Here is a 57671-nt window from a genome sequence, read left to right on the forward strand (position 1 = left end):
AACGCAATAACTCCCCCAGTTCCAACACCCGATAGTCGATACCAAAACGCGGTGCCACCTCAGCAATGATACGGCTTAATGCCGGGTAATGCCGGTGACTCCAGTGGGGAAACAAATGGTGTGTCAGATGCAAATTGGCACCGCCCAACCAATAACCTAACCAACGTGGTCGCGGAAACCAGTCAAACGTCGTGGCAAACACATGATGATACCAGCCGTGCGGTAACGGCCCCTGCGCTGGAGCCTGATAAAACTTCGCCTTGGCCCAATGGGTACCAATAATCAGCATCACAAACAGCAGCGACGAAAGCATCTGGCTCAGCAGATAAACCAGCACTATTTGCCCCATACCTATCGCTGGTGGTAACAGGTAACAGGGGATGGCCAGCGCCAGTATCAGGTGCGCAGTTTTGCCCATCAAAAACACAGTCCAGCCACGTATTCCCCGTTGCGCCATTCGTGCCGTAACCCGGGTTTGCCCCGCCCGATCCAGCCAATCGAACAACCAGATGTAATACGGGAAGGTCATCGCGGCCACCAGCGGCCAGTAAAAACGCTGCGCGCGCATAAAAGGCCGCCAACGCTGGAACGGCGTCTGACGCAGTACGCCGTTGGCATCGATATCAGGATCGTAATGCTCGATGTTGTTGTGTGCGTGATGAAAAATAACGTGTCTTACTCGCCAGCAATCGGGATCTAATCCAAGCGGAATACTCACCATGCAATTCAGCCAGCGATTGGCCCATGGCTGTTTGAAAAATGCGTTATGCGACGCATCATGGACCACGTTCACCGTGAGGAACATGCCAATGAAAATAAAACCGAAGTAACAGGCAAAATACGCCCAGATGCTGTGTTGTTGCAGACTCAAAGCATAACAAAGTACACACAGCGCCAGCAGTATCAATACCTTTGCCAGCATGCCAATATCAGCAAAACGGTGATCGCGACTTTCGGCCAAATAATTCTGTGCAGCCTGCATCAATGCGCGGTGCAGACCAGAGTCATCACGCTGAAAAGCCAGCGGGCGCAACGGTGTCATGGCTGCCCCATCCGACGTAAGAATTGCTGTTGCTGTGCCAGCAGTTCGCGGTAACCAATGCAGCGATATTCCATACCATGCTGCGCCGCCAGTTGCGCCACTATGGCGGCCAGCGCCGGGTAATGTCGATGATTCCAACCGGGGAACAAATGGTGGGTCAGATGATAATTCAACCCGCCGGTCAGATGCTGTAATCCACGTGGTGAGGTTTCCCAATCGCACGCAGTAGCAAAATTGTGTCGGTACCAACCGTGCGGCATGCTTTCGCCTTCCGGCACAGAGTAAAACTCAGCCTGCGCCCAATGGGTGCCCAATAACAAGAACACCACCAACAGTGAAGCGCACATCTGACTGAGTGCGTAAGCCAACAACACCCATTGCCAGCTGATGCCGTTCTGTTGACATAACACCAGCGGTACTGCCAGCACCAGCAGCAGATGGCCAATCTTGCACAGGATAAACACGGCCCAACCACCACCGCCCGGTAAAATGTTCTTTTCATGCAATGGGGTTTTGCCCATGCGATCCGACCAGTCAAAAATCCAGGCGATATAGGGCAGAGAGAGTGCGGCAATCATCGGCCAATACAGATGCTGATAGCGCATATGTTTACGCCAGCGCTGGAACGGCGTCTGGCGAAAGAAACCATTTTCCTCGGTATCCAAATCATAATGTTCAACATTGGCATAAACGTGGTGATATTCCACGTGCCGCACGCGCCAGTAGTCTGGATCCACCCCCAACGGCAACGTGACTAACCGTCCTACCAACCGGTTGGCCCAAGGGCTGCGTAAAAAGGCATTATGCGAAGCATCATGATTCACATTCACATTGAGCAACATCCCCATCATCACAAACAGGAAATAACAGCCGAAAAACGCCCACGGCTGTTGCTGCATCACGCTCAAAACATAAAAACCACAGCACAACACCAGCAGCAGTGCCGCTTTAGCCAGTCGCCAGCCGTCGGCATAACGGTGATCACCCGCCAGATACGCGTGCGCGGCATGTTTGAGCGCACGATGAAACGCCTGTTCGCCATCGGCAGGAAAACGCAGCGGTGGGAGTGCATCAGCCATGCGACACTCCCGTCGGAACCGGCTGTTTCGCCCGGCCCCAACCTAATGCCACGCAAACGCCGTGCAGTGCGATAATGGCCATCGCAATTTGCCAATAGCGCTGCGGCCACCCGAGATAACCGATGAACAACAGCGGAATACTCAGCGTAATCACCAGCCAGGCCACAATCGCCCAGCGATGCCCTTCTGTCATGCCGCCCAGCGCCATTGATCCAAGCGCCAACAGGACCAACAGCGTCATTTGCGGCCAGTTAACGTCACTGTAGCCGTAGCCGTACTGGTAAACATAACCAATGACCAGCGTAAACAGCAGCATCGCACCGCTGAACACGCTAAGCGCTGAGCAACGGAAACGCCCCGTTGTCGCTTTAGGCCGCCAGGACAGACGTAAATAACGCAAGAAAGGGAGATTGCTCGCCCAGAACGGATTAGCGGACGGCTTATCGCCACTGACGCCATACACAAATGGCGTTTCAGGCAGGTTCGGGCAAAAAGTGCCGAACAGCTTGTCCCAGAAGATAAAGCTGCCGCCAAAATTTTTGTTCGAATAGGCCAGGTCTTTAACGTGATGCACCCGATGATGCGCCGGTGTAACCAGTATTTTCTCCAACAGGCCAAGCTTAGGCGTTAGCGCATTATGGTTAAACAGCTGAATGCTGTAGTGCAGGATAGACACCGTGACAAACACTGACAACGGCACACCCAGCAGCGCCAATACTAAAAAGAACGGGATCGACGTTAGCGACGAATACCAGGAATTGCGGACCCCCAACGAGAGATTGAAATGCTCTCCCTGGTGATGCACCACATGCACCGCCCACAACACCCGTAAATAATGGTGCAGGCGATGCAACCAGTAAAAACCGAAGTCCCACGCCAGCAGGGCAAACAACCACATTAGCACCGGTGGCCAGGTATCCAGCAGGCCCAGGCTGAAGTGTGCTGCCACATAGCCATAGCAGGTGATCTCCAACCCACGGAACAGCCACAGCATGATATGACCGGAGTTCAGATTGAACACCAGATCGTGCCAGTTCACCTGGCGCCGCTGCGCGTATTGCAACACCAGCGCCTCACCAATGACGACAAACAGCATGAACAGGATCGGCATCGCCAGTTCGCTCATCCTATTTCTCCTTTGACGGCATCTCGCCGCACGCTATTGATGCGCTGCACCACCCAACCGGCAATAAATGCCAACAGTGCCCCACTGACCAGATCAACCAGCAAATGGCGACGCAATTGCAGGATGGAAAACGCGATCGCCAGCGCCCATACCATGAGCAACGCCGTTCTCACTTTACGCTGCTTATCGCTCAACGCCCACACGGCCAACACCGTCAGCGCCATGTGTAGCGAAGGCAGGCAATTTTGCAGTGAATCAACCTGGGTCAGTGCCGCCAGCAGTTGTGAACTTAACCCGTCCCCCTTGTCTTGCGGATAAACCAAGGTCGTTGGCCACAACAGGTATATCGCTCCAGCGCCCACGGCGGCCAGTTGCATCGCTGCTCTCAGCCATTTGACCCGCTCAATCGGCGCTAACAGATAGCCGAGCGGAACAATGATAAAGAAAGACAGATACAACCAAATGGCGGTCGGACTAAACGGGATCCCGCGGTCAATTGCTGATGGCGGGAGCACGGTGCCCGTACTTTGTAGACGGTCGGTTAACGTATAAACGACGCCCACGAGTCCCCAACCCAGCAACATCTGCCACAACCGATACGCGATCATTCTCATCATGCCCCCGCCTGGCGGATAATCCGTCTTCTCTTACGATCAAACTGCGGCATCACCGTCTGTACCGTCCGTTGCCACTCCAGATTCGCGGTCGCAATGCCCTGTTGTTCAAACAATGCCGTTAGCTGTGACTGGCAGTGAGCCAACTCAGCCTCGCTACAATCGGCGATCAGATGCAATTGCGTCTCACCGTATTGGATCAGCCGGTAATCGCTGGTCAGCGGCAACGCATTGGCAATCGCGCGGCTGCATACGTCGGCAAACACCACCTGTGGTTGTTCAAACCTATTGGGCAACACCAGTTGATCGTCACGCCGCCCTTCAATACGCGCAATCGCCATTGATGGCTGCCCACAAGGACAAGGTTCCGTCTGTTTGACCAACACATCATCCAGCCGGTAGCGCACAATCGGTTGGGTGCTACGGGTAAAGTCAGTGATCAACGGTGTAAAACGCTGCTCATCAATCCACTGCGGTTCAATATGCAAGAACTCTTCGTTCAGATGCAGGGTACCGTGCGCACAAGTAGCCGCCAGGAAGCCCTCAGTGGCCTGATACACCTCACCTACCACGGGAAAAACCTGCGCCAGCAGACGCCGGTCTTGTTCTTCCAGCACTTCTGCCACCGAAATCACCTTCTTTACCTCGAGATGAATCTGTTTGGCTAACACCGCTAGTGCCAATGCGCGCAGTACCTGCGCCGGTGCGACAATGATGGTGGGTGCCTGCTGCTCCAGCCGGGATAGCTGTGGGGTAAAAGGCGCAAAAAGATCGTAAAACGCCAGACTCAGCCAACGATTGTTCACGCTGTGATACAGGTTATTGTCCGCCCGCAGAAACAGCGCCACGCGTTCACCGGCAAACAGACCGTCCGGCAGCATTTTCGCCAGCATGCCTCCGGCCCAAACCTGTTGTTCACGTGGACTGACGACAAAAATGCCACGTTGTCCTGACGTCCCTGACGACAGGCCTACGCTGTATTTCCCGATTTTTGGCGTGAAATCCCGTTCCACCTCACTGCGTTGCGCGCAGGCTAACAGTGCGTCGCGTTGCAATCCGGCGGTGTTCATTTGATCGAACTGCGCCATCATCAACGCCTTGTCCATCAGCGGCCAAGTGGCGATCGCTTGCCGGCTGACACGCCGGAAATAAGGGCTTTTAGTCAACACGCTCCGGGCAAAGCGTTTTAGTTGCCTCTTCTGGTAGGCTTCCAAAGAATGGCGATCGGAAAAGACTAAACGGCGGGCCCGAAAGTAGTGCCACAGTGTCATTAACGGGATCATAAATCCCCCTCATGGCACAGCAGGATCTCGGCATTACCACTCACCCACAACTGGTTCAGCCGCTCCAACGTGCGATAATAGGCATTAGAATCCTCCATCACCAAGTTGGCCAACCGTGAAGGCCCACGCAACTGCTGGTAGCTTAACGGAGACCAGGCAGCGTCGCTGGCCAGCAGTGTCCAACCGCTGTCCGTGAGGATGAATGCACCTATATGGCCGGCAGCATGCCCTGGCAGGTCTACCAACACGATTTGCCCGTCGCTGCCCGGCAACGCATACCCGCGATCGAAGGGTGCGAGCAAAGCAGGTAGGCTGACCTGAGGAAAACCTTCGATGAACGTCAGGTTAGCCTCGAAACTCTCTGGAATCAGGCCGGGAATAAAGGCGCGTTTTAACGCGGCAAAGCCTCGCAGTTCACGAGTTTGCCGCCATCCTTCACCGGAACAGATAAAATCGAGGTGCGCGAAATCACGCAGCCCGGCAACGTGATCTGCATGAAAATGTGAAACGATTAACGCCTGGATATCATTGGCGTCATAACCGGCGGTGCGCAACTGTTGTGCCAACGATTCTCTGGGATCGAAATACACCGGCGTCATCTGCCGGTAAATGCGGAAAATACCAGACTGCGTCTGCTGCTGGAAATAGTGCGCGTAGCCAGTGTCCCACAGCCAACGTCGTTCTCCCACCTCCAACAGATAAGCACGTGCGGGGAATTTGCACACCCGGAATCCTGCGCCACGCAACGCCATACAACCGATATGGGTACAATACCCCACGTCAAAAACGGTCACCTTAGCCATGCAGCGCGCCTCCCTGCCGTTTAAACCATTCGCCGGTCAGACGAATCCCCTCATCCATCGAATAGCGCGGCAGGTAGCCCAGTTCTTCAATAGCACGGGTCTGGCTAAGCGTCATATCGAAATACACCGCCGCCACGCTATAACGGGTCAGCAGGGGTTCTTTGCCGGTAAAACGGGCCAGCAGTTCCAAACAGCCTGCCAGCACACTCAGCAAGGGATAAGGCACCGCCTGAAGCCGATAACGTAATCCCAACTGCTGACGCAGCAACGCATCCAGCATATCTGCCAGCCGCTGTGGTTGATGGTTTGTGATGTTGTACACCGCGCCGGAGGGCAACCGATGCTGACGGCTCGCCAGATCCATCGCGTGCACCACGTTGAGCACGAAGGTCAAGTCCAGCAGCGCGTTACCTCCACCGGGCAAGCGAAGCACGCCACGATCGCGGTCCAACTGTTGCAGCAGGCGTGGCACAATCACCCGGTCATGCGGGCCAAACAGCCCTCTCGGGCGAAGAATAATGTAGGTGGTTTGCGGGTAACGGAGCACCCGCTCCTGCAACCGTTGTTCCGCAGCGTATTTGCTGGCCGCGTAATGATTGGCGAAACGACGGGCGCGGTACCCTTCATCAACATCTTGATGAGCGTTAAAATCAAAGTAAATCGCCGGCGTGGAAATATGAATAAAGCGCCGCACGCCACAGACCCCTGCCGCCTCCACCAACTTTTCTGTGGCAACCGCATTGGCCTGATAAAACTCGGCCTTACTGCCCCACGGAGAAGACTTTGCCGCACAGTGCCACACCCAATCACAGCCCAGCATCAATTGTCGACACTCTTCCACCGTGGCTTGTGCTAATTCCAATGGGCTAAACTCGGCCCCCAGTAGCCTCAGTTCTTCTCCAGCCCGCTTGTCGCGCCCGGTAGCCTGCACCTGATAACCCGCGTCCAGCAACCACTGCGCCGCATTGCGCCCTAGCCCACTGGTGGCCCCCGTGACCAACACCTTCACGGCAGCAGTACCATGCCAGCCAGCGATAACCCGGCGGCGGTACCAATCAGCATCACCGGTTTCCCAGGGTTAAAGCGACCATCGGTAACCGCAGCATGCAGTGCCGTGGGAATAGACGCAGCAACCTGATTGCCGTGATAGCGGTAAATATCCACCAGTACCTCGCTGGACACATGCAGGCGCTTACGCATATGTTCAAGTGACAGATGACTTGCCTGATGCGGCACCACCGTGGCGATCTGCGCCAACGTCAGGCCGCTGGCAGCAAGCAGACGAGCCAGGTAGTCTTCGATCAACGCCGAGGCCTGACGGAACAGTTGTTTACCTTGCATATGAAACAGGAAGTCGCTGCCTGTCATACCGGCCCGCGGATTACGTCGGGTCCCTCCGGCACGGATCTCACACAATTCGCTGCCTTCGGGGTAGGTTTCCACCAGGCTGGCCAGAATGCCACTGGTTCCATCACCCCGCTCCACAATGGCACAAGCCGCCCCGTCGCCAAAAATCAGTGAGGACTCTTCGTGATCCCAGTCGATGCCGCGCGAGGCCAGATCTGCCGAGATAATCGCAATACGTTTATAGGTCCCGGCATTGAGCAAACCGGCAGCCACCTGCATCGCAGAGATAAAACTGACACAGCTGCTATTAATATCGAAGCCTGCCGTACCGGGTGCCAAACCGGCGATTTTGAGAATGTGCGCAGCAGTACAAGGCAGCGCTTGCACTGAGATCGCTGAAGCGGAAATCAATAAGTCGATGGATTGCGCGTCGATATTGCAACGAGTCAAGGCATCCTGTAACGCGGCAACGGCCAGCTCAGCCTGACTCGCATCATCAGCAGCGTGATAACGGTGGACGATGCCGGAGCGTTTTTCGACGTAACCGACTGGCTTGCGCAACAACCTGTCCAGAGTGGAAGATTCTACGCGATTAGGCGGTAACGCCGCCCCAGTAGCGATGACTTTAAGAGGCAGCAACGCGGGTGACGAAAAAGAGTGTATTGTCATTATTGTTGTTGATTAACCTGACTATCCATAAAGCGATCTCCCGGCGCTATCCTACTAACAGCGGCGAGTCATCCCCGGTTTTAAATCCCAAAGTGCCCGCAAACAGGGGCTATTGATTGTTGTTATGCACTGCAAACAGCCGGCAGGCGCCGACGAATAATTGTAACAATACTGAGATATTAAGTTTACGGCAAGGAAGCAAAAATAGGCAGGCGAAGGCGTAAAAACTGTAGGCGGGAAGAGTACACCGCCGCTGTTATACAGCGGCAGTGTTTTGATGCTCAGCGGCGGTTGCGTACCAACTGATAGCGGCGAGTCAGATACTCTACCGGTACACTCCAGATATGTACCAGGCGGCAGAACGGGAACAGCACGAACAGTGTCATGCCCAGAACCATATGCAGTTTAAAGATCGGAGCCACCCCCACCAGATGTTCCGAGGCTCCAGCATGGAAGGTCACCACCGCCTGCGCCCAACCCACCAGTTTCATCATCTCACTGCCGTCCATATGTTGGGCGGAGAACGGAATGGTCAGCAAACCGAGGCACACCTGCACCACCAATAGCGTCAGGATCATGATATCGGCAAAGCTGCTGGTCGCCCGTACCCGTGGATTGGTCAGACGGCGTTTGAGCAACAGCGCACCGCCGATCAGTGTCATCACACCGCAGGCACCACCGGCAATCATCGCCAACTTCTGCTTCACATCAATCGGCAGGAAGGATTCATACATCCAATGCGGCGTCAGCATGCCGAGGAAGTGCCCGGCAAAAATGCCCAGAATCCCGATGTGGAACAGGTTGGAGGCCAGTCGCATCCCTTTTTTATCCAGCATCTGGCTGGATCCGGCACGCCAGGTGTACTGGCCGTAATCGTAACGCAGCCAACTGCCGATCAGGAAAATCGCTCCCGCCAGATAGGGGTAGATATCGAAGAAGAACTGATTTAAAAATTGCATGATTAGCGTCCTTTGGTTCCGGTTAGCGCATCCGTCAGGTCCAGGTATTGCGGTGCCACCGCGCCGGCAAAACGCCGTTGGTGCGCCGCTTGCTGCGCCGAAGCGCAGCCCTGCTCGCCTAGAAACTTAACTTGTTCCTCTTCCCATACTGCGTCTAGTGCCTGCGGCGTGTCATCGCGAGCTTCTTTTGCAACCTGGGACTCCAGCGTTTGAGCCTGAACTTCACTGCCAGATAACACCAGCAGCAGATCAAACAGCACCGCATACGGGCTTTCACGCTGTTGTAACCGCGCACCCAGCAGTGCCAGGATCGGCGCAATATCCTGCAACCCACCCGCGGCCTGTTCCTTGCTGCGGCTAGCGAGATACTCCAGATACAGCGGCAAGAAATCCGGCAGTTCGCGGCTGTCGATCTCCAGCCCGGCCTCGCGGTATTGCGCCATCAGATCGACCATGGCCTGGCCGCGATCGCGTGATTCACCGTGCACATGTTCAAACAGCAACAGCGAGGTGGCGCGCCCCCGGTCGAACAGTTCGCAGTATTCGGCCTGCACGTCCAGCAATGGGCGAGCGCAAAAACGGCGAATAAACAAGATCAGCTGTGCACTGTGATGCAAATCCAGTTCGCTGGCCGGTTCCAGCGCTTCAACCAGCGCCTGCTGATGGTCAAACAGCGCCTGCTCCGGGTAGTCCAGCAGGCGAGCAATCACTTTCAGGCTGATCATGAGGCATCCTCCTGACGCGGCGTTTTCTTCGTCACATCAATAGCGTCAATGCGGCGGCTGTTGAACAGGTTGAATTTACCGTCGCTGCCGTGGCAGCCGTCGCCAAAGCTGAAACCGCAGCCTTTGCTTTCCGGGAAGGCAACACGTGCCAGTTCGCGATGGCTGGACGGGATCACAAAGCGGTCTTCGTAGTTGGCGATCGCCAGATAGCGATACATCTCCTGCGCCTGCGCTTCGGTCAGCCCCACCTGTTCCAGTGCGCTGGTGTCCAGTACGCCGTCAACGGTTTCTGCCCGTTTGTAATGGCGCATCGCCAGCATGCGCTTGAGCGCTAACAGCACCGGCGTAGTATCGCCAGCGGTCAGCAGGTTCGCCAAATATTGCACCGGAATACGCAGGCTTTCCACGTCCGGCAGCACGCCGCTATGCGCCAGCTCACCGGCATCGGCGGCAGATTGAATCGGTGACAATGGCGGCACGTACCACACCATCGGCAGCGTGCGGTATTCCGGATGCAAAGGCAGCGCCAGTTTCCAGTCCATCGCCATTTTGTATACCGGCGACTGCTGGGCGGATTCGATCACCCCTTGTGGAATGCCGTCGGCCAACGCCTGGGCAATCACCGCAGGATCATGCGGGTCGAGGAAGATATCCAACTGGCTCTGGTATAAATCCTTGTCGTTTTCGACTGCTGCCGCCTGCTCAATACGGTCGGCGTCATACAGCAGCACGCCCAGATAGCGAATGCGACCCACACAGGTTTCCGAACACACCGTCGGCTGACCGGATTCAATGCGCGGATAACAGAAGATGCACTTCTCGGACTTGCCGCTTTTCCAGTTGAAGTAGATTTTTTTGTACGGGCAGCCGGTCAGGCACATACGCCAGCCGCGGCATTTATCCTGATCGATCAGCACAATGCCGTCTTCGCCACGCTTGTAGATAGCACCACTAGGACAGGTCGCGACGCAGGCCGGGTTAAGGCAGTGTTCGCACAGGCGCGGCAGGTACATCATGAAGGTGTTTTCGAACTGGCCGTACATCTCCTTTTGCATATTGTCGAAGTTTTTGTCCTTCGAACGTTTGGAGAATTCGCCACCGAGGATCTCTTCCCAGTTCGGGCCATTTTCAATCTTCTTCATGCGCTGGCCGGTGATCAGCGATCGCGGACGGGCGATCGGCTGATGCTTGCCCTGTGGCGCGGTATGCAAGTTTTGGTAATCGTAGTCGAACGGCTCGTAGTAATCGTCCAGCGCCGGGACATCCGGGTTGGCAAAAATCTTCGACAACAGACCGACACGACTGCCCATGCGTGGCTCAAGCTTGCCGTTGATTTTACGGATCCAACCGCCTTTCCACTTTTCCTGATCTTCCCAGGCGTGCGGATAACCCACGCCTGGCTTGCTTTCCACGTTATTGAACCAGGCGTACTCCATGCCCTCGCGGCTGGTCCAGACGTTTTTACAGGTCACTGAACAGGTGTGGCAACCGATGCATTTGTCCAGGTTCAGCACCATGCCAACTTGCGAACGAATTTTCATTTTGCTTTCTCCTGCTGGCTGCCCTGCGAATCGTCGTTACCCTCACCGTCTAACCAGTCAATACGGTTCATCTTGCGCACCACCACGAACTCGTCGCGGTTAGAACCGACAGTGCCGTAATAGTTAAAACCGTAGGCCAGTTGCGCGTATCCCCCAATCATATGGGTTGGTTTCGGGCAGACACGGGTCACCGAATTATGGATACCGCCGCGCTGGCTGGTGATTTCCGAACCTGGAATATTCACGATGCGTTCCTGCGCGTGGTACATCATGGTCATACCGGACGGGACGCGCTGGCTGACCACCGCCCGCGCCGTTAACGCGCCATTGGCGTTAAAGGCTTCGATCCAGTCGTTGTCCTCAATGCCCAAGTCTTTGGCATCTTCTTCACTCATCCAAACGATCGGTCCACCGCGCGACAGGGTCAGCATCAGCAGGTTGTCGCTGTACGTGGAGTGAATGCCCCATTTCTGGTGCGGCGTCAGGAAGTTCAGCGCCTTCTCCTTGTTGCCGTTCGGCTTCTGGTTCAGCAACGGCTGCGCGGCACGGGTGTCGATCGGCGGGCGATACACCAACAGGCTTTCGCCAAAGGCACGCATCCACTCATGGTCCTGATACAGCTGCTGACGGCCGCTGAGGGTGCGCCATGGGATCAGCTCATGCACGTTGGTATAACAGGCGTTGTAAGACACATGTTCATCTTCCAGGCCTGACCAGGTCGGGCTGGAAATGATTTTGCGCGGCTGCGCCTGAATATCGCGGAAGCGGATTTTTTCATCTTCCTTGTTCAGTGCCAGATGGCGGTGGTCTCGGCCGGTCATCTTGCCCAACGCGTCCCACGCCTTGACCGCGACCTGTCCGTTGGTTTCCGGTGCCAGCGCCAGGATCACCTCGGCGGCATCGATGGCGGTTTCAATCTTCGGCCGACCGGCAGCCGGACCTTCCGCCTTCACGTAGTTAAGCTGTTTCAGGAAATCAACTTCGGTCTGGGTGTTCCAGCTAATCCCTTTACCGCCATTGCCCAGCTTATCCAGCAGCGGCCCCAGCGAAGTGAAACGCTCATAGGTAGCCGGATAATCACGCTCTACCACCATGATGTGCGGCGCGGTAATCCCTGGGATCAGATCGCACTCACCTTTCTTCCAGTCTTTAACGCCATAAGGCTGTGCCAACTCGGCGGCTGAATCATGCTGGATCGGCAGCGTCACCACGTCGGTTTCCTTGCCCAAATGCCCGACACAAACTTCAGAGAAGGTCTTGGCAATACCTTTGTAGATCTCCCAATCGCTCTTCGAATCCCAGGCCGGATCGACCGCCGCCGACAGCGGGTGAATAAACGGATGCATATCCGAGGTATTCATGTCGTCTTTTTCGTACCAAGTGGCAGTTGGCAACACGATGTCGGAGTAAAGGCAGGTGCTGGACATGCGGAAATCAAGCGTTACCACCAGATCCAATTTGCCTTCACCGCCGTTATCCAACCATTCCACTTCCTCGGGCTTAGCGCCGCCCTGCTGGCCCAGATCCTTGCCCTGAATACCATTTTCAGTACCCAGCAAGTATTTGAGCATGTACTCATGGCCCTTGCCGGATGAGCCCAACAGATTGGAACGCCAAACGAACAGGTTACGCGGGAAGTTCTGCGGGTTGTCTGGCTGTTCAGCGGCAAAATTCAGGGTGCCTTTTTTCAACCCTGCAACGGTGAAGTCCAGCGGTGATTGACCAGCGGCTTTCGCCTGTGCCGCCAGATGCAGCGGGTTGGTACCCAGTTGAGGTGCCGACGGCAGCCAGCCCATGCGTTCAGCACGCACGTTGAGATCGATCAGACTGCCGCCAAAGCGGGTCTTGTCCGCCAACGGCGACAACAGCTCTTCAGTACCGACAGTTTCATAGCGCCACTGGCTGGAGTGGTTATAGAAGAACGAGGTACTGTTCATATGGCGCGGTGGACGTTGCCAGTCGAGGCCAAACGCCAGCGGCAGCCAGCCGGTCTGTGGACGCAGTTTTTCCTGGCCGACGTAGTGTGCCCAACCACCACCGCTCTGACCAACACAGCCGCAGAAGATCAGCATATTGATCAGGCCACGGTAGGTCATGTCCATGTGGTACCAGTGGTTGACACCGGCACCAACGATAATCATCGAACGGCCATGGGTTTTCTCGGCGTTGTCGGCAAACTCACGGGCAATGCGGATAATGTTGTGACGTGAGACGCCGGTGATTTGCTCGGCCCAGGCTGGGGTATAAGCCTTGACGTCGTCATAGTCGGTGGCGCAGTTAGCATCGTTCAGACCACGATCGAGGCCGTAGTTGGCCAGGGTCAAATCGTAAACGCTGGTCACCAACGCGTCGCTACCGTCCGCCAGACGCAGGCGTTTTACCGGCAGCGTGTGCAGCAGGATTTCGTCCAGCGCCACGCTGTTGAAATGTTCGCTCTCGGTACTGCCACTTTTAATGCCGCCAAAGTACGGGAACCCGACTTCGGCCACTTCGTCATGCGCGCCCAGCAGGCTGAGTTGCAACTCGACTTCCTGCCCGTCTTCACCGGCGCGTTGTTCCAGGTTCCATTTGCCCTGCTCACCCCAACGGAAGCCAATCGATCCCTGCGGCGCCACCAGCTCACCGTTGCGCTGATCTATGGCAACGGTTTTCCATTCAGGGTTGTTTTCCTGGCCCAAACCATCCACCAGATCAGCGGCACGCAGCAGGCGACCGGCGGCGTAATAACCCTCTTCGCGCGGTTCGAGCATCACCAGCATCGGCATATCGGTGTAACGACGCACGTAGTCCCGGAAGTAGCCTACCTCACGATCCAGGTGGAACTCTTTGAGCATCACGTGGCCCATCGCCAACGCCATGGCGCTGTCGGTACCCTGCTTCGGATTGAGCCACTGGTCGCACAGCTTGGCGACCTCCGCGTAGTCCGGCGTGACTGCCACGGTTTTGGTGCCTTTGTAGCGCACTTCAGTGAAGAAATGAGCGTCCGGAGTACGCGTCTGCGGCACGTTGGAGCCCCAGGCGATAATGTAGGAAGAGTTGTACCAGTCGGCCGATTCCGGCACGTCGGTTTGCTCGCCCCAGGTCATTGGCGAGGCTGGCGGCAAGTCGCAGTACCAGTCGTAGAAGCTCAGGCAGGTGCCGCCAATCAGCGACAGATAGCGGGCGCCGGCGGCGTAGGACACCATCGACATCGCCGGGATCGGTGAGAAGCCGATAATGCGGTCTGGGCCGAATGTTTTGGCGGTGTAAACGTTAGACGCGGCAATCAGTTCATTCACCTCTTGCCAGCTGGAACGCACAAAACCCCCGCGTCCGCGTGCGACTTTGTAACTTTTGGATTTTTTTGCATCACTGACGATCGAGCCCCAGGCATCGACCGGATCGCTGTGCAGCGCCTTCGCTTCACGCCACAGTTTGATTAGGCGTTTACGCATCAGTGGGTATTTCAGTCGGTTTGCGCTGTACAAATACCAGGAGTAACTCGCACCGCGTGGGCAACCACGTGGCTCATGATTTGGCAAGTCTGGACGGGTGCGCGGGTAATCGGTTTGCTGGGTTTCCCAGGTCACCAGACCGTTTTTCACATAAATCTTCCAGCTACAGGAGCCGGTACAGTTCACCCCATGGGTGGAGCGCACAATTTTATCGTGCTGCCAGCGGCTACGATAGCCGTCCTCCCAGTCACGGTTGGTGTTCAGCGTCTGGCCATGATCGCCCGAAAAGGGTTCCGCCAACTGCTTAAAATAGCGGAATCGGTCTAGAAACTTGCTCATCCGGAGTTCTCCTGAAGGCTTTTATAATCTTATCGTTATAAGGAACGACGTTGCTCAATCTGCCGCCAGCCTACTAATGCGGCTCAGCCTGCAAATTGATTGCGATCAAGAGAACGGAGGGGGAATAACGGCGACAGCGGCGTGACTACCCCTAAAGTATCAGGACAGAAAAAGGCGTTAATCCATTGAAAATAGAATGAAAATTATGATTTAGATATTCGGCGGGATGTTCTGCGAAGTGCGTTGGGGTATTTGGGGGTAGGATGCGGATCGGCGTCCGCATCCCTGGCTGTAAGGTTGCTGTTCTAGGTAGAAAAGGCATGCTACCCAAGATCCATCTCGTGCCCTATCCATTCACCGCTATCGCGGTTAATCACACGTAGATACTGCTCATACTCCTGTTCACCGTAGAACAGGTTCAACAACGGCGTTTTATAGAATGACTGCCACATTTGCCCCAGCATAATCGGACGACGCGGGACATAGATGTTCTCGATCAGGTTATAACCCGTCGCCATCAACATGAAGCACAGAAAGAAGTAGTTAAACCTGCCGCGAATGAACGACCCCTGATGAGCAATGTAGTAAAACAGCAGGAATATCGATGCCACACTGGCATAGCGGCTGGCTGCCTGTAGCGAACTGGAACACAGGAAAACAAACACCACCAGCCATGCCGCAGTGTTTTTGATGTCCCCAGCCTGATTGTGCATCGGATGGGACAACATGAATACGCCAAGAAACAGCGCCGGGAATAACACAATCAAGAAATTAATCATCCCGTTAGCGTTGCCAGACGTCAGGTAGTCGCTGGCATACATTCCGGAGGTATACACATCGGAATAGCTGTTGATGCCGGAAATCGTAATATGGGAAACGATAAACGGCAGTGCGAACTTCGCGGTCAGTAACGCGATGGCGCTAAACACGACCGTCAGCAGGCGATTTAGCCGCATTACCCGGCTGCATAGAAACACCCCGACCAGTAACATGCTGGAAAAATGAGTCAGCATGGCAAACAACATCAGGCCAGCGGCAAGTGGTCGATTCTGTTTATGGCAAAACAGCACCATCGCCAGCGTCATCACAGCCATCGAGAAGCCAAAGCGCAGCCCCATGCCGATGATAAACGGGTTGATCAAAAACAGCACGGCCAGATGCAGCAATACAAATTGCCGCGGCGAAAATGCCTTGCCGGAGTGCAACATGACAATATTGAGCGCGGCAAGATAACAGTAAACCGACAGGCCAACGTATAACCCTGGAATGATGTAAAAAGGGATACCCAACGTTTTGAAAATATAAAAGTTGGCGTACAGCACTACGTCCACCTTACCCTGAATGACATCACCCAGGCTGGTGGACGAGTTAATCGCATCATAGTTGGCGAAGTGACGGTAGAGATCCGCCAAGGGCGGGATCTTGATAAAGAAGAAGAAAAAACACAGCGCAATCAGCAGATAAGCCGCCGAATTTTTCTTTCCCACCCGCAGCGTGGCGATGCTGTGCAGCAAAGCAAAAAGCGGAACCGTCAGCAACAGCACGCTACCAATCAACGTCGAACGTTCAAAGCGCATAATCTTCCTCTGGAGGGGCGTTGTTCTTTTATCTTTTGGGGTAACGCATCAGAACGGCACGCCACGGAAAAACACATTACGGATGATATTCTTCATATACACACCGGCCATCAGGCCACTGTTGATGTAGATGATGCCCTTTAGCCCATACAGCACCCCCGCCAGACGGCTCTTGCAGTCAGTAATGATGCGCGAGTTAATGCAGGTATGACGCAGGCGAATGATCTTGCGTGCGCGAGGCGATATGTGCGGCATCAGCCGCTGTTCGAACTGCATTTTATTGCGATAACCGATAATGCCTTTCGGGCTGGAGGTGATCCGTTCACCATCGTGGTCGTTGTGCACCGCCAGCCGTTCATGCAGAGTGCCAATGTGAGCCCCGGCAGCCAGTAGCCGGTAAAGGAAGATATGGTCCTGGTAGCGTGGGGTGTTGAAAAAACCACGTACCGCGATCGCTGTACTGCGCCGCATCATGATCATCGGCGTGTAAGCCACTCCAGCCAACATAAAGTCTTCCAGGCCTTCGCAACGCGCCCGATAGTAATGCTCGGCGCTGATTTTCCCCTCTTTCAGAATATCCATGTCGCACAGGCTAACGTCGTAATTACCCTGCTGCATAAACGCTAACTGGCGGGCGATTTTTTGTGGATGGTAGTAGTCGTCATCATCCAAAAACGTAATGTATTCCCCGCGTGAACGCAGGATCCCACTATTACGTGCCTGAGCGCCCCCGCCGTTGTGCCGACGCGGATAATAGATAACCTGCCCCCGTTCGATATATTCGGCCAGACGTTCCTGAGTTGCGAGGCGATGGGCATCGCCCTGTGGATTATCATCCACCACGATGATTTCCAATGGGCTGTGGGTTTGCGCCAATACACTGTCAATAGCGCGAGCCAGCAGCTCACTGCGGCCATAGGTGGGTATTATGACGCTAACGGTGATACTCATAGTTTGATTCTGCCTGTAGGGGGCGAATAAATTCGCCCCGGTTGACATGGGCGCAGCATGCAGCACCCCTACGCGATGGAGAAATGAACGAACATGGCGCCGCTATCCGCGCAGGTTATACAGCCGGGCCATCAGGTAGTAAGCCAGCGGACTGTGGTAGAACAGCCGGTTTTTGCGGCTGAGCATTTTGCGCTCTTCAGCACGCAGACTCGAGTAACGGCGTTTCAGCTCGCGGGTTTCGCGCAGTGCGTCACGCACCCCGAAAAAGTCCAGCCCCACCAGCAAACGCGCCTTCAGCGTGGTGACGAAAAGAATCGAATAAAGTCCGTTACCTACCCCTTGCCGGCGTCCGCTGTCGGCACCGTCGATCGCATAATCCAGATCGTCCAGATCGCGTCTTTTGGGGGCGCGCGTAATGCCATTCGGGTTGGCGCGATACCCTATCAACGGTGTGTCACAAACCACAATGCGCTCCGCTTTCAGATACAGCTGCGGGATTAACTGAATGTCTTCAAAGTTTCGTCCCGACGGAAAACGTGCTTCATTGAAGAGAGTTTTGCGGTAAATACGCGCCCAGGCGAACCACATGCTGCGGTTGAAGCTGTCCGCCAACAGAGCCCTATGGCTTTCACTCTGCTGTGGGGCGGCATTGCCTGGCACAATGGCCAACGTGCAGTCAGGTTGGATCTTCCCATTACGGATCGCCGAGAAGCGCTGAGCATTGAACGCCACAATGTCCGACAGCGGATTATCTGCCAGCAAACGCCCCAGAATACTGAAGTACCCTTCCAGCAAAACATCATCGGAATCCAGGAAACCGACATAACGTCCTTCAGCCAAGGCGATACCGCTGTTACGCGCTTCGCTCAACCCTTGGTTGTCCTGGCGTAAAATGCTCACCCGTCGCTTATGTTGCGGGTAGCGACACAGCACCTCTTCGGCGATGCTCATGGACCCATCAGGACTCCCATCATCCACGATGATCACCTCTGCCCAATCAGGCAGTTGTTGCAGCACCGAGCACAGGCATGCCTCAATATAAGCCTCAACCTTATAGACCGGAATAATCAGGCTCAGGGTGGTATTCATGACAGGTTATCCTTTATTTTCTGTTTGACGTTGCACCCAGACTGCGCGGCTGCCCATTGACGGCAATTCAGCGTCGATCTGCCCACGCCCTTCAACCTGCCAGCCTGTAGGTAAATCAAAACGTGCCGACATTGGCCGGTAATAAGGGTTGGCTATCAGCACCAAGCCGCGTTCACCATTGATAAACAAACGGGCAGGAATGGCGGTATTGTTGCCTTGTAACAGCGTGCTTTCGCCCGAGAGCAGATAGGGGTTAAAACTGACAATCTGTTTACTCACGCTGGCGACGCCTTGCCAGATGGCATCGAACTCCTGTTGGCTAAAGCCACCACGTTGGCGTTTGTAGAATAAATCGGTATAGGAATAGAACAGGATGCCCTGGGCACCACCAATCAACCCTAACCAAGCCTGGTTGCGGATCTCCGCCTCCGTTGGTTGGCGTGGTTTGCGGTTGGGCGCGTACGCAGCGTGATCCATAATCTGCATCACCAGCCAGGCCCCTTTCACCTGCCGCGCAACCTGACTGGTTATGCGGGTGTATTCAAGTGTGCGCGTCAGATCGGCATCTCTGCCAACCGGGTAAGGATCACTGGCCAACACGTCCGAACTGTTGAAGTAGGCGTTGAGGGTGCCGGTCTTGTCCAGCACCTGGAACGTCAGGTGATCGGGATCCAACTGTTTCACCTGCAGGTGTTTTTGCTCAATCTGCGGCACGTATTCTGGCCCCAACTCATCGTTGATGTACCAGGCCAGCAGGTTGGGTTCATTTTTGAATTTTTCCACATAGCTTGCCGTCAGCTGCGGGTAGCTCATGTGGGTTTCCGGAGCAAAACGGGTACCGGCGTACATATCCTTGAGTGAGAAAATCACCTGCAAACCATACTGCTGCGTTTTGCGGAAATAATTGTAAGGATCGCGACCGGTACCGTAGTTGTAATTAAGCAGTGTGTTAAAACCGGCGTCACGGATGCGTGTCAGATGTTCATCCGTTGCCATCTCGCCATACATATAGATGCCGAGTGGGAAGAAACGTTTACCCTGTTTGAGGGTATAGCCTTGTGCATCCAACGCCACTTTGGGCTGAGCCCGCCCCACGCTGATGGGCATCTCACTGCGCTGGCTTCGCTGCGAAGCCACATCCGTCACCTGTTGTTGCAGGCGATATTCCCCGGCAGCCAGTCCCGCCGGCAGCGGAAATTCCACTTGCTGCTTGCCACTGATGGCATAGCGGCGGCTGTCACTTTTCACCGGGGTATTTTTGTCGTTCACCAGTGTACTGTCGACCTGGACCTGTTGTGGATCCACCACTTCAATCAGGCTGGATGCCGACCCCTTGCTGCTCCGCATTTGATATAACTCAGGCGCGACGGGTTGCTGGCAAGCGTAAACATCATCAAACCAGGCATTACCGGTAGTGCCTTGGCGCAGATACACCCCGAGAACCACCTTCACCGCCCGTGGTGGCACCCGAAAATCGCCCGAGACCGGCTGCCAACCGCTGGTGCCCAGGACACCCTGTGGATAGCTACCGGCCAAAAAACGACTTTGGTCGTCATAGCTTTCGATAAACACGCTCGCGCCCTGATTTTCTCCCTTACCCTTCAGGTTCTCACCACGAACCCAGACACCAAAAGCCACTTGCTGGCCCGGTTTGACCGCCAGTGTCTGCACCATATTGTGGTAATTGGCAGGATTGTGATTTTGATAGAACAGGCTGCTCTGACCGTCGTGCCCGCCGGGCACCACTTCTGCGGAAGCCAACGACCAACCTGCCCCCCCTTGTTCAAAGCCGGGGTTCGTTAACAGATTGCCGCCACAAGGGGCGGCATTAACCAGTCCTGTCCACCCAGCGCCCGCCAACAGGCAGGCCGAAGATAGCTTGCTGAGGTTCATTGTCTTTTCATCACCGCGCTGTACAAATAAGAGAAGAACAGATAGCACGACTTCTGATAGGACAACCCCAGATGACGGCGGTAAATCTGCCATTGCCAATCTGCAGCCTGAATCTTATTGCCGGACAACGACTGGGCGGAAAGGCGGTAAAAGGCCAGCGGCTCGGGAATACAATACGCCAGATGGTTACGTGCTTTTTCCAGCACCGAGAGCCACATCACGTAGTCCTCATGACCGACCTTGCTCTGATATACCTTGCCAACCTGGCGTTGGTTGTACATACCGGTCAGGTTGCCGATCCAGTTACTTTTCAGCATGTCGTTGTAGGCGATGATTTCCCCCGCGCCCCGGTAGTTCTTCACCCGGTCAGGGTCATCTACGAAGGTGTAATAATGGGAGCACACGACGTCGTAACGATCGGTTTTTAAGATACCGACCTGGCGCGCCAGCTTGTTGGGGTGCCAGACATCATCGCTATCGCAAAACGCAATATAATCACCGCGCGCGGCTTCAATCGCGATATTGCGGGTTTCGGCTACGCCTTGGTTGGTGTTATTGCGAATGTAAGTCAGACGATCGTGAATAAAGGGCTTCACCACATCGGCGGTATTGTCCGTGGAAGCATCGTCGATCACATACAGGTGATAATCCTGATACGTCTGGTTCAATACACCCAGAATGGATTGCTTGATAAAACCAGCGGCATTGTAGGCTGGCATGATAACTGACACTTTTTCCATCTTAACCTCCAGCGATAAGCTGTTGCCATTGGGGATAAATACGCTCGGGGATAAACTGCTGCGCCCGCGCCAGCGAATGCAGGGAGAAGCGCTGGCGCAGTTCACCGTCATCAATCAACGCCAGCGTGCGTTGGCTGAACGCCTCGAGATCGCCTTCGGCCACCAGATAGCCGTTATCGCCATCGTCGATCAGTTCGGCGGGCCCTGTCTGGCAGTCAAACGCCACCAGCGGCAGGCCAAAGCTCATCGCTTCAATCAGCACCATCGGTAAACCTTCATAACGTGATGTCATCAACAGCATTGAGGCTTGGCGATAGTGGCTGGCGATATCGGCCGTCGCCGGTAGCAGTGTGATCTGTTCGGCAAGACCGGCAGCCTCAATTTGCTGCTGTAACGCCTCACGATCCGGCCCATCACCGACGATATGCAATTGCCAGCCCACAGCCTGCTGCGCCACGCGCTGCCAGGCCGCGATTAACCGGTCAAACCCTTTCTGATAACACAGTCGCCCCACCGCCAACGCCACTGGTTGTTGTAGGGCCGGCTGCGGCGGCTGCACCGGGAACGGTGAAACGTTCTCGATTACCCGGCATTTGCGTTCAGGTACCCAACGACTGATGATGGACAGATCTTTCTTCGTCAGCAGTACCGTGCGGTCACCCAGCCGGTAAACCAGCACTTTCAACCACTTCATCGGCCAGGCGTACTGATGAAAACTGACGTGTTCACTCAGCAGCAGACGGCTGTGTGGGCACAGCAAGCGCAGATATGGCACCATGATTGACGAAAGTTTCCCCATCGATACCGTGACAATGACGTCATAACGGCCCCGCCGCAGCGACCACGCCAGTCGCCAGGGCCAGAACAACGTTCTGCCGGGCATAAAACGCAAAGTGACGTCGGTTTCTAACGGATAAAACGCCCGATCACCGCTGATCGACACCAGATCCACCTGATGACCCAAACGCGCGGACAATGCATTAGCCAGACTGCTGGCTACCCGTTCGGTACCGCCTTTCTCGGCGATGTTTTCAATCACAATCGCTACTTTTCGTTGCTGCATGTCATCTCCGAAACCCCTCGCGGGCGGTACGCAACAGACGTCCCCCTAACGGAAACAGCCCCAATCTGGCCAGACAGTCTCCGTACAATTTAATGGCCTTAAACTTGCTGCTAAGGGCATGGTGTTCTGTGCGTGATGAGTAATAGTTGAAAGCCTGCAGATTCTCGCTGTACAGCGAAGCCAGCAGATGTTTGCAGGCAAAACCGCTGATATAGCGCCCGCTGGCGTTCAGGTAAGCGTCAATAAATTGTTCACTGGCGTCGATGCTCATCCGGCAGCGATCGGTGTCGGCATCACCGCAGCGGATAAATACCCCGCGCCCTTCGTCAAATGCCACCTTCGCTCCCAGGTTGGTGGCATTGACCAAAAACCCCCAATCCTGGTATTTGTAGAGAAACTCCGGAAATAAAAATCGCCGGTCAGTTTTTTTACGCAGGCTGATGGTGGAGGTCCGAATGTCCCCCATATCCAGGAATAAAAAATCCGCGCCCGTTGCACCCTCCTTGTAATCAAACATATAACTGCGGGTATTCCTGTCACTCACCGTGGTGTAGTTGCCAAAAATAATGTCTATCCGCGTATCCTGATGGCGTTTCAGACGGCGAATAATATAATTGGTACTGAATGAATCCTCCGGCTCCAGAAAGAAAACCACGTCTGCACTCGCCAATCGGAAACCGGTATTACAGGAAACGGCCGTATTACTCCGTGTTTTATTTTCATGCAGACGTGCCCGGCGATTAGCGACCAGCAGGCTGCGCATTTTTTCCAGCTCTGGTTTATCTGAAGCATTATCGACCACGATAATTTCATAATCGAACCCGGAGCAAGCATTGGTCATGCGGGCTAATGTTACGGCCAGACTGGCTGAGTTATTAAAAACGGGCATGACAATTGATAAGTCCATTTATTACCTCAACAATATATTTTCATTTGGCAAAAAAAATAATGATGCCAACGGAATAGTTTGTTATCCCAGCATATCCTTGTCCGGTTATTATCCCCCATGCTGACGCGGGTAAAATGCACGCAGCCTACCGGTTATTCAGCTAATCCTGGAAATAACCTCCCCACTCCTGTTCAATAGTTTCCGGCGTCAATCTTTGCAAACCGGCTCCTGGGGTAAACGTCAGTTCACCAAAATAAATTCGCTCCTCCACTTGATAAAAATCGACCCGAACATAAGAGAACTGCTCTGCAACCTGCGTTGCCAGTGCCAACATTTTTTCCAGCTTACAGGGCTTATCCATAGGCACGTCGCTATTGGGAACGCCCAGGCGGATCTCGGTACGGTTCCAGTTGGCGTCAAAGAAATCCCGGCGGTGATCGATAAAACGCAGATAATCAATCTGGATGAAAAACCGAACCTCCCCACCACGGTTAAAACAGTGGATCTTTATGTCATTAGGCGTTTTGCCGTCTTCAAGCAGCATTTTCTCGACCATGACGCAGGGCGTAATATCCTTATAGTGACGTTCACGGTATACCTGATAAAAGTTCTGTCGCAGCCAACTGTTTGTTAACACCCTTAATTCATTAAAGCTGGTCTGGCTTTTATCGAACACCAGCTTGTTATAGCCACTGCCGTGGTTCGCCTTAATGACAAACGACTCCGGCAATGCCTGATACATCGCTTCAGTTAATTCACTCCCATGTGCATAAAGTTCAATCAGGTACTCTGCCCCCCACAACTTTTCAATATACTCTCTCACCAGATACTTATCGGATAATTGAGTATACATCGCCAAAGGATATACCTTTCTACGCATCAGTTTTTCGCTATATCCCACTGGCTTAGCCAGATGTGGCACTTTACGAAAAAACAAAGCATATTTTAACTGATGATATAATGCGTCGGGTATATTGCGGTAAAAACCCTTCACCAGATTATTTAGCATAAAGTTCTCGCACCTTCCCTATTAATTGAGGTAAACAACGGTAGCAGGTGACCTGCAGCCGGGTAATTTGTCCTCTCCTGAAAAAGCCATTAAGTACAAAAAATGAAACAAACTCGGTGATCAAGGTTGAAACCGCAGCACCCCAAATACCGTAACGCGGTATCAACACCAGATTCATCAGCACATTGGTCAATGCGGCCAACGGCATTTTTATTGCGATAAAGCGATATCCCCCAAACAGCACAATGGCCCGATAGGACACGGTACCCATCACCGAAAATAGCGACGTCACCGAACACAGTGCCAAAATAGTGGCGGTTTCGCGGTAACTGTTGCCAAACATCAAGGCCACGACCGGGCCTGGAAACAGTGATAACAACACAATCACCGGCATCGAAAGTAACAACACCACCAGATACAACAACCGAATGCGCCCTTCCTGCTCGGCCAATGTGCGCGCATTGGCCACCCCTGGCATCATCGAGGTGATCAATGCTATCGGCACAAAGATCCATCCCTGGCTCAAGGTGATGGCTGCGCTGTATAGCCCGACACTGTGCTCGCCCAAATAGTTGCCAATCATGATCTGATCGATACGTGTGTAAATGACAATCGACAAACCTGAAACGGCCAGCGGCAACCCTACTTTCAACAAGTAACGGCCGTAACGCCGTTGGTGACGTCGACTGATCGGCCTCATGCCGCCTTGTTCACGGCGAAACAGTACCCAACGAACTGCATAGGGAATCAGGCTGCTCAGCACATAGGGAATGGCAAACCACTCCAGCGATAGCTGGGCATGCACTAACGCCAATCGCAAAATGATCGACAACAACAGCGCCAGGTTATTGATCAGCGTGTTCAGCTTCGATTTCAGCAGGGCATCGTAATAAATCTTGTAAACGTCCTGAATGGAGAAATAAGCACTGGCGAGCATCAGCGCCATCATAATCTGGCTGGTCCGGTCCTGCGTCAGCAGGGCCCAAGCCATCAATGGCACGGCGATCAGCGCAAAAAGCCGACGCCGCAATCGCATGGAGGCCAGCATCAGACGAATACCGCTGTGCCGCTGCCGTGCAACACGGTTGAACAACACCGCATCGGCCCCCAATTGCACCAGCGGCACGGCAATCGCAATCACTGACAGCAAGTAGTTGATCAGCCCGTATTGCGCCGGCCCCAGATAGCGCGCCACATATACCGAAACGAAAATGCCTGACAGGCTTAGCGATACCCGTTCCAACATCAACCACAGGGAATTCATCAGCATCGCTTTCATGCGGCTACTGGACCTTTTCCTGATGGCTAGGGTACGCAAAGGTATAGTAACCGGCGTCGTTAGCCGTTTTCTTCACCATGCCGTTTAGGATCACCCCTTTGATGGTTACCCCATTTTGTTCAAAACGTCGGATGCTGGTTTCGATTTGCCGGACGGTATTAACCTCAAAACGCACCACCATCAGTGCGGTACCGGCGTGATGTCCGACAATCGCAGCATCAGTCACTGCCAGTACGGGTGGCGTGTCGATCAACACCAAATCGTAGTGCTGCCCAGCCCAGTGCAGGAAGTCAGCAAAGCGTTGATGCATCAACAATTCGGACGGATTGGGAGGAACCTGGCCACGAGGCACGAAATCCAGATTGGTGATGTCCGTTTTCTTGACTGCCTGATCTGGCGCAATCAGTCCTGACAGCATGTCAGACAATCCACCCTTGGCGCTGTTGTTCAACCAACGATGCAGAAAACCTTTTCGCATATCGGCGTCAATTAACAACACCCGCTGACCTGCCTGCGCGATCACCACCGCCAGGTTGGTGCTGGTGAAGCTTTTACCACTGGCAGGACTGGCACCGGAAACCATCAGAATGTTGTTTTTGGCTTCCATCATGGCAAAGTGCAGGCTGGTCCGTAGGCTGCGAATCGCTTCAACGGATAAATCGTCAGGCGCTTCCTGCGCCAGGATCGGCAGCTTGTCGCCACCATTTTTGGTCAGCAGTTGCTGTTGAGCGCGGTTACGCTTTTGTTGCCATGGTGACAACGGCACCGTGGCATACACACTGATCCCGCGTTTTTCCAGCGTATCCGTATCGCTGATGCCACGATGTAGCGCCGCACGCAATACCACCACCGACGCCGACAGTACGCCCCCCAACAACAACGCGAAGAACACGATCATCACTTTTTGTGGCTGCACCGGACGCAGACCGGTTTCCGCTTCATCGATAATACGGATGTTGCCCACGGTGCCTGCTTTGCTGATGCTCAATTCCTGCTGCTTGTTCATCAACTGCATGTATACCTGTTGATCCACCTGCACGTCTCGGGTCAACCGCAGAATTTCCTGTTGGGTTTTTGGCAGGGTTTGCACCTGTTTACCGAGACGAGCCTTTTCTGCTTCCAGCGTGGCCCGCTTTTCTAACAGAGCGCGGTATGCCGGATGCACGCGGGTATAAAGTTTAGAAATCTCAGCTTCTTTGAACGTCAGCTCATTCAACTGCCCCTCAAGCTGAACCTGAGTATCCAGTACGGATTTGGCCTCCAGGGACAGATCCACTGAATCGTTCTGCTGACGGAACTGGTTAAGCTGATTCTCGGCGTTGTTGAGCGAGGTCTGAGTGCGTGGCAGTTGTTCATGCAGGAATGCCAGCATACGTTGGGCTTCTTCAGTCTTGCGATCCACATTCTGTTGCAGATAGTTGTCGGTGATACTTTTCAACACCGCCTCTGCACGCTGGGGATCTTCGCCCGCCAGACTGAACGTCATGATGCCGCTTTCTTTACCACCAGGGGCGACATCAAGAATGTTGCGCAGATCGTCCACCGCTCTTTGTCGTGGCACATTAACGACCGTGAAGGTCGTGCCCGGCAACGCGTCCAGCGCAGCCACATTGAGCGCCCAATCCCCCTGTTGCAACGGTTGTCCTACGACACCATTGACCAGGTTTTTTCCGTCATAGCTCAGGCTGTATCGTTGTTTATCACCTACCGTCAGCGTCAGTTCCTGCCCCTGCATCGTTGCGGGTGTCTTCATTTCGGCGATACGCAGTACCGGCGGCGTTTCCCCGCTCAGGCGGGCGATGCCCTTACCGAACAGCGGGAAGTAATCGGGACTGATACGCACCGTCAGGCCAAGATCGTCCACAGTTTTGCCAATCACGTAGCGCGATTTCGCCAGAGAAACCTCATCCTGCGTTGCCGAGTTTTGACCGATTGAGCCGATTGAACTGTCCAATGTTTCACGCAGTAATGAATCGCCTGAAAGCTGCTTTTCCACCTGTACCAACGCGGTCGCCTGATAGATCGGTGTCGCCATCAATGCATAGGCACAACCGAATATTCCAGCCACCCCTGTGACCAGCAGAATACGCCAACGGTTGTCCCACAACGGGCCAATCAACCGCTCCCATTCTAATTTGTCGTCCTGCTCAGCCATTACAATTGGCAATGCGTTATTCTTCATCATCAGTATTCCTTAAGTCACCGTTGCGGCTTTACCAGTTACGGACCCGCAATGTGGCCTCGCTGAGGTCGTTAAAGCTGGAAATAGTCGGTACCAATTGGCTGATCAGGCGATTCCAGCGCGCTATCGGCGCCGCCGTGACGTACACCACGTCATAAGGTTCCAATTGGAATTCAGTGCCCATCGCCAGCGCAGCGGCGTCGGACAAGTCGAACTGGTACAGCGACGCTAGCCGCTTAGGTTGTTTACCGCCGTTCGGACGGATCACAAACACGCCCGTGGCGTCGGCCACCGTTTGACTAATGCCTTCAGAACTGCCCAGCGCCTCGGTCAGCGTCATGCCGCTACGATCCATTTTCAGCGTCGACTGCTTGCCAACCTCACCCATCACAAACACTTTCAGTTCGTCGTTGCGTGGCACATAGAGAATGTCACCTGGCGCCAGTAAACGGTTCTGGCTGATATCGCCACGTTGCATCAACGCCTGCAGGGAAATAGGTTGCTCTTTGCCGTCATGTGTCAGCACCACGTTGCGCCAGTCGGCGTTATCGGTCAGCCCACCTGCCGCATTAATCGCATCAAGAATTGTCAGCGGCACGTTGGTGACCGCCTGCTGCCCGGAGGTTTTTACTTCTCCGGTCACATACACCTTCTGCGAGCGGAATGCGGCAATGCTGACATCTACCTGCGGGCTTTCTACGTAGGTCGCCAACCGGCTGGCGATTTGATTGCGCACTTCAGAGACCGTTTTACCGACGACCTGTACCCGGCCGATGTAGGGATAGAAGATCGCGCCATCGGCATGTACCCAGTTGCCAGTGTCACTGGCACTGCGGTATTGCCCTGCAGGCGTGGTCAACTCGGGATGATCCCAGACGGTGACGTTCAGCACGTCGCCGACCCCGATACGGTACTGATAACTTTGCAGACGCTGGTCCAGTGCCAGATTTGGCCGCGCCACCGGTTCTATCCGGCGCATTTTTTCCAGCAACATCGGCGTAACGCGATACACCTGGACCTGCTTGTCCAGGTCGAAATTTTCGTCCTGTTGGATGACTTTTTCTTTTCCCTGAGTCGGGAGGTGTGAACCCGGAAACGTTGTACAACCGCTAAGCAAGGCGCTGGACAGCACCAATGGCATCAAATGAGGCAAGTGAAGGTTCATAACAGTACCGTGAAAAACGGGCCGCCGTTGCGGCCCGTGGGAGGATTAACGATCGGCGGTAGGGTTATCAGTAAAAATCCTTGCCTGGCGCGGTTCGTGCAACAGGGCAAAATAACCGAAGAAACAAAATATAAATGCCAATAGCATTTGGTAATCCGGCAGTTTCAGCACTTCACTGCAGATGCCGACGCAGGCCAACGTGACCGCCAACATGCAGCTCATACCCAGAGCCTGCCGCGCATTGAGACCGCGGCGCATCAAAATATGGTGCAAGTGATCACGACCGGCCTTGAACGGACTTTGGCGACGCAGCAGACGACGCACCATTACGGTGACCATGTCCATCAAAGGAATGGCGATCAACCACAGCGCGGTCACCGGCCGGATTACTGCATCCTGGCCTTGCGTGGCGATGACCAATAGCCACAACACGCTAAAACCAATGACCATGCTGCCAGCATCACCCATGAAAATTTTGTTGCGCGCCCCAAAAACACTCAGGTTGAACAACAGGTAGGCAGCCAAGGCTGCGATCAAGCTCAGGCACCACAATGCCTGTTCGTCATGCCCTGCCAGACCAAATAAAATGGCTAATGCCAAAAAGGTAACGCAGGACAGTGCCCCCAGTTGGCCGTCGATACCATCAACCATGTTATAGGCGTTGATCGCTCCCCATACCGCCAGCGGCGTGACCAGTAAAGCGGCATAACCCAACAACAGTTCCTGATGGCCCCACAGATAACCGAAAGAAGTAAGTTGCATCCCTGCCGCCAGCATCATCGCCAGCGCGATCCCTCCCTGCACAATGACGCGCGGCGCCACCGGCAGATCGAAACGGTCATCAAGCACGCCCAGCATCACTAACGCCGTGACGCACAACAAATAGGTCGTACTGTGCGGCAACCAGTCTGGCTGCCAGAACGTTACCAATGTAATGCTGAGATAAATGGCAATTCCGCCAACCAGCGGAATATGCCCCTGATGGCGTTTGCGCGCATTGGGCTTATCCACTAGTCCCACTACCAGCGCGGCGCGACGAGCAATAATCACCAACACCAGTGCCAAAATAAATATCACGCTCAGTTGATATAACATTGTTCCTCCAGCGAATAAGCACGCTACCGCCCTTGAGTTACAGCTCCCAATGCGCTATTAACAAAAATAAAATTGACAGTGCCAGGATATAAGTCAGCATGAGTCAATCCTGTTAAATACAGATTTATCCGCTTGTCAGCGGCGAAAAATAAATAACGTTCTCCCGTAGGAAAGTTATCTCTAGGAAAACTCGTGCTTAATTGTTTTTTCGATTGCCGAATCAAGATCAACTGGCGCCACGAAATCACTTTGCACATTGCTTTTAAATTGCGTTCTGGCACAGAATTTCTGTACACGAACACGGCTAATAGGGAATTTACGGTGACTTATTTTACTCAGCATATCTAATGCCGTTGCACCGCAGATTCCAAATACATAGGGAATGCGAATAGTCTTATTATTCCTGCCTAATGAAGAAGAAATAACATCGACCAGTTGGTTCATGGTGAAGTCAGGTTTATCCACATAATTACTGACCTGATATGTCGCCTGCTGATCCAGCGCGTGCTCCAGCCTGGCCGCAATGTTTTCAACATAGGCCATAGACTTCATATTATTACCGCTGCCAATCATCACAAATCGGCCGCTGGCGATCTGCCGGAACAAGTTATAAACATTGCCGCGATTATTTTCGCCAAACACTACCGTGGGGCGGATAATGGTTAACTTGTTATTGGCGTCGGCTTTACGCCAAGCCTCGTAGACATATTCAGCTTCTAGCTTGGACTTACCGTAATGGTTAAAGGGTTCAAAAAGCCCTTCCTCGCCGGTTTCTTTGGTCACAAAGCCGTAGACCGCCACGGATGAAGTAAAAATAATTTGCGCTATATTTAACGCGGAAGCCGTCATGCAGACATTACGCGCGCCATCAACGTTAACCTGGTAATACAGTGAGATAGGATCAACATTATCCTGATGTTCAGCCGCAAGATTAATCACGGCGTCACAACCAGCCAAGGGCTGCCGCAATGTATCGGGTTGAGTTACATCGCCAAACTGATAGAGCTCAGGAAATTGTTCGCTCTGCTTCTTATCCACAATGGTTAACACCAGGTCGTTACGCGCACTCAGACGTTTAACCAGACGCGTTCCGATAAAGCCAGAACCCCCGATGATAGCTACTTTACGCTTATCCATAATTTGTCACTCAGCTCGGTTTTCCATTATTCCCGCCACAGTATTGGGGCAGGACGCTTATTCGCGCTAAATCATGGAAACCAGACTGGACAAATCATCCTTCACTTTCAAATAACAAATAATGAAATAATAGTCTTGGAAAAATGTAAAATTATGGGGAAAGATGAAATCGCCTTACACGCTAATTTTTAACATCGTAAGCGACCTGATATTGCATGGTTTTATTCGGCAATATGAGATTAATCTTACCACTTCCTTGAACGCTGGATGTTTCATATTTCACCGGTCGCTTCAATCGTCCTTGTTTGGGATCGACGCATTCTATGGTTGCCAGCTCCAGGCTCTCGCCTTCATACAAGCAAAGCAACGTTTGTGGGCTATTGGTCCGCGCGTTGTTCAGCGTCAGCGTCAACACAACACGCGTATTGTTTTGAATATCATTGATAATAGGTGGCCGGGTTTGATTCCCCAGAACGTATGAAAAATGTGAAATAACCAGTAAAGACGCGAACACCGACAGATATTTCACAATTCTGACGGCGGGAACGGAGAAAAATCCGGCTGGTGTGACCGTTTTTTTTCTTATCGCCGTATTTTTAAGCGATTCGGGTACCGCAGTTGGGGAGGATGTCGCGATATCATCCTCATGTTGTTCTATTTCTTCAACACTAATCCCATCATCTTTATTTTTACTTTCAGAAATTTCCGCTTGAATATTATCATCGGTGTCATCGCCAATATTCCATATTTCATCGTCGACATATTCTTCCTCTTCAGAAATAAAGTGAAAAACAGCCTTGTTTTCTACCTTATATCCTAAGCGCGGAATAGTTCTGATAAGGGTATGCTCGGCATCACCGATTTTTTGACGAATTGATTTAATTGTTTGATTTATCGTTGAATCTGAACAATAAGTACCTTTCCATATATTTTCTATAATTTCTGTACGGGTAACCAATTCGGGGGATCTGGCGACAAGAAGTGAAAGGATTTGATACTCCTTCCAACGCAGGCGGAATTTTTCCCTGGACGGTGTCAGAACATCTAGATTCCTAATCTTTATTCTTTTATCAAGATTCACTTTTAATTTCCTTAGCGTGCCTGTCCTGCACACTTTGTATAGAAATATGAAAAAATGTTCAAGAAATTAAATGTAAACTCAACAGGTTGCATTCATCAGATATTTATTTTTATAAAAATTTGCTGATTTCATTTTTTACTTCACCTCGCAAACGGAGGATAAAATTGTCTGAATGTCTCTATTTCCCTGTTGGCAACATGGTTTCTTATCATGTTAACCGGCAATAAAACAAACATAATGCATTGTTTTTAAAGAAAAAAATAAATAATGTTGTTTACTTGTTAACTAAATGAAATTGTGAAATTTCATAATGCCGTCAGAAAGTATCACCTGTTTTTCCGCTTAATCTGATTGTCAGATAGCCTACAAAAAGCCTACGAAAACAGAATGAGAGTTATCTGATTTAATCCTTCACATGGCATTAAGTTAAATATAGCACCAAATACAAAGGCATATTGTCAACTTGGTGACACAAGTCTCGAATAATGAAAAAAACACGAGCTTCATTGTCATGCCAAGTCCCATCTTACGCACATTTCCTTTGTAAGGATTCAGACAGGGAAATGAAAAATATCTCCCAATGATATTCCAGATCATCATTGGCTAAAAAAACAGAACTTGAGAGATGCATCTATAAACAAAGGGAAAATCAGTGCGGGATAATAAGAATATTACCTAAAGGCGGGAAATTTCACTCAGGGCGTAAAAATATCACATGAAGAAGATAAAGAAACTGTCCCTCCCCTCTTGAGGAGGAACAGATTATACCCGATCGCGAGGTTATTTTTTGCGACCGTAGACTACCCAGGTGATCACGACACAGAGTACATAAAATACCAGGAAGACTTTCATTGCCCCAGCTGGTGAGCCCGTCATCGCTAGCGAAGTACCGAATGCCTGCGGAATGAAGAAGCCGCCAGCCGCGCCAATTGCCGAGATAAAGCCCAGCGCCGCCGCAGAATCGGTAACCGCCTCACGCTGGGCACTCTCGTCACTGCCGCCGCTAGCTTTGACTCGTTCGACAGTGATTTTCCGAAAGATCACAGCAATCATCTGGAAAGTGGAGCCGCTGCCCAATCCGGCGGTCAGGAACAGCAACATAAATACGCCGTAAAAGGCCATAAACGAACCGCTATCACCGGCCCCCGGTAAGGTCAGGAACAACAATGCGGCAAATACGGCCATCAGTACGAAGTTAATCAGCGTGACACGAATGCCGCCAAAACGGTCGGACAGCGCCCCACCTACAGGGCGAGCCAAAGCACCAAGGAAAGGACCGAAGAAAGCGTAATGCAGTATCACCACGTCCGGAAACTGAGTTTTAGAGAGCATGGCGAAACCGGCAGAAAAACCAATAAATGAACCAAAGGTTGCCAGGTACAACAGGCTCAACACCCACAGATGACCGCGTTTAAGTACCGGTAACTGTTGACGCAGTGACGCTTTGGAAGCCGCCAGATCGTTCATGCCAAACCAGGCGGCCAATGTGCCTATCAACAAGAACGGCACCCAAATCCAGGCCGCATTTTCCAGCCATAGCTGGCTACCGTCCGGCTGTGTTTGGCCCGTGCCGCCAAATACGCCGAATATGGCGACGGAAATCACCAACGGGGCGACCAACTGCATCACGCTAACGCCTAAATTGCCCAAACCACCATTGAGCCCCAGGGCGCCCCCCTGTCGTGCTTTAGGGAAAAAGAAGCTGATATTGGCCATGCTGGAAGCAAAGTTAGCGCCAGCAAAACCACACAACAGCGCGATGATGACAAACACGCCATAAGGGGTTGTGGCGTCTTGCACTGCAAACCCTAACCACAAGCAGGGTACCAACAGAAAACAAGTGCTGATCGCCGTCCAACGACGACCACCGAACATGGGGATAACGAACGAATAAGGCACGCGCAGAATAGCGCCAGACACAGAAGGTAACGCAGTGAGTAAAAACAGCTGATCGGTAGTGAAACTGAAACCGACTTTGTTCAGATTGACTGCCACCGCACTGAACAGCATCCAAACACAGAAGGCCAGCAGTAGGCAGGGAATGGAAATCCACAGGTTGCGGTTGGCAACGCGTTGACCGCGCTGTTGCCAGAATGCGGCATCCTCAGGCTGCCAGTCCTGAATAACCGCGCCTGTTTGTTTTGATAATGACGTTGCAGATTGCGACATAAAAACCTCAGACACAGGGTGATAACTTCGCCCACCCTAGGCGGCGCTCTCCTCGGCAAAGTTGATATAAATCAACCCGGATGCAGGTAGCAAACGACCGGAAAAGCCCCACCAGCCCTTTATGAGTAAGGTGTGATATCCCGCAAAAACAAGACAAATCAAAAGATTAAAAAATGCCCGATGCCACTGTGACGTACTCGCATCCCTGCCTGGAAACTAGGGGGTACTTCGTTAGAGGTATGGGGTTATGCGCGGGGATAATGAAAAATAATGCTGAATCGTTACTCTACTCGCTGGTGTCACCTGCTTCTGCCCTCAGGTTTCCAGCTGTTGTATTGCTTTGCCGTCGGGGATCCAAAACCTAATGAAACGCCTGTTAGCTCCGCTTTCCATCGTTAACCAGGTGGCCATATTGATGCTGCTTCTGGGCATCTTGGGTGTTGCTGGCATGAGCATTTCCGCCTGGATGTCGCAAAGCATTCAAGGTAATGCGCACGCCATCAATAAAGCCGGCTCGTTACGTATGCAAAGTTATCGCCTGCTGGCACAAGTGCCGTTAAATGCCCACAGCGAAACGCTGATTCGCGAATTGGACCAGGATGCAAACAGCCCTGATTTGCAACGCTCAGTAGAACAAGAGCAGCTGACCGAACAATTCCAGGCACTGAACAATTATTGGCAATTAACACTGTTGCCACAACTGCGCGATGCCCGTCGACCTGCCGATGCGGCTGCACAGGTTGCACATTTCGTCTCACTGCTGGATACGCTGGTTTCTGATATAGACCATCACACCGAACGCCGGCTACTGACAGTAACGCTGGTGCAGGCGGTGTTTATCGTGCTGACATTGCTGCTTTTGGTCGGCACCATTTGCTATCTACGCCGTCGCTTGCTGCACCCATGGCGCCAGTTGGTGGCGATGGCACTGTCGGCAGGCCGTGGCGATTTTAGTCGACGCTTTGCTCAGCGCGGCCACCAGGATGAAATGGCCTCGCTCGGTGGCGCGTTAAACACCATGTCCGACGAATTGGCCACAATGTACACCGGGCTGGAACAACGGGTTGCGGAAAAAACCGCTGATTTGCAGCAAAAAAATCAGGTGCTGAGTTTTTTGTATTGTGCCAGCCGCCAGTTACATGCCAATGAGCCGCTGTGTAGCCGACTGACGCCAATACTCAATAAGTTGCAAGCCTTGACGCCATTGCGCGCCATTCAGGTACGCCTGTACGAAAACAACAGCCAGGAACAATTTGTACAATTGAGCGGCAACCAGCCGCTTCGACCGGAATACTGCAACAACCCAGTGTGTAGCGCTTGTCTCAGTGATGACGGCCCACAGCACGCCGATCTCCCGTTGCTAAGCTGGAGCCTGAGCGACAAGCTGGGAGATTACGGTGTCATTGTCGCGCAACATACGTCGCAGCAGCCACTGAATGACGATCATCAACAGTTGATAAACACCTTGGTTGAACAGTTGACCAGCGTGCTGGCTATCGAACGCCAGGTTGATCATCAACAACAGTTGATGCTGATGGAAGAGCGCGCAGCGATAGCCCGCGAGCTGCATGACTCCATCGCCCAGTCACTGTCGTGTCTGAAGATGCAAATCAGTTGTCTGCAAATGCAAGGCGCTGAGCTGTCACCCGCTAATTTGGCGCTGGTTCAACAGATGCGCGAAGAACTGAACATTGCCTATCGGCAACTGCGCGAATTGCTGACCACTTTCCGTCTGCGGTTAACCGAACCGGGGCTACTGGCGGCATTGCAGTCGACGGTACAGGAATTTAGCCAAAGGCTCGGCATCACCATCAACCTCGATTATCAATTAACGCCACGTACAGTGCCTGCGTATCAGGCCATCCATCTGTTGCAGATTGCCCGTGAAGCGTTAAGCAATATCCACAAACATGCCCAGGCTAGCCAGGTAAACATTCAGGTGATCAATCAACGAGGGGAAGTGACCCTGAGTGTCAGTGATAACGGTCGTGGACTGCCGAAAAATACCGACCGCCCTGATCATTACGGCCTGATAATTATGCGCGATCGCGCCAAAAGCCTGCATGGCCGCTGCGAAATATTACCCCGCAGCGGCGGCGGCACTGAAGTCCGGGTAGTTTTCAAGCCGGACAACCACGCCATCGACTAATGGGAGAAACCATGACCACCGAAACTGCCGCCACTATTTTATTGATTGATGACCACCCAATGCTGCGCAATGGCGTAAAGCAGCTTATCGGCATGGATCCGCGCCTGCACGTGATCGCTGAAGCCGGTAATGGCGAACAAGGCGTCACACTGGCCGAAGAACATGATCCGGATCTGATCCTGCTGGATCTCAACATGCCGGGTATCAACGGCCTGGAAACGCTGGATCGTCTGCGAATGACCGCGCTCTCCGGACGTATTGTTGTGTTTAGCGTATCGAATCATGAGGATGACGTAGTCAGTGCGCTAAAACGCGGCGCCGATGGCTATCTGCTGAAAGACATGGAACCCGAGGAACTGTTAAAAGCCTTGCATCAGGCAGCAACCGGTCAAATGGTACTCAGCGAAGCCCTGACGCCCATTCTGGCCGCCAGTCTGCGTGAGAACCGCCCCAGCGCCGAGCGTGATATCCAGCAGCTCACCCCGCGCGAGCGCGATATTCTCAAGCTGATTGCTCAAGGTCTGCCGAACAAAATGATTGCCCGTAAGTTGACCATCACCGAAAGCACCGTCAAGGTGCACGTTAAACACCTCTTGAAAAAAATGAAGCTGAAATCACGCGTTGAGGCCGCAGTATGGGTGCTGCAGGGAAAGAACGGCTAGTGAGTGCCATATAACGGCCCAGTCTCCGCCGGGATAGTTAGCGGTTGCAGTATTTTTGCCGGTGGCAGACCTTCATCGGTACTGGCAGACAACGTCAACGGTGTCGTCACCTGCAGTTGGATCCAGTTTGAGGTCACCAACTGGTGCTTGTCATCCTCCAGTGTGACCGATAAACGGTAGCTATTGCTGGCACCAGGCGAGTCATCCCATTGCGGTACAATCAGGCTCCATCCGTGCGGATCATTACTGTTTTGCGACGGCGTCAGACTCAGGGCCTGCGTGTCCCCCTGCCAACTGACGTGAGTAATCTTGTTGGTGGTTTTGATCTCCAATACCAACGGTAACGTTTCTCCAGGATTCAACTGCCAGGGTGGCGTCGCCAAGAACACCTGTAACGTTTTACGCTGACGGAACGCCATCACCGGCACATTTTTCCGTTCAATGTTGTCATAACGGCTGCCGCGTAACGACTTGGCCTGAGCAACATATTCTGGCGATATCTGTTTCACCAATGGCACACCCAGTCGATAACTTAACGCCAGCTCGACCTGATCCTGACTGACCCCACCTTCGCCCATTTTGTGCAGCGCTTTGACTGTGACCAAGGGTACCGGAGTATAATTTACCCCCAACTGCATAGCGCGCGGGTCATTTTGCTTTTTACCACTGCCAAACAGGTCAACATTCTCTCCCCAATACTGCTCATAGCTGAGCGAGCCACCAATCTGGCGATAAAATGGCAGGTAACCCTGCGTAGTAATGTCATAACCGCTCGCCGGCCGACTGAGGAACTCAGCGTTGTTCGCCTGTTGCGCCAGAGCAGATAAGGGATAGTAATAGTTTGCAGAGAAACGCAGGAAATCGCCCCAGGCTTCCGCGCCCAAGCTGGCACGGTTATGATGGCGTTCGAAATCACTGTCGAGCACCGTGTTATACCCCAACAACCAATCGCCAGCGACCCACCGTTGTCCAACCCCCAGGTTGCCTAGCGAACCGCCCGTTTGCTGCATCAAGCCAATCTGACTGTAAGTCAGCAAGCCGTTGACATCATACAGTGGGCTGAACAACTGACCGCTGCTACCGGTAAAATCCCCTTGATCGGACATCACCAGTGACAGTTTGGCGTTACCCAAGGGTGAAAGCAGCTCCTGAGCCTGCTGTTGCAGTACGCTACTGGCCTGGCCTACCGCATAGCTCTCGGCACGGGTGCGCACCTGTTGGCTCGAAACGTTATTCAGGTTACGTTCACCCAGCTGTTTGGCCATGGTGGCCCACTCTTTTTCGCGCTCCGCGTCATTCGACACGCTGCCGCCCAGTTCAGGCAGACTATCGTTCGTGCTCGGTTGCTGGGTAATCTTGTCTGGCGCCGGTGGGGACTCGGCATAGGCGGGTAACGTACAGGTGAACGCCCCCAACAACCACGCGGCCGGTGAGTAGCCAATAAGGCGTGAGAGGAAATGAATGGCTTCTATCACTGTATAACGTGCTTTTTGTGTAACGTCTGTCATTACGCAGTCACCGCCTCCTCATCCAGAGGACGTGGCACATAAACCTTTTTTTGCTGTAGCCATTCCCGGCAACAGACACCCAAACGGTCACACACTGGCTGTACAGAGAGTATCTCTCTGTCGGGTGCCGGAACACCAAAGTGCATCATGAACCCCAAAGTCTAATCGGTTTCTGATGAGAAACAATCAGATAAACCTCATTCATTATTGTGACAACGTCACTTAAAACAAAATTTAGCCAGAGTGTGTTGCCGCTATCAGACTCATACTTAAAGCCCCACATCTAAAGGGTAAAATTCACTTTATTTCATTATCAATTTTGCCGAAAAAAAGAGCATCGCCAAACAATAAATCACACTAATCCATTGATTATAAATATCAATTAAAAATATCAATGCGTTTTTCATCACCCCATACAACGCTTTGCGGCCCTCCTCGCAAGGCTGAACAAAGGCCAATCATTCACTCCATGCTTACCGTGTTTTGCCGCTATTTTGAACACTATTTTCAGCTCTACAAGGACGTTTTATGCTCGATAACCCACAGTTTGATCTCTGGTATCGGGGCTTGTTTATCCTGGCTATGCTCCTTTCGGCAGCGGCGGCAATACGGCTGATTGATTCCCTGTCACAGGGGCCTATATCGCCTCCGTCGCCCCAGACAACACGTTGGATCTGGTTGATAGCCCTTGGTGCCGGGTTAGCAGCTCTGCCCTTCGATATCCCGCTGCCACAACGTGTCCTCTTACTGCCGGTGGCCGCCCTCTTGCTCGCGCTGGCGTTCATCGACTGGCAATGCCGCTTGCTGCCGGACCGCCTGACACAACCGTTGCTGTGGGCCGGTTTGTTGGTTAATCAGCAGGGCTATTTTGCCTCACTGACTGAGGCAGTCACGGGCGCTACCGCCGGTTATCTGTCTCTATGGCTGCTCAATGCGGCCTATCGCCGCAGACACGAAACGGACGGCATTGGCCAGGGAGACTTTAAACTGCTGGCGGCATTGGGTGCCTGGACGGGATGGGCGGCTTTGCCGGTACTGGTCACTGTCGCAGCGGCCGCCGGTCTGTGCACCGCGGCAGCAGCCTGTTTATTGCGCAAAACCGACTGGCATTCACCGCTGCCATTTGGCCTTTATCTGGCTGTTTCCGGTTGGTGGGTTCTGTTGTCAACGGCGGATATTGGCTGAACACCTTTTCACGGTGAAATCACCTTATTTCACCTTTATTCACCCTGACATAGCCCGTCCAATCCCATGGGCTGCTGTTATAGCCGAGTGTTGAGACCACTGTTATGGCGAGTGCCCGCCTGTGCCACTATGATTTATTTAATCAAACATGGGAGGTTGTATGATCGGTCGTGGTTTATTCGCACTCATGCTCGGCACGGCATGTGTTACCGGTTCACTGTCGTTTACGGCACAGGCCGCGGGCACCTTTACCCTCAGCTCACCGGCATTTCAGGACGGCGGTACGCTGGCACAGAAATATGCCGGAGCCACACCGGGTAACGCCAGCTGCACCGGCGACAACATTTCGCCACCGCTAAGCTGGGCCAACCCGCCGGCAGATACCAAAAGCTTCGCCCTATTGTTGTCCGATCCAGAGGGAAAAGCCGGTCTGGGCGTCAGTCATTTAGTCGCCTATGGCATCCCAGCCACCACCAACGGATTCGCTGAAGGCGATCTCACCCAAGGTAAAGGCTTTGTCGGTGGTAAAAATTCGCCCGGTACCGCGGTTTATCATGGCCCCTGCCCACCGGCCGGTTCCGGGTTTCATCACTATACGTTTGTGCTGATCGCCACCGATCTACCGCCTCATGCGCTTGGCCCAGGATTAACCCGTGAGCAACTACTGGAAAAATTAAAGGGCCACGCCAAGGGCGGTGCGGGGATTATCGGTCGCTTCGGCCAATAATCGCTCAGGCGGTTAGCGCCTCTATCGGTCCCAGACAGCTCCCGGCACTGGGGGGAACATGTCGGGTTACTTACTCACGCGATCCAGATACAGCATGCTGTTGGCGATATCCACGTTGGCGTCTTTGACGTTATCGCGCAGTGCCACCAGCGTTTGTCCCTGCAATGCCACCACGTAAGGTGAACGGGCCTGTAATTCGCGCTGCAAGGCGACGTAGCGTGTCGCGCGTTTTGCCACGTCACCTTCCGCCGCCGCTGCGCGGGTTTCCGCACTCAGTGCCGGGATGTTCCACTGGGTGCGCCATGCCAGGGTTTTCGGCCCGTCGGGCACGTTGTAAGCAAAGGCGCTGGCGTTAGTGTTCGGATCCAGATAGTCGGCCCCCCAATAGGTGAAAATGGCCTGGAAATCACGACTGCGCATTTTGCCCCACAGATCGCTTTCCACCACCGGATGGATATCCAGTTGCAAACCTGCCTTGGCAAAGCTGGCCTGCAGCGCTTGGGCAATATCGGTATACGGTGGCTGGTTGATGACGATCAGATCAATATGCGTCCCTTCAGCGATACCGGCGTCATGCAGAATCTGTTTGGCCTTGTCTACGTCGAGTTTGAACGGTTGATCGTCGATGGCACCATCCAGCCCGAGCGGCAGAAAGGCTTGGTGGACGCGGTATTGTCCCTTCAGCAGGTTGTCAGCTATCGCCTGGTAGTCCACCAACCAGCGCGCAGCCTGCCACAAGGCAGGGTTGCTCAATGCCGGCGTCTGTTTGCTGCCGGTGTTGAAGCCGAGGTAATAGACTTTGGACGAGTCCTGCTGCTCTATCCTCACACCCGGCTCTTTACGCAGCGAATTGAACTGATCGGCCCCCAGATCATAGGCCACGTCAGCATCTCCCTTGAGTAACAACAGCCGTCGAGTACCGGCATCGCTGACGTTCTTCAGCAGCACCGTTTTCAATTTGGCTTGCGGTTGAGCGTAGTCGTTGCGACTGAACAACAGTGCCTCATGCGGAACATAGTTGCTGACGCGATAAGGCCCGGCCCCTGCGGAATGCGACCGTAACCAAAGATTACCGTAGTCACCCTGTTGGCTGTGCTCATTCAACAGTTTTTCATCGACGATCGACGCTACTGGCGCAGTCAACAGTCGCAACGCCAGCCCGCTGCCGATATTGGCCGACCAACTCACTTGCAGTTGGTTGTCACTCAGCTTCGTCAACTGGCTCGCTACATTATCCGGCGTCCAGCCGAACTCGCCGAGAATAAACGACGGTGCTTTGTTCAGTTTCACCGCCCTTACCAACGAGAAGATCACATCCTCCGGCCGCACCGGGTTGCCGGAAGCAAAACGTTGGTTAGCTTTCAGGGTAAAAATCAGGCTGTGGCCGTCCGCACCCACCTCCCAGCCACTGGCCAGTTCCGCTGCCAGTTTTTCCGGTGTGCTACGGTCAGGCGTAAGTAGCCGCTGATACAGATTGACCAGGTTGGCCGAACTGACAGTTTCAAAGCTTTCGGCCGGATCCAGACTGATGACGCCTTCCAGCGAACTGACCACCACCAGTGTGTCTTTTGGGGTAGCAGCCTGCGCACCAACGCTCGCCGCCAGGGCGCTGAACAATAAGGTGGGGATTAACCGTTTCATGAGATGCACTCTCCAGAATCACGCGGATGCGCTATTTTTTCGAGTGTAGAGGCAGTGACTTAGCAGAAGAACGACTATAAATTGCTTTATTTATTACGCAGATGAATATACCCGCCGGGTTAAGGGCGGGCAGTTTTCAGTTCACCAAACGGCCGTGCGCCATCGCCACCGAGCGATCGCACATGTGGTCAATCACGTCAGCATCGTGGCTGACCAGGATCATCGTCAGGTCACCTGCCCGTTTTAGCTCATTGAGCAGGTTGAGGATCTCCGCCTGCACCGACATATCCAGTGCCGAGGTTGGCTCATCCAGTAACAATAGCTTGGGTTTTAGCAGCAGCGCACGCACTATCGCCACCCGTTGGCGCTGACCACCGGAAAGCTGATGCGGATAACGATCTAACAACCGGGGGTCTAACCCTACCTGACGAAAACCGGCGCTGATTTTCCTTTCGATGTCGCTCTCGTTCAGCAACTTCAGCGGCTCCGCTAATGTGCGCAGCAGCCGGTGCTTGGGGTGTAGCGAGGCGTAGGGATCCTGAAAGACCATTTGCACCTCACGCCGCAGCGTGCCGGTAAAAGGCCGTCCCGGCTGTAGGTCACGACCCAACAGCTGGAACCCCCCGCTCCAATTTTCATTCAACCCAGCCAGCACCCACAACAGCGACGACTTCCCACAGCCGGAAGGGCCAACGAGGCCGAAACACTCACCCTGCTCAATATGCAGACTGACTTCATGTACCACGGTGCGCAATTCATAGCCCTGCCGGTGGCTGACACTGAGGTTATCCAAAGTAATCAAGCTCATTTCAGTGACTCCAGCAACGCGCGATCCAATACGGGCAACTGTTTACCGTGCGTTTCCCTACTTGGCCGACACGACCACAGTGTGCGGGTATAAGGGTGAGTGGCTGTTGCCAGGCGATCAGCAGGTAATTGATCCAGCAGTTCACCCTTGTACATCACCAGCACCCGCTCGCAGTAGTGCGCAACCTGCTGTAAATCATGGCTGATCAAAATCAGGCCCATATTGCGTTGTTCGACCAGATTCTCGATCAGTTGCAGTACCTGATCGCGCATCTGGTGATCAAGCGCCGACGTTGGTTCGTCGGCAATCAGTAACTGCGGATCGTTAATCAGCGCAATCGCCAGCATCACACGTTGCCCCATACCACCGGACAACTGATGTGGGTAGCGTTGGCGTAGCGCGACCGGATCGGGCAACCCCACCGCCGCCAGCATATCCAGCACTTTCTCCCGCCGTTCGGCACGGCCCAGGCGGGTATGCAGTAACAGTGGCTCTTCCACCTGGCGACCAATTTGTTGAGTCGGGTTTAGCGCATGTTTGGGATCCTGCATCACCATTGCCACTTTGTTACCACGCAGACGGTTCCACTGACGTTCATTCAGCCGCGTCAGATCCTCTCCCCCTAACGTCAAACGCTGCGCCTGCAATTGTAACGGCGGTGGCAAAAGCCCCATCAAGGCGCGCGCGGTCAAAGATTTGCCCGAACCAGATTCTCCCACCAGCGCCAACCGTTCCTGTCCCATGCTGAAAGAAATACCTTTGACCAGTGGCTGCGACCCTGGCAGTGCCACCGACAGCTGTTCAACGGTCAATAAATTGTTATCAATGCCCATGTCGAGGATCCATTTTATCGCGCAGGCCATCGCCCAACAGGTTAAAGGCCAGACTGGCAAACAGGATTGCCCCACCCGGTGCAGCGGCAACCCACCACTGATCAAAAATCACTTTACTGCCTTCAGCCACCATCGATCCCCATTCCGCGGTTGGCGGTGCCACACCCATACCGAGAAACCCCAAACCGGCGGCAGACAAGATAATCCCACCCAAGCTCAACGCAGCACGAACCACCGCACTCGGCAGACACAGCGGCAAGATATGGCCGGCCATCAGCCGCAAACCGCCAATGCCTTGCATACGTGCAGCCGCCAGATAATCACTGCGGCGCAGCGCGAGTGTTTCCGCCCGTGCCTGTCGGGCAAAAGAAGGCCAACTGGTCAATGCCAGAGCCAGTGCGCCATTCATCAACCCTGGACCGAGTACCGCAACAAACGCCAATGCGATTACCAGGCTTGGCAACGACAGAAAAATATCGGTCACGCGCATCAAAATACGCTCAACCCAGCCACCGAGGTAACCAGCGCTGATACCCACCAACAACCCAATCGGAATGGTCAGCAACAGGATCAATGACACCAGAATTAGTGTTGGCCGCGCGCCATAAATGACCCGTGACAACAGATCACGCCCAAAACCGTCAGTACCCAGCCAATGACCGGAAGACGGCGGCAATAAACGCATCTCTATATGCTGTAGATTGGGGTCAAAGGGGGCTAGCCACGGAGCCAGCAGTGCGGTGAGGATCAAGATCGCCACCAGCGTGGCGCCCAACGTCAGCGCGGTCATTTTGCCACGCGAGCGATAACCGGTTGCCGGCTCGTTCTGGGGTTCATGTTCAGAAAGGTATTGGCTCATCGGGTTCGCGGGTCCACTAAATAGGTCAGCGCGTCAGCCAGCGCGTTAAGCACCACGAAACAGGTGCCAATCAACAATGTTGCGCCAAGAATTGCCGGCGTATCTGCGGCAAACAGTGCCGTGGTCAGATAACGCCCAACCCCCGGCCAGGCAAACACCGTTTCGGTCAGCACGGCACCTTCCAGCAAACTGGCATAGGACAGTGACAATACCGTAATCAGTGTGCCGAGCACGTTGGGAAAAACATGGCGCAGCAAAATCCGCGTGCGGCTGGCGCCTTTGGAGCGTGCCAGGGTCACGTATTCTTTATTACACTCTTCCAGCATGGCTGCACGCAGCAAGCGTGTGATACCCGCCATCGACAGCAATGCCAGTGCGACCACCGGCAACCACAGGTGACTGATGGCGTTATAGAACATCTCACGATCGCCAGACAACCAACTGTCAATCAGGATAAACCCGCTGCGCGGCTCCATACTGTACAGATAGATATCGTCCAGGCGGCCCGGCCCTGCCGACCAATGCAGCGTGGCGTAAAATAACAACAATCCCAGCAGGCTAAGCCAGAAGATAGGTACTGAATAACCGATCAACGACAACAGACGTGCCACGTTATCCAGCCAGCCACCCGGTTTAATCACCGCGAGAAACGCCAACGTAATGCCACCAACCGCACCGAGGATAATGGCGCAAGTTGCCAGTTCCACCGTCGCAGGGAAGGTACGCAGCAAATCGCTCAGCACAGGTTGCGAAGTAATGCGTGAGATCCCCATATCCCCGTGTGCCAGATGAACCAGATAACGCCAGAATTGCACCGGCAGAGGTTGATCCAACCCCAGATCGTGGCGTACCTGTGCATAAGTGGCTTCGCTGGCGTGATCACCGGCGATCTGCAACGTGGGATCAATTGGCGCCAAATGCGAAAGCATAAAGGTGAATAACAGCAGGCCAAGCAGTGTTAGCGCCAATGACAGCAAGCCGGTGAACAGCCCGCGGCCCCAGCGCCAACTACGCCGGGCGAACCCGGCGGAAGAAATACGGCTTATCATTACTTACTGACCTTGCTGTAGAACACCATGTCAGGATTGATGCCCTGCTCGTAACCTTTGAGGTTGTCACGTACCGCAATCAGGCTACGTGCCTGTAAGCCAATCACAAACGGTGAACTTTGTTGAACGGCTTGCTGCAACTGTTGGTAATCCGCCACCCGTTTAGCGGTGTCATTTTCCGCCGTTGCCGCCAGCGTCAATTTGCTCAGCGCAGGGATTTGCCAGTTGGCACGCCAGGCCAAGGTTTTGCTGCCGTCTTCCGGGTTATAGGCGAAAGCGGCGGCATTGGTGTTCGGATCAAAATAGTCCGGCCCCCAGGAGGTCAGCGTCGCATCGTAGTTCAGGGATTTAACCTTGGTAGAGACTTGCGCACTGAGACCCGGCACCAGATCCACCTTCACTCCACCCTGCGCGAAGCTGGCCTGCAATGCCTGAGCAATATCCAGATACGGCGGCTGATTGTTGACCTCCAGCTTAAAGCTGACGTTTTTCAGACCGGCCTTAGCCAGAATCTCTTTAGCCTTAGTCGGGTTAAAGCTGTAAGGCTGATCCTTCAACGCCCCCAGATAACCCTCTGGCAGGAATGCTTGATGCGTCTGGAATTGGCCTTTCAGCAGGTCGTCGGCGATACCTTTATAGTCGAATAACCAGCGCGCCGCTTCCCAGAAGGCCGGGTTACCCAGCGCCGGTGACGCCTTGGCGTTGAACTGCAAGAAATAGAGCGATGCGTACGGGATAGCCAACGGTTTGACGCCCGGCTTACCTTTCAGTGCCGCCATCTGGTCAGCCCCCAGGTTACGCGCAATATCCGCATCTCCCTGCTCAATCAACAAACGACGTGCGGCTGGATCCGGCACGTTTTTGATCAGGATGGTTTTCAGGTTTGGTGCGCCTTCGGGCGAGGTAGGATTGGCGTCAAGCACCACCACTTCATGCGGCACATAAGTACGGATTTTATATGGGCCACTGCCGGCAGAATGGCTGTTCAGCCACTGGTGTCCCAAATCATCACCCTGCTGATGTGCCAGCGCTTCTTTGGCATCGACAATCGAGGATACCGGAGCCGAAAGCAGGCTCAACACGAACGCCGGGCTGACGTTTTCGCTCCAACTGATTTTTACCCGTTGATCGTCCACCTTGCTCAGGTATTGGTCGACATTTTTAGCATTCCAGCCCAGTTGAGTCAGGATAAATGACGGCTCCAAATTCAGCTTCACCACCCGTGACAGCGAGAAGATCACGTCCTCCGGGCGTAACGGGTTACCGCTGGAAAATTTAGCATCCGGGCGCAGCGTAAACGTCAGGCTGCGGTTATCACTGCCCGCCTGCCATTCACTGGCCAGTGTCGGTTTAAGCGCGATCGGGTTTTGAGGATCCGATTGAATCAGGCGTTGATACAGACTGTTGAACGACTGCACCGTGGTTAATTCAAACCCTTGAGCCGGGTCAAAACTGACAACGTCATCGATTGACTGAGCAATCACCAGGGTATTGGCTGGGGTTGCTGCCTGCGCGCTGAAACTGGCCGCCACAGCCAAAAACACCAAAGAAGGAACGAACGCTTTCATCAAAATCTCTCCAACCGGATGGAATTTATAGTAATTTCGCGAGTGTATGTGAGAGCCATCGGCAGGCGAAGGTACTTAAACAACTATAGATATTCTTTTTATGTCTATAGCTGAGATTTTGATTATTAAGCAGGCGACACTCTGCTTTCAGCACGCCATCAAGGAGCTAAACCAAGCCATATGTAACAGGTTTACGTGCCAATTCGTAGAAGAGAAAACAACATTTGAGGATGTGAAACAGAAGGACCTAACCCCCCAAAACTCTCAACTCAACAGCAAAAAGAAACCGTGAACACGATTATTCGCCAATAAAGCCGCGGGCAACAAACACAGCCACAATCGCCGGACGAAACTCTCCTGTGGAACAATTGGCACAATGAAAAAACAAACGCCGCAAGGTTAGAAAGCGGCATCCGCTCTGCCTTTCGCCGGACACAGTGTCTGGCCCGGCTTCCGTCATTTCCCTGATCAAATTTGGTAATCGATCACCGTATCGAGCTGGGAGGAGAATACCTTGTCTTTAATTTCCGTCAGCGACAGCGTCGGGTTACATAGCTGGATAAATCGCCATGCATAGTTACGTTGTAACTGACTGCGTTTTAACCCTAACCAAACGGTATTGGGTTCAAACAAGTGTTCTGCATTGAGGCTGACCAACCCGTGGTCACGCTCCTTCTCGTACGACATGTCTGCCAGCACGCCAACTCCCAACCCCAGTTCAACATAGGTTTTGATCACGTCAGAATCCTGCGCGCTTAGGGCGATATCCGGCGTCAAACCAGCCGCCTTAAAGGCGCTGTCCAGACGCGAACGACCGGTAATCCCCTGACGATAGGTGATCAGCGGCAAGGTGCTGAGCATTTCCAGCGTCACCTGGGGTTGGCGGGTCAGTTCATGCCCTTCCGGCACCAAAATGGTGTGATGCCAGCGATAATAGGGAAACGCAGCCAAAGATTCGTCACTCATCAACCGCTCACTGGCAATACCAATATCGGCTTCGCCGGAAGCCAACATACCGACGATTTCTTCAGGACTGCCCTGATTCAGTACCACTCGCACCCGCGGATACAACGCGCGGAATTCTTTAATCACCCCAGGCAGGCTGTAGCGCGCCTGAGTATGAGTGGTGGCAATGTGTAACTGCCCAGCGTCGTTACTGCTGAATACGTCCGCCAGACGGCGGATATTATTGGCGTCGTTCAGGATGCGTTCCGCCACCACCAGCAGCTCTTTGCCCGGCTCGGTCATGCCTAATAAACGCTTGCCACGGCGGATAAATATCTCAATGCCCAGTTCTTCTTCCAGCTCGCGAATATGACGACTAACCCCAGATTGCGAGGTAAATAACGTGTTGGCCACTTCGGTCAGGTTATAGTTGCAGCGCGCCGATTCCCGAATGATTTTTAATTGTTGAAAGTTCATCCACTCCCCCTGTCGATCACTATTGTTAATCACAGTGATACGGAATCTGATCTAAGGGGACAAATAAGAAATAACCTTTAGTTATGCATTTTCATGCTAAGTACATTTTTCACCAGGGTGAAATCACTGTTTCATCACCAAAAAATCCATGAATGTATTTAAAATTATAGAGTTAAATATCCACAATTTAAACATGGATTATATCATCATGCAGAATAAAGTTATTAACTATAGGTATTAGATATATATAGCCTAAATAATTCGAGTAGCGTCGTGGTGGCACTGGCGACGGATGGGCTAAATAGCAACGCCGCCAAGTATAAGGGGGATAAACGAAAAGAGGCTCAACATGTTGAGCCTCTTGATATGCAGAATGCCTGTCAAGCCGTTGCTTCGCCACCGATAGGGCCAGAGGTATTCTGTTGCAGCCACTGCTGCACATAACTAACCAAATCACCGATGCAATCGTCCTTCATGCCGTGGTTTTTTAGCTCGTTATCCAGCGCGAACAGATACTGGGCATTGGTGCCTAATGGCCCGCTGGCGCTGGCGATCAACGGAGCGATCACCTGGTGGCTGGTATCTTCTTCAAACAGGGGATGCTGTGAGTTCATGACAAACACCAACGCGGTGACGACTTCACCATCGGCAAGTCGAAGATCACACCAGGTAGGCAAATAACAGTTGGTCACCATTTCGCGCTTCCACAGCAGTTCCAGCTCTTCGCGCAGCTTGCTTTCGGGCAGGCGGAACGCCAGACCGGTGGTATTGCCGCCCTCTTTCAGCGCCAACATACGGCCAGGCTGATGCAACGTACCGCGCCCGGCGGTCAACCGTAAACAGAAGGCGCGATGCCAGCCTTGCAGCGTGGCCGGTCGCACCTCTTCAGATTCAAATACCGGATTCCACATCAGTGAACCGTAGCCGAAGACCCATACAGGGCTGTTATCTGGCCGACGGGATAAAGTACAATCCAGTGAGGCCGCACGCTGCTCTGATGTCAGTAACAGCGACTCCTCAATGGTGCCGAATGCTGTTTTGCAATCCGCATTTTGCAGAAAATCTCGCGTTAACACCTTAACAACCTCCCGGGAATAGGATTGCTCATACTCCCTAGCCACTGTTCAATCTTAATTATTGTGTGCGGAATTTTATTAATTAATTAAACCTTTCCACGTTAATAATGACCTTATTCTTTTCTCGGTAAGCAATCAAGTTTCAAACGATGTTTAAAGTGAAAAAGTATTTGTACTCACGAGCAATAATATCGAAAGTTAAAATACTAAATCTAAGCATGTCGAGATTTCTCTTTCTCTCATTCGTTAAACGTCCTGGAAAGCCGATCGCTATCCAGTCAACGAATTGGATGACCAGGCCGCTTCAATCAGCAAACAATTCTCATTATCAAATGGCATGGTATACTCACCGCCAAACGAACATAAGGAGAACCCCGTGACTACCGAAGCCCCACGCTCACGCGCGCCCTACCTGATTGCAGTCAGTACCATTCGCGATATTACCCCACACCTGCGTCGTATCACTTTTACTGCGCCCGACTTGTGCTATTACCCGGCTAACGCTGCTGCCGCACACATTAAGGTTTTCCTGCCGCTTGATGGCCAGACGCAACCGGACCTGCCAACACTGACCGAAAATGGCCCACGTTGGGCAGCGGATGCAGTACGTCCGATAGTTCGTACCTATTCCATCCGTTCGGTACGTCCGGAACAGGCAGAAATCGACATTGAGTTCGCCATACACGATCACAGCGGCCCGGCAGTTAACTTTGCCCGTGAAGCTAAAACCGGCGATAAAATTGGTATCAGTAATCCCGGTGGCCCTAAACCGATGCTGCCACAGGCCGATTTCTACTGCCTGGCTGGCGATCCTTCTTCATTACCTGCACTGGCGGCATTGCTGGAGCGCTTACCGGCACACAGCGAAGGTCATGCCTTTATCCGTGTTGATACCTCCGCCGACGTGATCGACCTGAAAAAGCCTGCGGGCTTTGAACTGAGCTGGATTATCGGTGGCACCGAGAAAACCGCCGAATTAGTCACGCAATTTTGCGCCTTACCGTTGCCACAAGCCGACACCCAATACTGGCTCGCGGGTGAAGACCGCTTGGTGGTCGAACTGCGCCGCTACCTGCGCCGTGAGCGCCAATGTGATCGTAATCAGCTTTATGCCGTACCTTACTGGCGTGAAGGGCTAAATGAAGAGGGTTATCATAATAAACGGCATGAAATTATGGATAATATTGACGACTGATGAGAATTTTTCCCTTTATTAACGGTGTCATACGCACACAAACTGCAATTTATGTGCCGTTAATGGATAAAATCAATCTCACTACGTAAAAATAAGTAAAGAAAACCGCATCCCATGCGGTTTTTTTGTTAACCTAGTCACAGTTTGCAAGCATTCGCTTTTGCAAGTGAAACAACATCACATCATTCCCCGGCACGCACCACCGGGTGTATCCTATTATTATTAATTAAAAATACATTCTGGATGCGCGAAATTGCCTTTCACGGCAGCCAGCGATGACGGGACCACGCTTTTTGAGAAGGAGTACCATCGAAATGAAGTCGCAAAACGATCCTGGCCGATCCAAATCCCGCCACACTGAGTATTCGCTGCTTTTCCCGATCGCCGCGCTGGTGGTGCTGAATCTGTGGGGCAGTACCAGTAACTTCCCACTGATCGTCGGCATTAACATTATTGCTTTGATCGGTATTCTCAGCAGTGCCTTCAGCGTTGTCCGCCATGCTGACGTATTGGCCCATCGTTTGGGTGAACCCTACGGCTCGTTGATCCTCAGCCTGTCAGTGGTGATCCTGGAAGTGAGTCTGATTTCAGCGTTGATGGCGACCGGCGATGCCGCGCCGGCTCTGATGCGCGATACGCTCTATTCCATCATTATGATTGTCAGTGCCGGGCTGGTGGGTTTTGCCCTGCTGCTTGGCGGCCGCAAATTTGCTACCCAGTACGTTAACCTGGGCGGCATTAAACAGTATCTGATGGCGATTTTCCCGCTGGCGGTGATTGTACTGGTGTTCCCGAGTGCGCTGCCGGGCGGTAACTTCACTACCGGTCAGGCGCTGCTTGTTTCGGTGATTTCTGCCGCCATGTATGGCGTATTCCTGGTGATCCAGACCAAAACTCACCAGAGCCTGTTCGTCTATGAGCACGAAGACGACGATGGCGACCCGCACCATGGTAAGCCTTCCTCGCACAGCAGTGCCTGGCATGCCGTTTGGCTGATCGTGCATCTGGTTGCGGTAATCGCGGTGACCAAATTTAATGCCAATCCGCTGGAAGGTTTGTTAACCAAGGTAAATGCCCCGGCGCAATTTACAGGCTTCCTGGTCGCCCTGCTGATCCTGTCGCCTGAAGGTCTGGGAGCACTACGAGCAGTATTGAATAATCAGGTACAGCGCGCCATGAACCTGTTCTTCGGCTCGGTGCTGGCTACCATTTCCCTGACGGTACCGGCGGTCACCGTCATCGCCACACTGACCGGCCAGACGTTGATCTTCGGTTTACAGACGCCGCATATCGTGGTGATGCTGACGGTGTTGCTGCTATGCCAGCTTTCGTTCTCCACCGGCAGAACCAACGTGCTGAACGGTACTGCGCACCTGGCGCTGTTTGCCGCCTATATGATGACTATCTTTGCCTGATCAACCGATGGGCGCACGTGCTGCGCCCATCGTCTTTACACCAAGAAGATTATATTGCGAAAAACACACCCGCCGCGATACCGCCAAACAGAATCCATTTAATGATGTAATAGCCAGTACGGTTCCACGCTTTTAACCGTTTCCCCACTTTGCGCACCGCATAAATGTACTTGAATAGCTTATTGACGCCACCGGTACGATCGCCCTCTTCATTTGGCGCGGTAGCCGCACTCATCAGGTTACGGCCCAACCAATGGTTGATACCTTGTGCCCAGCGAAAACGCATTGGTCGTTCTATGTCACAAAACAGAATCAGTCGATTCTGCCCACTCTGGTTTTCGGCGAAATGCAGATAGGTTTCATCAAACATCACACCCTCGCCGTCACGCCAACTGTAACGTTCGCCATCCACTTCAATAAAGCAGCGGTCATCATTCGGCGTAATCAACCCCAGGTGATAACGCAACGAACCAGCATAGGGATCACGATGACGCGGTAAACGGCTGCCGTCTGGCAGTTCAGCAAACATTGCGGCCTTGACCGAAGGCAGGCTGCGCAACAGCGCGGTTGTTTGCGGGCACAGGCTCATCGCCGAGGGGTGGCTGTCTTCATACCACTTCAAATAAAAGCGCTTCCAGCCGGTTTTGAAGAATGAATTGAAACCGGCGTCGTTAAATTGATCCGACGCTTTAATCTGTTGGATCGCCATTAACTGCTGCCCTTCATCACGGATGATTTGCCAATTATCCCGTAACGTCTGTAGCTCTGGGAATTGCTCCGGTTTCAAATAGGGCGTGGTCGGCACGCGTGAAAACAGGTACATAAAAACATTCAGCGGTGCAGTAAAGGTGGAATGATCAGAAAGTTGCCGCCAGAAGGTATAACGCACCCGCCCACGGTAATGCACATACACAACACATAAAATAAATAGAAGTAAAATAATGTATTTCATGATTGAACCGCATTGAAGATCCCAACACCCTGTACGCCAATCCAGCGTACACCCCAGTTATTTCCTTTTGGCGGTTGAATCGCGTCGCCCGTCTGGAACACCACTAATCATTAACGCTAATTAAACGAAAATCTATACAAAAAACCACAATAATTTACACAAAAGCTAAACGAGCGGGGTTTAATGGCAGCAAAGAAAAAGGCCGCCGAGGCGGCCTTTGGTTAACAGGCTGGTTTTAACTGTAGGCGTTGAGCGTGCGCTGGCACAAGGCGGAGCGGACGCAGTCTTGTTTATCAAAGCGGATGATGCCAATCATTTCATCCTCTTCGAAGCGCTCCATCGCGTCGCTGAGGCCGGACTTCACGCCGCGCGGCAAGTCGCACTGGGTTATGTCACCATTGACGATTACCGTGACGTTCTCACCCAAACGGGTCAGGAACATCTTCATTTGGCTGGCGGTAACGTTCTGGGCTTCATCCAGGATAACTACCGCATTTTCGAAGGTACGCCCGCGCATATAGGCGAAAGGCGCGATCTCTACCTTGCCGATTTCCGGACGCAGGCAGTATTGCATAAAGGACGATCCTAAACGGCGCACCAGAATGTCATACACCGGACGGAAATAAGGAGCGAACTTCTCAGAAATGTCCCCGGGTAAGAAACCGAGGTCTTCATCCGCCTGCAAAACCGGACGAGTAACAATAATCCGATCCACTTCTTTATGTATAAGGGCTTCTGCCGCTTTCGCAGCGCTGATAAATGTTTTGCCGCAGCCGGCTTCACCGGTGGCAAAAATCAACTGTTTCTTATCTATGGCTATTAAGTAATGACCCTGAGCTTCGGTTCGCGCCAAGATGGGAGAGCTATCGCGCTTATCTCGCGCCATGCCGATAGACTCAACACCACCCATTTGTACCAGCGAGGTTACGGACTCTTCTTCAAGCTGGCGATGACTACGAGCGTCACGACGAATAACGCGTTTCGCTTCACGACGTGCTTTGATCACTGCTTTTTGTCTCATAGTGGCACCTTACAGTTTGTTTCACCTACCGCAACGGCCTGGCCGTGCGATTATGTTTCACATACAGATGAGGTTTTGGCTCCCTTTTGAGCCACCAATAGCCAATAAAAAAAGTGAATACACAACGGGCTTTTCGGCACGCCGATTTTTCACGGGATAACGCGGTTGCGTAATTAAACGTAGAGTAAAAAGTGACAAGAATTTGGAATGACGGGAGTGTAGTTTGGTCAGGAAAAGAGAGTCGGAGAGAGAGCCCTCGTTGCAACGAGTCATCAGGAAAGGTCTGTTATTTTTTCTTTCTAGCCCAACCAAGGACTTTACCATTAGCGATCCCCGCAGTGATATTTACAGCTTCGAGCTGTGCACCGTGTGAAAACTACCGCCAGATGATTACAGTATAATGACATTCAAACCTTGCGCGTTGCTAAAATGTAAAAAAATTTAATCTTTTTTGTTTTTAGACGCTGCCAGAACACTATATCACGCCGATTACGTCATTCAATAAAATTTTTATCAACTTGCAGATCAAATAGTTATGATTAAAACCCGTGAATGACATTTCGGTTTCCTGATTAAATTTTGCACAATCAAAAAACTGCCATTCTCACTCAATTTATAAATAAAAAAGGCGGGAAAGCTCCCGCCATGGTGTTCTTTGATTACGTCGGTACACTCACGTTTCGATTACTCAAAGGTATAAGAAACGCTCAGCCCACCGCCCCAGTTTCTCCCCGGAGCCGGTTCGTAGTAACGGCCATTCCCTTCATTGACGATTACCGACCCCACATATTGCCGATCAAACAGGTTATCTACCCGACCGAAAACATTAAGCATCCAATTGCCTACTGGATAACGGTAGCCGGTATTTAAGCCCACAGTGGTATAGGCCGGAGCCTGTTCAGTGTTGGCATCATTTACCTCGATATCGCTCATATAGCGAACCTCCGCACCGGCATACCAACCTTCCGGAGGGGACCAGGCCAAAGAGGCAAAGCCCATATTACGCGCGATGCCTGGCATACGGTTGCCACTTGGCACATTGTTCGCTGCCGAACACTGGCTATCACCGCATACATCATCACGATAGCGCGCGTCCAACAACGTCCAGGCCAACTGGACACGCCAGTCGTAGGCGAACTGCTGATCCAGTGCCAGCTCCAGCCCACGTCTGCGGGTTTGCCCGGCATTTTTGTAACTGGTACGCCCGTTGCTGCTTTCATCCACCACAATTTCATTACGTGTGTCGGTTTGGAAAACGGCAGCGGTCAATAGTCCATTACCAATGCGGGTTTTACTGCCCAACTCCACCGTATCGCTGGTTGAAGGGTTCAAACCAAAGTTGAGCCCTGCCTGATCACCGGAACGGTAAGACAGCTCATTAATGGTCGGTGTTTCAAAGCCACGACCGGCAGACAGATACAGGTTCCAACCGCTCATCACGGCATAGTTGAGCGATCCGGCTGGTAACCACTTATGATAACTGGCACTGCCGCTGTCATCGCCATTGCTGCCGGTGATGTAATGATCGTTGGAATCAAAATTGACGTTGCTGTAACGCATGCCCATATCCAGCGTCAATTGTTGGGTCAACTGCCACGACGTTTGCAGGTACGGATCCACATTCCACATCAGGTTACGCTCGTTCCGACGCAGCGCACCTTCGGTGCCAAGTTCCGTTACGCCGTTAACCTGAGTAAAGTTTTCATACCCTTTGCGCTGTTCGGTCATGGTTTCATAGTCCAGCCCACCGGTCAGGGTATAAGGCACACCCAGTTCGCCACGGTGCGTCCAGCGGGTATCAATCCCCTGATAGTGACGCGTCAGATCAATCACTCCACCGGGATGCTGCGCACTACGCTGTTGCACCGCAACCGGGATCGACTGGTATTGCGTGGTTTCACGCTCACCGGCGTACATCATGATGCTCAAGTCATCATTGACGCCCATCTGGCGCTCATAATGCAAACCGGCCTGGGTTTGCGATGTGCTTTTACGCGTATTGTATTGATCGGCGCGTGGCGCCTGACGTGGATTATCATGCCATTCGGCTGACGTCAGCCCCCCTGGATCATTGGCATGGATATCGACACTGTTGAACAGCAGCGTAAGCGTGCTGACATCGTCGATCCGCACACCCAGTTTGGCATTGCCGAGATTTTTCTGCGCACCACTGTGATCACGGAACCCTTGGGTAGTAAAACGCGTGCCAGAAATGGTGTAGTTAACATCACCCGCGTGGGTCCCGTCACCGGTGGCTCCGGTCGCCTTGACGCCATAGCGCCAGGTGCCGTAACTGCCAAAGTACGAACTGGCTTCAAGGCGGGTAGGCTGTTGGCCCGTTTCAGTTTCCACGTTTACCATGCCGCCTGATGCGTTACCGTAAAGTGCGGAAAACGGCCCGCGCAACACTTCCACCTTTTCGACCGAATTCAGGTCTATGTTCGACGTTTGCCCCTGCCCATCCGGCATGGTGGCGGGAATACCGTCAACATAAATACGCACCCCACGCACGCCATACATCGAGCGTGCGCCAAAGCCGCGCACCGATAACTGCAAGTCTTGCGCATAGTTCTGGCGATTTTGAATTTGCAGGCCAGGTACGCTACCCAGACTTTCCGACAGGTTGATCTGCGGTCGTGCCTCACGGATTTGATCGCCCGTGACCACGCTGACGGCCGCCGGGGTTGAGAGTTCAGAAAGACCGCTGCGCTTGGCAGTGACCACCATGGTCTGTTCGCTATCCTTGTCCTGCGCAAAGCTGGCAGAAACAGGCAGTAGTGCTGGAATAACCAGCGCTGAAACTGCCAACCGGTTTTTATGAGTGCTTTTCATCAGGAGAATGCCGTTAAAGGGATCGAATTATATGAACCATTTGGAACGTTATGGCCAACATGTTAATGCTTTTAACAAAAAATGAAAATAGTTAGCCTAATTAAAGCCCGGTCCCCCAATTGCGCAAGGCCGCTATTGATTTTAATTAACAGTGATTCATCGTGAATGGCAGAAATAATGAGGCGGGGAAATCCCCGCCAGATGAGATGTGACTTACGCCTTTAGCAGCCCACTGCCCAGGTAATCATTGGCGTCTTTTACCCCCGGTAGCGCAAAGAAATAGCCTCCGCCGATAGGTTTGACATACTCTTCCAGTGCCTCGCCATTCAGGCGTTTTTGCACCGTCAGGAAGCCTTTTTCCAGATCGGCCTGGTAGCACACAAACAGCAGCCCCATTTCCAGTTGGCCGGAATTGGATACGCCGATCGAATAGCTGTAGCCACGGCGCAACAACAAGTTGCTCTGCGTTTGTGGCGTGCGCGGGTTTGC

At 53.0% G+C, this 57671-nt stretch carries 46 protein-coding genes (2 of these 46 only partly in view); 6 read left to right on the forward strand and 40 right to left on the reverse strand.

The window, feature by feature from the left end:
• The 27 genes from SGBXF1_RS14455 to SGBXF1_RS14585 form a co-directional block, all read right to left on the reverse strand.
• On the reverse strand, positions 1 to 1042 hold the 5' portion of the coding sequence (locus tag SGBXF1_RS14455; protein WP_186427045.1) for a fatty acid desaturase family protein. It extends 44 nt beyond the left edge of the window; 1042 of the gene's 1086 nt are visible here — the first part of the coding sequence; its start codon is at positions 1040 to 1042; its stop codon lies beyond the left edge, outside the window.
• Positions 1039 to 2121: a fatty acid desaturase family protein gene (locus SGBXF1_RS14460; RefSeq protein WP_186427046.1), complete on the reverse strand. Its 1083-nt coding sequence runs from the start codon at positions 2119 to 2121 to the stop codon at positions 1039 to 1041. The genes SGBXF1_RS14455 and SGBXF1_RS14460 overlap by 4 nt, the downstream gene beginning before the upstream one ends.
• Entirely contained in the window at positions 2114 to 3247 is a 1134-nt protein-coding gene (locus SGBXF1_RS14465; RefSeq protein WP_037419205.1) for a sterol desaturase family protein, read from the reverse strand. The genes SGBXF1_RS14460 and SGBXF1_RS14465 overlap by 8 nt, the downstream gene beginning before the upstream one ends.
• Positions 3244 to 3864: a phosphatase PAP2 family protein gene (locus SGBXF1_RS14470; protein WP_130381085.1), complete on the reverse strand. Its 621-nt coding sequence runs from the start codon at positions 3862 to 3864 to the stop codon at positions 3244 to 3246. Before SGBXF1_RS14470 ends, SGBXF1_RS14465 begins: the two co-directional genes overlap by 4 nt.
• Entirely contained in the window at positions 3861 to 5144 is a 1284-nt protein-coding gene (locus tag SGBXF1_RS14475; protein ID WP_037419202.1) for a F390 synthetase-related protein, read from the reverse strand. Before SGBXF1_RS14475 ends, SGBXF1_RS14470 begins: the two co-directional genes overlap by 4 nt.
• Positions 5141 to 5947 carry an MBL fold metallo-hydrolase gene (locus SGBXF1_RS14480; protein ID WP_186427047.1) on the reverse strand — a complete coding sequence of 269 codons (807 nt, stop codon included), beginning with the start codon at positions 5945 to 5947 and terminating at the stop codon, positions 5141 to 5143. The genes SGBXF1_RS14475 and SGBXF1_RS14480 overlap by 4 nt, the downstream gene beginning before the upstream one ends.
• A complete protein-coding gene (locus SGBXF1_RS14485; protein WP_186427048.1) occupies positions 5940 to 6956 on the reverse strand; it encodes an NAD-dependent epimerase/dehydratase family protein in 1017 nt (338 codons plus the stop codon). The genes SGBXF1_RS14480 and SGBXF1_RS14485 overlap by 8 nt, the downstream gene beginning before the upstream one ends.
• Positions 6953 to 7963, reverse strand: coding sequence for a 3-oxoacyl-[acyl-carrier-protein] synthase III C-terminal domain-containing protein (locus tag SGBXF1_RS14490; protein WP_061806495.1), 1011 nt, complete (start codon positions 7961 to 7963; stop codon positions 6953 to 6955). The genes SGBXF1_RS14485 and SGBXF1_RS14490 overlap by 4 nt, the downstream gene beginning before the upstream one ends.
• 281 nt (positions 7964 to 8244) lie before the next feature.
• Positions 8245 to 8922, reverse strand: coding sequence for a respiratory nitrate reductase subunit gamma (gene narI, locus SGBXF1_RS14495; RefSeq protein WP_085117241.1), 678 nt, complete (start codon positions 8920 to 8922; stop codon positions 8245 to 8247).
• A 2-nt stretch (positions 8923 to 8924) separates the two neighbouring features.
• Positions 8925 to 9647: a nitrate reductase molybdenum cofactor assembly chaperone gene (gene narJ, locus SGBXF1_RS14500; protein ID WP_037419191.1), complete on the reverse strand. Its 723-nt coding sequence runs from the start codon at positions 9645 to 9647 to the stop codon at positions 8925 to 8927.
• Positions 9644 to 11188 (reverse strand): nitrate reductase subunit beta, encoded by a 1545-nt coding sequence (gene narH, locus SGBXF1_RS14505; RefSeq protein ID WP_061806498.1) that lies wholly within the window; start codon positions 11186 to 11188, stop codon positions 9644 to 9646. Before narH ends, narJ begins: the two co-directional genes overlap by 4 nt.
• Positions 11185 to 14961 (reverse strand): nitrate reductase subunit alpha, encoded by a 3777-nt coding sequence (locus SGBXF1_RS14510; protein WP_186427049.1) that lies wholly within the window; start codon positions 14959 to 14961, stop codon positions 11185 to 11187. Before SGBXF1_RS14510 ends, narH begins: the two co-directional genes overlap by 4 nt.
• Positions 14962 to 15284: 323 nt before the next feature.
• A complete protein-coding gene (locus SGBXF1_RS14515; RefSeq protein ID WP_037419182.1) occupies positions 15285 to 16538 on the reverse strand; it encodes a hypothetical protein in 1254 nt (417 codons plus the stop codon).
• A 48-nt stretch (positions 16539 to 16586) separates the two neighbouring features.
• Positions 16587 to 17489 carry a glycosyltransferase family 2 protein gene (locus tag SGBXF1_RS14520; protein WP_186427050.1) on the reverse strand — a complete coding sequence of 301 codons (903 nt, stop codon included), beginning with the start codon at positions 17487 to 17489 and terminating at the stop codon, positions 16587 to 16589.
• 102 nt (positions 17490 to 17591) lie between these two features.
• Positions 17592 to 18578, reverse strand: coding sequence for a glycosyltransferase family 2 protein (locus SGBXF1_RS14525; RefSeq protein WP_037419176.1), 987 nt, complete (start codon positions 18576 to 18578; stop codon positions 17592 to 17594).
• 6 nt (positions 18579 to 18584) lie between these two features.
• Positions 18585 to 20471, reverse strand: a complete 1887-nt coding sequence (locus tag SGBXF1_RS14530; RefSeq protein ID WP_186427051.1) for a carbohydrate binding domain-containing protein — start codon at positions 20469 to 20471, stop codon at positions 18585 to 18587.
• Positions 20468 to 21211, reverse strand: coding sequence for a glycosyltransferase family 2 protein (locus tag SGBXF1_RS14535; protein WP_037419170.1), 744 nt, complete (start codon positions 21209 to 21211; stop codon positions 20468 to 20470). Before SGBXF1_RS14535 ends, SGBXF1_RS14530 begins: the two co-directional genes overlap by 4 nt.
• Before the next feature lies 1 nt (position 21212).
• Positions 21213 to 22274 carry a glycosyltransferase family 4 protein gene (locus tag SGBXF1_RS14540; RefSeq protein ID WP_186427052.1) on the reverse strand — a complete coding sequence of 354 codons (1062 nt, stop codon included), beginning with the start codon at positions 22272 to 22274 and terminating at the stop codon, positions 21213 to 21215.
• A gap of 1 nt (position 22275) precedes the next feature.
• A complete protein-coding gene (locus SGBXF1_RS14545; protein ID WP_037419164.1) occupies positions 22276 to 23181 on the reverse strand; it encodes a glycosyltransferase family 2 protein in 906 nt (301 codons plus the stop codon).
• 142 nt (positions 23182 to 23323) lie between these two features.
• On the reverse strand, positions 23324 to 24172 hold the full coding sequence (locus SGBXF1_RS14550) for an ATP-grasp fold amidoligase family protein (protein WP_037419162.1): 849 nt from the start codon (positions 24170 to 24172) through the stop codon (positions 23324 to 23326).
• The gene (locus SGBXF1_RS14555) at positions 24162 to 25451 is read right to left on the reverse strand and encodes a flippase (RefSeq protein WP_130381103.1); all 1290 of its coding nucleotides are present in this window, start codon (positions 25449 to 25451) and stop codon (positions 24162 to 24164) included. The genes SGBXF1_RS14550 and SGBXF1_RS14555 overlap by 11 nt, the downstream gene beginning before the upstream one ends.
• Before the next feature lie 4 nt (positions 25452 to 25455).
• Positions 25456 to 27636, reverse strand: coding sequence for a polysaccharide biosynthesis tyrosine autokinase (locus tag SGBXF1_RS14560; RefSeq protein WP_186427053.1), 2181 nt, complete (start codon positions 27634 to 27636; stop codon positions 25456 to 25458).
• Positions 27637 to 27664: 28 nt separating this feature from the next.
• A complete protein-coding gene (locus SGBXF1_RS14565) occupies positions 27665 to 28798 on the reverse strand; it encodes a polysaccharide export protein (protein ID WP_130381107.1) in 1134 nt (377 codons plus the stop codon).
• A 45-nt stretch (positions 28799 to 28843) separates the two neighbouring features.
• The gene (gene wecA / locus SGBXF1_RS14570) at positions 28844 to 29893 is read right to left on the reverse strand and encodes a UDP-N-acetylglucosamine--undecaprenyl-phosphate N-acetylglucosaminephosphotransferase (protein WP_037419150.1); all 1050 of its coding nucleotides are present in this window, start codon (positions 29891 to 29893) and stop codon (positions 28844 to 28846) included.
• 180 nt (positions 29894 to 30073) lie between these two features.
• Complete coding sequence (locus SGBXF1_RS14575; RefSeq protein WP_130381109.1) at positions 30074 to 31030, reverse strand: NAD-dependent epimerase/dehydratase family protein; 957 nt, start codon at positions 31028 to 31030, stop codon at positions 30074 to 30076.
• A gap of 181 nt (positions 31031 to 31211) precedes the next feature.
• Positions 31212 to 32111 (reverse strand): winged helix-turn-helix domain-containing protein, encoded by a 900-nt coding sequence (locus SGBXF1_RS14580; protein WP_186427054.1) that lies wholly within the window; start codon positions 32109 to 32111, stop codon positions 31212 to 31214.
• Positions 32112 to 32891: 780 nt separating this feature from the next.
• A complete protein-coding gene (locus SGBXF1_RS14585; protein WP_061806509.1) occupies positions 32892 to 34280 on the reverse strand; it encodes a NarK family nitrate/nitrite MFS transporter in 1389 nt (462 codons plus the stop codon).
• A gap of 364 nt (positions 34281 to 34644) precedes the next feature.
• Here SGBXF1_RS14585 and narX point away from each other — a divergent pair, with 364 nt between their 5' ends.
• Both narX and narL read left to right on the forward strand, forming a co-directional pair.
• Positions 34645 to 36429 (forward strand): nitrate/nitrite two-component system sensor histidine kinase NarX, encoded by a 1785-nt coding sequence (narX, locus tag SGBXF1_RS14590; protein ID WP_186427055.1) that lies wholly within the window; start codon positions 34645 to 34647, stop codon positions 36427 to 36429.
• An 11-nt stretch (positions 36430 to 36440) separates the two neighbouring features.
• Positions 36441 to 37091 carry a two-component system response regulator NarL gene (narL, locus tag SGBXF1_RS14595; RefSeq protein WP_037419136.1) on the forward strand — a complete coding sequence of 217 codons (651 nt, stop codon included), beginning with the start codon at positions 36441 to 36443 and terminating at the stop codon, positions 37089 to 37091.
• Here the strand turns inward: narL and SGBXF1_RS14600 are convergent.
• The gene (locus SGBXF1_RS14600; RefSeq protein ID WP_186427056.1) at positions 37088 to 38599 is read right to left on the reverse strand and encodes a YchO/YchP family invasin; all 1512 of its coding nucleotides are present in this window, start codon (positions 38597 to 38599) and stop codon (positions 37088 to 37090) included. The two genes, narL and SGBXF1_RS14600, sit on opposite strands and share 4 nt — an antisense overlap.
• Before the next feature lie 528 nt (positions 38600 to 39127).
• Here SGBXF1_RS14600 and SGBXF1_RS14605 point away from each other — a divergent pair.
• Together SGBXF1_RS14605 and SGBXF1_RS14610 are read left to right on the forward strand one after the other, a co-directional pair.
• Positions 39128 to 39784, forward strand: a complete 657-nt coding sequence (locus tag SGBXF1_RS14605; protein WP_186427057.1) for a prepilin peptidase — start codon at positions 39128 to 39130, stop codon at positions 39782 to 39784.
• Positions 39785 to 39944: 160 nt separating this feature from the next.
• Positions 39945 to 40511: a YbhB/YbcL family Raf kinase inhibitor-like protein gene (locus tag SGBXF1_RS14610; RefSeq protein WP_186427058.1), complete on the forward strand. Its 567-nt coding sequence runs from the start codon at positions 39945 to 39947 to the stop codon at positions 40509 to 40511.
• Positions 40512 to 40577: 66 nt separating this feature from the next.
• On the opposite strand, the gene SGBXF1_RS14615 is transcribed toward SGBXF1_RS14610, so the two are convergent.
• The 8 genes from SGBXF1_RS14615 to SGBXF1_RS14650 form a co-directional block, all read right to left on the reverse strand.
• The gene (locus SGBXF1_RS14615; protein ID WP_186427059.1) at positions 40578 to 42152 is read right to left on the reverse strand and encodes an ABC transporter substrate-binding protein; all 1575 of its coding nucleotides are present in this window, start codon (positions 42150 to 42152) and stop codon (positions 40578 to 40580) included.
• Positions 42153 to 42288: 136 nt separating this feature from the next.
• Positions 42289 to 42960 (reverse strand): ABC transporter ATP-binding protein, encoded by a 672-nt coding sequence (locus SGBXF1_RS14620; protein WP_130381123.1) that lies wholly within the window; start codon positions 42958 to 42960, stop codon positions 42289 to 42291.
• Complete coding sequence (locus SGBXF1_RS14625; protein WP_186427060.1) at positions 42957 to 43793, reverse strand: ABC transporter ATP-binding protein; 837 nt, start codon at positions 43791 to 43793, stop codon at positions 42957 to 42959. Before SGBXF1_RS14625 ends, SGBXF1_RS14620 begins: the two co-directional genes overlap by 4 nt.
• On the reverse strand, positions 43783 to 44652 hold the full coding sequence (locus SGBXF1_RS14630; RefSeq protein WP_037419116.1) for an ABC transporter permease: 870 nt from the start codon (positions 44650 to 44652) through the stop codon (positions 43783 to 43785). Before SGBXF1_RS14630 ends, SGBXF1_RS14625 begins: the two co-directional genes overlap by 11 nt.
• Positions 44649 to 45701, reverse strand: a complete 1053-nt coding sequence (locus SGBXF1_RS14635; protein ID WP_061806517.1) for an ABC transporter permease — start codon at positions 45699 to 45701, stop codon at positions 44649 to 44651. The genes SGBXF1_RS14630 and SGBXF1_RS14635 overlap by 4 nt, the downstream gene beginning before the upstream one ends.
• A complete protein-coding gene (locus SGBXF1_RS14640) occupies positions 45701 to 47269 on the reverse strand; it encodes an ABC transporter substrate-binding protein (protein ID WP_186427061.1) in 1569 nt (522 codons plus the stop codon). Before SGBXF1_RS14640 ends, SGBXF1_RS14635 begins: the two co-directional genes overlap by 1 nt.
• 468 nt (positions 47270 to 47737) lie before the next feature.
• Positions 47738 to 48691 carry an HTH-type transcriptional regulator Cbl gene (cbl, locus tag SGBXF1_RS14645; RefSeq protein ID WP_012145640.1) on the reverse strand — a complete coding sequence of 318 codons (954 nt, stop codon included), beginning with the start codon at positions 48689 to 48691 and terminating at the stop codon, positions 47738 to 47740.
• A gap of 380 nt (positions 48692 to 49071) precedes the next feature.
• On the reverse strand, positions 49072 to 49767 hold the full coding sequence (locus SGBXF1_RS14650; RefSeq protein ID WP_037419106.1) for a gamma-glutamylcyclotransferase: 696 nt from the start codon (positions 49765 to 49767) through the stop codon (positions 49072 to 49074).
• A 376-nt stretch (positions 49768 to 50143) separates the two neighbouring features.
• Between SGBXF1_RS14650 and SGBXF1_RS14655 the strand changes: the two genes are divergently transcribed.
• Entirely contained in the window at positions 50144 to 50962 is an 819-nt protein-coding gene (locus SGBXF1_RS14655) for a siderophore-interacting protein (RefSeq protein ID WP_186427062.1), read from the forward strand.
• Positions 50963 to 51276: 314 nt separating this feature from the next.
• The gene (gene chaA, locus SGBXF1_RS14660; RefSeq protein ID WP_037419099.1) at positions 51277 to 52377 is read left to right on the forward strand and encodes a sodium-potassium/proton antiporter ChaA; all 1101 of its coding nucleotides are present in this window, start codon (positions 51277 to 51279) and stop codon (positions 52375 to 52377) included.
• Positions 52378 to 52426: 49 nt separating this feature from the next.
• On the opposite strand, the gene lpxO is transcribed toward chaA, so the two are convergent.
• From lpxO to efeB, 4 genes are all read right to left on the reverse strand, one after another.
• Entirely contained in the window at positions 52427 to 53329 is a 903-nt protein-coding gene (gene lpxO / locus SGBXF1_RS14665) for a lipid A hydroxylase LpxO (RefSeq protein WP_186427063.1), read from the reverse strand.
• A gap of 235 nt (positions 53330 to 53564) precedes the next feature.
• A complete protein-coding gene (gene phoH, locus SGBXF1_RS14670) occupies positions 53565 to 54350 on the reverse strand; it encodes a phosphate starvation-inducible protein PhoH (protein ID WP_020827477.1) in 786 nt (261 codons plus the stop codon).
• Between the two features lie 684 nt (positions 54351 to 55034).
• Complete coding sequence (gene pqqU / locus SGBXF1_RS14675) at positions 55035 to 57182, reverse strand: TonB-dependent receptor PqqU (protein WP_037419091.1); 2148 nt, start codon at positions 57180 to 57182, stop codon at positions 55035 to 55037.
• A 213-nt stretch (positions 57183 to 57395) separates the two neighbouring features.
• A protein-coding gene (gene efeB / locus SGBXF1_RS14680; RefSeq protein ID WP_130381135.1) for an iron uptake transporter deferrochelatase/peroxidase subunit crosses the window boundary here: on the reverse strand, positions 57396 to 57671 show its final stretch. Its footprint extends 1023 nt past the window's final position; 276 of the gene's 1299 nt are visible here — the last part of the coding sequence; the start codon falls outside the window, past its right edge; the stop codon is at positions 57396 to 57398.

The sequence above is a fragment of the Serratia grimesii genome (assembly GCF_900186025.1).
Lineage (GTDB): Bacteria > Pseudomonadota > Gammaproteobacteria > Enterobacterales > Enterobacteriaceae > Serratia > Serratia grimesii.

What these genes read in the sequence shown, in the direction of transcription:
- narX (WP_186427055.1), top strand. Translation starts at nt 34,645, where the DNA reads ATGAAACGCCTGTTAGCTCCGCTTTCCATCGTTAACCAGGTGGCCATA.
- SGBXF1_RS14475 (WP_037419202.1), bottom strand. Translation starts at nt 5,144, where the DNA reads ATGATCCCGTTAATGACACTGTGGCACTACTTTCGGGCCCGCCGTTTA.
- lpxO (WP_186427063.1), bottom strand. Translation starts at nt 53,329, where the DNA reads ATGAAATACATTATTTTACTTCTATTTATTTTATGTGTTGTGTATGTG.
- SGBXF1_RS14585 (WP_061806509.1), bottom strand. Translation starts at nt 34,280, where the DNA reads ATGTCGCAATCTGCAACGTCATTATCAAAACAAACAGGCGCGGTTATT.
- SGBXF1_RS14615 (WP_186427059.1), bottom strand. Translation starts at nt 42,152, where the DNA reads ATGAAACGGTTAATCCCCACCTTATTGTTCAGCGCCCTGGCGGCGAGC.
- SGBXF1_RS14550 (WP_037419162.1), bottom strand. Translation starts at nt 24,172, where the DNA reads ATGCTAAATAATCTGGTGAAGGGTTTTTACCGCAATATACCCGACGCA.
- phoH (WP_020827477.1), bottom strand. Translation starts at nt 54,350, where the DNA reads ATGAGACAAAAAGCAGTGATCAAAGCACGTCGTGAAGCGAAACGCGTT.
- SGBXF1_RS14540 (WP_186427052.1), bottom strand. Translation starts at nt 22,274, where the DNA reads ATGCAGCAACGAAAAGTAGCGATTGTGATTGAAAACATCGCCGAGAAA.
- SGBXF1_RS14640 (WP_186427061.1), bottom strand. Translation starts at nt 47,269, where the DNA reads ATGAAAGCGTTCGTTCCTTCTTTGGTGTTTTTGGCTGTGGCGGCCAGT.
- pqqU (WP_037419091.1), bottom strand. Translation starts at nt 57,182, where the DNA reads ATGAAAAGCACTCATAAAAACCGGTTGGCAGTTTCAGCGCTGGTTATT.
- SGBXF1_RS14620 (WP_130381123.1), bottom strand. Translation starts at nt 42,960, where the DNA reads ATGAGCTTGATTACTTTGGATAACCTCAGTGTCAGCCACCGGCAGGGC.
- SGBXF1_RS14630 (WP_037419116.1), bottom strand. Translation starts at nt 44,652, where the DNA reads ATGAGCCAATACCTTTCTGAACATGAACCCCAGAACGAGCCGGCAACC.
- SGBXF1_RS14470 (WP_130381085.1), bottom strand. Translation starts at nt 3,864, where the DNA reads ATGATGAGAATGATCGCGTATCGGTTGTGGCAGATGTTGCTGGGTTGG.
- SGBXF1_RS14625 (WP_186427060.1), bottom strand. Translation starts at nt 43,793, where the DNA reads ATGGGCATTGATAACAATTTATTGACCGTTGAACAGCTGTCGGTGGCA.
- narH (WP_061806498.1), bottom strand. Translation starts at nt 11,188, where the DNA reads ATGAAAATTCGTTCGCAAGTTGGCATGGTGCTGAACCTGGACAAATGC.
- SGBXF1_RS14515 (WP_037419182.1), bottom strand. Translation starts at nt 16,538, where the DNA reads ATGCGCTTTGAACGTTCGACGTTGATTGGTAGCGTGCTGTTGCTGACG.
- SGBXF1_RS14555 (WP_130381103.1), bottom strand. Translation starts at nt 25,451, where the DNA reads ATGAAAGCGATGCTGATGAATTCCCTGTGGTTGATGTTGGAACGGGTA.
- narJ (WP_037419191.1), bottom strand. Translation starts at nt 9,647, where the DNA reads ATGATCAGCCTGAAAGTGATTGCTCGCCTGCTGGACTACCCGGAGCAG.
- SGBXF1_RS14635 (WP_061806517.1), bottom strand. Translation starts at nt 45,701, where the DNA reads ATGATAAGCCGTATTTCTTCCGCCGGGTTCGCCCGGCGTAGTTGGCGC.
- SGBXF1_RS14600 (WP_186427056.1), bottom strand. Translation starts at nt 38,599, where the DNA reads ATGACAGACGTTACACAAAAAGCACGTTATACAGTGATAGAAGCCATT.
- SGBXF1_RS14565 (WP_130381107.1), bottom strand. Translation starts at nt 28,798, where the DNA reads ATGAACCTTCACTTGCCTCATTTGATGCCATTGGTGCTGTCCAGCGCC.
- SGBXF1_RS14520 (WP_186427050.1), bottom strand. Translation starts at nt 17,489, where the DNA reads ATGAGTATCACCGTTAGCGTCATAATACCCACCTATGGCCGCAGTGAG.
- SGBXF1_RS14560 (WP_186427053.1), bottom strand. Translation starts at nt 27,636, where the DNA reads ATGATGAAGAATAACGCATTGCCAATTGTAATGGCTGAGCAGGACGAC.
- SGBXF1_RS14525 (WP_037419176.1), bottom strand. Translation starts at nt 18,578, where the DNA reads ATGAATACCACCCTGAGCCTGATTATTCCGGTCTATAAGGTTGAGGCT.
- SGBXF1_RS14490 (WP_061806495.1), bottom strand. Translation starts at nt 7,963, where the DNA reads ATGACAATACACTCTTTTTCGTCACCCGCGTTGCTGCCTCTTAAAGTC.
- SGBXF1_RS14510 (WP_186427049.1), bottom strand. Translation starts at nt 14,961, where the DNA reads ATGAGCAAGTTTCTAGACCGATTCCGCTATTTTAAGCAGTTGGCGGAA.
- SGBXF1_RS14610 (WP_186427058.1), top strand. Translation starts at nt 39,945, where the DNA reads ATGATCGGTCGTGGTTTATTCGCACTCATGCTCGGCACGGCATGTGTT.
- wecA (WP_037419150.1), bottom strand. Translation starts at nt 29,893, where the DNA reads ATGTTATATCAACTGAGCGTGATATTTATTTTGGCACTGGTGTTGGTG.
- SGBXF1_RS14535 (WP_037419170.1), bottom strand. Translation starts at nt 21,211, where the DNA reads ATGGAAAAAGTGTCAGTTATCATGCCAGCCTACAATGCCGCTGGTTTT.
- chaA (WP_037419099.1), top strand. Translation starts at nt 51,277, where the DNA reads ATGAAGTCGCAAAACGATCCTGGCCGATCCAAATCCCGCCACACTGAG.
- SGBXF1_RS14480 (WP_186427047.1), bottom strand. Translation starts at nt 5,947, where the DNA reads ATGGCTAAGGTGACCGTTTTTGACGTGGGGTATTGTACCCATATCGGT.
- narI (WP_085117241.1), bottom strand. Translation starts at nt 8,922, where the DNA reads ATGCAATTTTTAAATCAGTTCTTCTTCGATATCTACCCCTATCTGGCG.
- narL (WP_037419136.1), top strand. Translation starts at nt 36,441, where the DNA reads ATGACCACCGAAACTGCCGCCACTATTTTATTGATTGATGACCACCCA.
- SGBXF1_RS14605 (WP_186427057.1), top strand. Translation starts at nt 39,128, where the DNA reads ATGCTCGATAACCCACAGTTTGATCTCTGGTATCGGGGCTTGTTTATC.
- cbl (WP_012145640.1), bottom strand. Translation starts at nt 48,691, where the DNA reads ATGAACTTTCAACAATTAAAAATCATTCGGGAATCGGCGCGCTGCAAC.
- SGBXF1_RS14530 (WP_186427051.1), bottom strand. Translation starts at nt 20,471, where the DNA reads ATGAACCTCAGCAAGCTATCTTCGGCCTGCCTGTTGGCGGGCGCTGGG.
- SGBXF1_RS14575 (WP_130381109.1), bottom strand. Translation starts at nt 31,030, where the DNA reads ATGGATAAGCGTAAAGTAGCTATCATCGGGGGTTCTGGCTTTATCGGA.
- SGBXF1_RS14545 (WP_037419164.1), bottom strand. Translation starts at nt 23,181, where the DNA reads ATGGACTTATCAATTGTCATGCCCGTTTTTAATAACTCAGCCAGTCTG.
- SGBXF1_RS14465 (WP_037419205.1), bottom strand. Translation starts at nt 3,247, where the DNA reads ATGAGCGAACTGGCGATGCCGATCCTGTTCATGCTGTTTGTCGTCATT.
- SGBXF1_RS14460 (WP_186427046.1), bottom strand. Translation starts at nt 2,121, where the DNA reads ATGGCTGATGCACTCCCACCGCTGCGTTTTCCTGCCGATGGCGAACAG.